The organism is Paeniglutamicibacter antarcticus (assembly GCF_039544305.1).
GTDB lineage: Bacteria > Actinomycetota > Actinomycetes > Actinomycetales > Micrococcaceae > Paeniglutamicibacter > Paeniglutamicibacter antarcticus_C.
Genome location: NZ_BAABLK010000089.1, coordinates 1 through 41311, shown reverse-complemented (window position 1 = coordinate 41311; position 41311 = coordinate 1). Strand labels below are relative to the sequence as shown.

Sequence of the window (41311 nt, the reverse complement as noted above, 5' to 3'; positions counted from 1 at the left end):
CTTGGGGTGCTTGGTGCCTTGAAGGTGTTCATGCCTGCAAGTGTGAACCACCTCAAGGACGTCGCCCTGGGGTAGGTGCCCAACCCGTGCAGAACTCCCCGGGTGCGCGCCAGCGATCCCGTGCGGGGAAGTCGTGGTTGCGGGTAATTTGCGGCCCCGATGGCGTTGATCGTGGGGATCGCGGTTTTCCGCTGGGATCAGAAATGCGAAACGGGCGACCTGCAATCACGCGCGGATGCGCATCGTGCAGGCCGCCCGTGGCGGTGGGCTTGGAGTGGAGCTGGGCACCGAGCCGATGATTGGCTAGTAGCGTTTGGCTGCCTGCGGGTGGGAGGCCAGCTCGGTCTCGACCTCGCCGTGCACCTTGGTCTCCATGAAGAAGGAGAGCAGCGGAACCACGCCGCCCAGCGCGATGGTGATGAACCGGCTGAAGGGCCAGCGCATCAGGGACCACAGGCGGAAGTCGGCCAGCAGGTAGATGACGTACATCCAGCCGTGGATGATCAGGATGGCCAGCGAGACGTTGATGCCTTCGGTGACGTCGGCCCGGTTAGCGAAGCCCACGGCGTTGGAGCTTCCATCGAGCAGGGTGCCGCCGATGAACAGCTCCAGCTGCCAGACGTACTTGATGAGCATTTCGGCGCAGAGCAGCAGCAGCATCACGCCGGTGGCGTAGGCCAAGACCTTGTAGAAGGTGGCGGCGGTGCGGATCTGGGCGGGAGTGCCTGCGAAGCGGCGTACCTTCGGGGCGGGATTTTCTTCGGTCACAACTGGTCCTTGGGTTGGGGATCGAGGGTGGGGTTCTCGTGGTTGATCTGGCGCTGGTACACCACGGCCGGGTCATAGCCGGCGGCCAGCGCGGCGGCGTCGGCGATGTCTTCGCGCTGCCTGCGAACATCATCTGCCACCAAGCGGTACCAGAGGAACACCGCGAAGCCGGCGAAGACGACCCATTCGATGCCGTAGAAGATGTTCAGCCAGTTGATCTGCCGTTCCTGGGGCTGGGGTCCGACATCGACCGGGATGAGCCCGGTTGCCGCGGCGGAGCGTTCCGCGCCGTCGGCGGCGGTGACCGGGCCGGCCACGACGAATCCGCTGTAGGCGGGGACGTCCCACACGTTGATGAGCTCGGCCACCGAGAGGGAGGCGTAGGCGCTTTGGCCGGCGTCCTGGGAGATCGGGGCCTCGGTGGGCAGCAGCCGTCCGGTGATTTTTAAGACGCCGGCGGGTGCGTCGGCGGCGGTGGCGTCATCGGGCTGCCAACCGCGGACCACCGGGATGGTGTTCTTGCCTGGTGCGCCGGACACCTCGAATGCGGCCACTACCCAGTAACCGGTCCGCCCGTCTTCGATGCGGTCCTTGACCAGGACCTGCTTGCCCGGCAGGAAAGTGCCGGAGGCGGTAACCATCTGGTCGGCGTCGCGGGCCATCAGGTCGGTGGCCGGCTGAAGGTGGCTGGTCAGCGGGACGGCACGTTCGGTGGTGGTCACCGGGGGCGGGGCGTCGGTCTGCGAGCGGTTGAACTGCCACTGGCTCAGCAGGACGAAACCGGCGGCAACAACGAGGGCGCCAACCAAGGCCAGGATCCAACGGGGTTTAAGGGCAGTTTTCAGCACACCCCAACCGTACGTCGATTGTGTGTGGAAGAGCCAATGGAACGCGAAGCCGCCCCGGGACGTTCACCGCCGGCGCAGAGGCAGCAAAACAGCATGGTGCCCACCGGTTTGCCGGGGGTTCGGGGTGCCGGGCGCGGGGATCCGCCGGGAGCCGATGTGGCAGGCATTACCCGTGGGGTGATCGATCCCCCGGCGCGGATTGGACAGCCGGGGGTGTTGGCGCCGGCGCGCAAGGGCTCAGAGGATGGAGAAGTCAACGGTGGAGTTGATTAGTTCGGCGATGACCCCGGGATCGTTGGCGCGGCGCAGCGATTCGCGGAAGGGTTCCTTGGCCAGGGAGCGGGCCAGGGCGGCGAGCATCATCAGGTGCCCGGAGTAGCTGGTTGCCGGAGTTGCCAGCAGCAGCACTACCTGGGCGGGAACGCCGTCGGCCGCGCCGAAGTCCAGCTGGCGGCCGTAGGCCATCACGCCCACGGCGATGCTCGGGGACCGGACGTAGTCGCTGCGGGCATGGGCCAACCCGATTCCGCCGGGCAGCCCGGTGGCCAGTTGGTGCTCGTGGCGGTGGACCTCGGAGAGGAAAGCCGGCAAGTCGGTGATCCGTCCGGCTCCCACGAGCTTGGCGGCCAGCACCGCGATGGTCTCCTCGCGGCTGGGGGTCGCCAGTTCCAGGGCCACCATCTCCCCGATGGTGATCTCTGGTGCTTCGTCGCCGGCCGGGCGGGGCTGTGGGGGATTCATCGCATCGATTCGAAGGAGGTGTCGAACTGGGGGGCAGTGGGGGCATCGGTGCCCGTGGGTGGGCGCCTGGTTCGTAGCGTACCGTGCGCCGGCGCCCCGGCGCATCGGGGTTTGGCACGAAGGGATGTCCCCAAGTGTTTGTTTGCGGTGGCGAATCCGGTGGATACGCGAAACGACCGGGTGCGTCCCGTTCCTTGCCCGTGCGGGGAAGGTGGATCAAACCCGGTCGCCATCGACGCGGTGGGGCACAAATGGGTGCCGAATTCGGGGAACCAGCCGTCGCTAGTCCGCTTCGTAGGGGGAAACCACAACGTCGACGCGCTGGAATTCCTTGAGGTCCGAGTATCCGGTGGTGGCCATCGAACGGCGCAGTGCACCGATGAGGTTCGAGGTGCCGTTGGTGTGGTGCGAGGGCCCGAAGAGCAGCTGCTCGAGCGGGGCGACGGTGCCGACCCTGACCCTGTCCCCGCGCGGGTTGTTCTCATGGGCCGCTTCCATGCCCCAGTGCCATCCGGCGCCCGGGGCTTCGGTGGCGCGGGCCAGTGCGGTGCCGAGCATCACGGCGTCGGCGCCCATGGCGATGGCCTTGACGATGTCCCCGCTGGTGCCCAGTCCGCCGTCGGCGATCACGTGCACGTAGCGTCCGCCGGATTCGTCCAGGTAGTCCCGGCGTGCGGCGGCGACGTTGGAGATGGCAGAGGCCATCGGTGCGTGGATGCCCAGTGCCCGGCGGGTGGTGCCCGAGGCGCCGCCGCCGAAGCCGACGAGCACGCCGGCGGCGCCGGTGCGCATCAGGTGCAGCGCCGGGGTGTAGCCCGCCGCTCCCCCGACGATCACCGGGACGTCGAGTTCGTAGATGAACGCCTTGAGGTTCAGCGGTTTGTGGTTCTTTGAGACGTGCTCGGCCGAGACGGTGGTTCCGCGGATCACGAACACGTCGACCCCGGCGGCCAGCACCGTTTTGTAGTGCTCCTGCAGGCGCTGCGGGGTCAGCGAACCGGCAACAGTGACGCCGGATTCACGGATCTCGGCCAGCCGTGCGGTGATCAGCTCGGGTTGGATCGGGGCGGCGTAGATTTCCTGCAGCCGTGCGGTGATCACCGGGTCGAAGTGCCCGCCGTTGGCCGATTCAAGGGCGGCGATTTCGCCCAGCACCTGGGTGGGGTCCGCGTAGCGGGTCCACAGGCCCTCGAGGTTCAGCACGCCCAGGCCGCCGAGCTTCCCCAGGGCGATCGCGGTCCCCGGGGACATCACCGAGTCCATCGGCGCCCCCAGGATCGGGGTCTCGAACTGGTAGGCGTCGATCTGCCATGCCACCGAGACATCGTGCGGGTCACGGGTGCGACGGTCTGGAACAATCGCCACGTCATCGAGGGAGTACGCCTGGGCTGCGCGCTTGAAGCGGCCGATTTCAATCTCGTAAGTCACCGAACTACCCTATCAGTCCGGGGCAGTAGCGGGCCCGAGGCGCCGCCGCGCCCATCGGGTCCACCGTTACCCACACGCGGCTTATCTGCGCCCCGGTGCCGCCGCGCGTCGATGAACGCCGGCGGGTACGTCGGTACCTGCCCCAGGCTCAGGCCAGCAGCGATTTGGCGTTCCGGGCCAGGGCGGTGGCGGCGAGTTCCTCGGCGCGGGCGATGGCTGCCAGGTGGTCGGCGAGCGCAGCGAAGTGCTCGGCCCTTTGACCGGGATCGATCGACGGGTCGATGGCTTCGGTGAAACCGATCCAGTCCTGGGCCAGGTGGGCATAGCCCTGTGCGTGTTCGCCCAGGGATTCCAGTCCCGGCAGCTTGGAGGCTTCGGTGAGGAAGTCGGCGTATTGCCCGCGCAGCGCCCCGAGCCCGCCGAATCGGGTGTCGGTGAGGAAACCCAGGACCTGCTCGAGCCCGGAGGCCAGGCGCTGAGGCTCGGCAAAGACCTGGCTCCAGCCCTTGGCCGTGGTGGTGTCGCGCAACCGATCCACCCACGAATCCATGCCGGCGATGCCGAAGTTCCGACCAAAGTGCGCCGGGACCCCTTCGAGTTCGCTGGTGCCCAGCAACCGTGCTGTGGTGGCCTCGATGGCGGTGAGCACGTTGGCGGCCAGGGTCTGGGCGTCGGGCCCGGTGGATGCGGGGATCCACGCCTGCCAGTTCTTGTCCCGCTTGCGCCCTGAGCGCGCGGTGGCCAGGTCCGCCGGGGAGATCGGGGTGAGCTGGCCCGATCCGTCATCGAGCAGCAAGTCATCGCCGTGCTCGCCGACCACGGCCAGATCGATGGAGTCCGAGTCCTCCACGGCTTCGGCGTCGATCCATGGCAAGGCGGCGACCGAGGCGCGCACCACCACCGCGCGGCCCGCATCCAGTCCGGCGTCCAGGTATTCGGCGGCGAGCCGGGGGCTGCCGGTGGTGCGTTCGTTGACCTTGGCCCCGCAGCGGGCCAGAAGGTTTGCGGTGTATGGCTCGGGGTGGGCGCGGGTGATCACGGTGGCGGTGGTCACGGACTCGTATTCGAAGGTGAAGACCATGAAGCCGATGCCTCCTGCGAGCCCGGCCAGCAACGCCTCGCTGAGCGGTTGCCCGGTGAGCGGGTGCAGGACCCCGGCCTGGGTGAGGACCCGGTGCCAGAGCCCTGCATCGTATTGCACGACGTTTTCGGGGCCCGGGTACTCGGGAAGCTCCGCCTCTTCTGCGGCGTCCGCTGCCGCCTGGGCATCGGCGGCGCTGGCCGGGCGTTCGGGCTTGGCTGCCAGGATCGATTTGCGGGCGGTGGTGTAGCTCTCGCCCGTGCGCTCCATGCGGGTACGGGTGAGTTTCTTGAGGTTCTTCGGCTGGGCCACGGTGTGCTCCTTAGAGGTGTTGCGTGCGCGCAGGGCGCGGGTCTTCCCGCGCGCCGGTGGGGGCAGCGCCAAATGAACATTCTACGTGCGGGATCCCGCTGGCATATCTCGCTGCGCCCACGCTGCCGGGACACCATGCCACGGGCAGGAAGACCAAGCACCTCGGGCACCGTGCGGCCTTGGGGAAAAGACCTCGCCTAGCCGGGGTGAATCCCCCATTAATTATCACAAACCCCCAACCCGCCCACCGGCCGTCGAGTCACCGGGCAAGCACCCTGCTTAACTGATTTCGGGTCAGGTCACATCGCAAACAGGCGGCTTCGCGTCAACTGGGGCACCACTTCCCGCGCCAATGCGAGGGCGCAGCACGGCCACAGCGCGCTCCGTCAAGGACCGATTCCCCCGGAATCGCGGTGATTTTATCCGCGCGCACGATCCGTCAGCCGAGGGCAGCATCCGGCAAGGCCGGCCCGTGACGCGTGCCCGAGCAGCCTACGCCGGACCCGCCGAGAAGATAACGAAACGGTTACAGTATCGCAACGAATCACTGATCTTGGTTTGAAATGTTTGCCAAAATCGCAAAACCGGGTTTAGCGTTGCCCCATGCAATCTTCCGAGACGGGCCGGGCAGGACTTCCTGGCCGCGCCCGTGCCGCCATCCGCGATTCGGGTCTTGCCCAGCGGGAAGTCTCGCGCAGGATCGGGGTCGAGGAGTCAAAGCTTTCCAAGTCCCTGAAGGGGTTCCGGAAGATCACCGCCGATGAGATCGTGCTTCTAGCCATGGTCACCGGGGTGACCGCCAATTGGCTGATCACCGGTTCGGACTCGGCACCGGGTGCCTCAACGGTTCCGCCCCAGGGCATCCTGCCCCAGCGCCACCGTGGGGACGACAAGCATGCCCAACGTCGCCGGGCCATCATCGAACGTGCATGGTGGCTGTTTGCCGAACGTGGTTTCGAGGCGGTGCGGATCGCCGACATCGCCGCCGAGGTGGGCATCAGCACTCCCACCGTCCACTACTACTTCGAGAACAAGCAGGCCATCTTCGCCGAGACCCTGCACTTTTCGGTGAAGCTCGCCTACGACAGGCAGATCGCCGAACTGGCGCAAATCATCGATCCCGCCCAACGGCTCATTCGGCTTATCGAGCTCCAGCTGCCCACCGGGCCCGAGGGCCGTGCCGAATGGTCGATCTGGCTGCAGACCTGGACCAAGCTGGCGGTCAATGATGGCGGGCTTGACTCGCACTCCCCCGGGTACGGGCGCTGGGTCTCCACCGTCCGCGACGTCATCGCCTCCGGGCAGCAGGAAGGTTGCTTCGTTGACGAGGACCCCGGGATCCTCACTGCGGAGCTCACCTCACTGATCGACGGGATGGGCATCAAGGTGCTCGCCGGGCTGCTGACCTCGGAACAAATGTTCACCAATATCCGTGGGTTCATCAATCGAACCATCATCACAACGAAGGACAAGCACCATGAATCGTAAAGTCATCGTCACCTGCGCCCTGACCGGGGCCGGAGACACCACGGGCAAATCCGGGCACGTCCCGGTCACTCCGGATCAGATTGCCGCCGACGCCATCGCCGCCGCGCGCGCCGGGGCCTCTGTGGTGCACATCCACGTCCGCGACGTCGAAACCGGCCAGGGCTCGCGCGATACGGCCCTGTACCGCGAAGTCGTCCGCCAGGTGGCGGCCTCGGATGTGGACCCGGTCATCAACCTCACCGCCGGCATGGGCGGGGACTTGGTCATCGACCCGGCCAACCCCACCGTGGCCCTGGAAGGCACCGACCTGGTCTCGGGCCTGGAGCGCCTGGTCCACATCGAGGAACTGCGTCCGGAGATCTGCACCATCGACTGCGGCTCGCTGAACTTCGGCGAAGGCTCCTCCCTCTATGTCAGCACCCCGGACATGCTGCGCGAGGGTGCGGCCCGCATCCGCGAGCTGGGCGTGAAGCCGGAAATGGAAATCTTCGACACCGGCAACCTCTGGTTCGCCAACGAGATGGTCGCCGAGGGCCTGATCGCCGCCCCGCCGCTCTACCAGCTGTGCATGGGCATCCCCTACGGTGCCCCCGTGGACGCCGGCCTGCTCCAGGCCATGGTCAACATGCTGCCCGAGGGCGCGCAATGGACCTCCTTCGCCATCGGGCGCAACCAAATGCCATGGGTCGCCCAGTCAATCCTGCTCGGCGGACACGTCCGCGTGGGCCTGGAAGATAACCTCTACCTCTCCAAGGGCGTGTTGGCCACCAACGCACAACTGACCGAACGCGCAATCACCATCGTTGAATCGATGGGCGCCTCCGTGGCGACCCCCGACGAAGCCCGCGAAATCCTCAAGCTCGACAAGGTGGCCTGACCCCATGGCAAATTACCCCGAATTCAAGAACGTCACCACCGTAGCCTGCGTCGGCGTTGGCACCATCGGCGGCGGCTGGGCCGCCTACTTCCTCTCCCGCGGGCTGCGCGTGCAGGCCTGGGATCCTTCCCCTGACGCCGAGGACAAGCTGCGCGCACTCATTGACGCCGCCTGGCCGGCCCTGACAGCGCTGGGCCTGTCCCAGGGCGCCGATAAGGACAACTTCACCGTCCACGCAGACTTGGCCGAGGCCGTTGCCGGGGTCGGGTTCGTCCAGGAAAGCGCACCGGAGGTCCTGGAACTCAAGCAGGACCTGCTGGCCCGGCTGGCCGCGGCCACCGCCGAAGATGTGGTCATCGGTTCCTCCACTTCCGGCTACGGGATGACCGAAATGGCCATCACCGCAGCTGATCCTTCCCGGCTGGTCGTCGGGCACCCCTTCAATCCCCCCTACTTGATCCCGCTGGTCGAGGTCGTCGGCGGCGAAGCCACCGATAAGAAGGCCACCGAGTGGGCCTCGGGCTGGTATGACTACATCGGCAAGTCGGTGATCACCATGGAGCGCGAGATCCCCGGGTTCATCGCCAACCGCCTGCAGGAAGCCCTGTGGCGCGAGGCGCTGCACATGGTGGACAACGGTGAAGCCACCGTGGAGCAGATCGACACGGCCATCACCGAGGGACCCGGGCTTCGCTGGCCTCTGCAGGGCCCGATGCTCACCTTCCACTTGGCCGGCGGCCAGGGGGGCATGAAGCACATGCTCGATCACTTCGGCCCCTCGCTGAAGTCCCCGTGGACCCGGCTTGAGGCACCCGAGCTGACGGCCAAACTCAGCCAGGACGTCATCGACGGCTGCAACGAAGAAGCCCACGGACGCTCCATCAACGAGCTCATTGCCCAGCGCGATGCCGGCATCATCGCCATCCGCCAGGCGATGGCCGGGCTCTCCGCAGCCGCGGCGGTGCCTGCGCCGTGAGCCTGAAACCCTACACGTGCGCTGTTGAACCGCAGTGGATCGACTACAACGGGCATATGTCCGAGGCCTTTTACGTGTTGGCCTTCGGCTTCGCGACTACCGCGGTGATGGACGCCCTGGGACTTGATGAGGACTACCGACAGTCCGCCTCGGCATCCCTGTACACCGTCGAGGCCCACGTTCGCTACCTGGACGAGGTCTCACCCGGCGCCACGCTTGAAATCACCACGGTGATCGCCGGCCATGGCGCCAAGAAGCTGCACCTGGCCCACGAAATGCACGTTGACGGCTCCCTGGTGGCGACCGAGGAGATCTTGGGGCTGCACGTGGACACCGAATCGGGTTCCACCTCCGTCTTCCCGACCGCCATCAACGCCACCATCACGAGCCACGAGCACCGAATCCCGGATTGGAGTGGCCGATCCATCAGCACGTGAGTTCCCTCCACCTCCCTTCCGATGAATCGAGTCAGTCTTGATCTCCGATAGAACCCCGCAACACCGTCACGCCGTCCTGGGCTCAGCAGTGAGCCGCCGTGCCCTGTTGGGCGGGTCCATGGCGCTGGGCCTGGGCGTGCTGCTCACCGCATGCGGCCAAGGCGAAACCGCAGTGCTCGCTGCACCCTCCGGGCCACCGCAGCGCGGTGGCAAGCTGAGGGTGGGCCTGGCCGGCGGCGGAGCCGCCGACTCCCTTGACCCGCATGCACCAGTCAGCACCACCGACATCGCCCGAGTGGTCAACCTGTATGAACCGTTGTTCTACCGCAACGAGGATTTCGTGCTGACCCCGCTGCTGGCGCTGAGCGCCGAACCCGATGCCGAGGCAAAGACCTGGACCGTTGAGTTGCGCCCGGACGTGAAGTTCCATGACGGGCGCCCGGTCACCGCGAAGGATGTCGTTGCCTCGTTTGCCAGGATCACCAATCCCAAGGACCCCAAGACCGCCGCAGCGGACCTGGGCATCCTGGACGAGGTCGTGGTGATCTCCGATACCGTTCTCGAGTTCCGGCTCAACACCCCCTCAGCGACACTCGATGATTCGCTGGGCCAATACTCGGTGGGCATCGTCCCTGCGGACTTTGACATCAAGAAGCCGATCGGCACCGGGCCCTTCAAGGTCTCCAGCTTCGACCCGGGGCGCCAATCGGTCTTCAGCGCCAACGAATACTACTGGCGCGAGGGCGAACCGTTCCTGGACGAGCTGGTCATCCTGAACTTCTCCGATGACGATGCGTTGATCAACTCGTTGCTCTCCACCCAAGTCGATGCCATCGGACAGATCCCGTTGGCGCTGCTTGAGGTCATTGGTGCCGATCCACGCATCACCATCCTGAATTCGGAAACCGGGGCCTGGCTGCCCTTCACCATGCGCGTGGACAAGAAGCCCTTCGACGATGTGAGGGTTCGCCAGGCGTTCCGGCTGGCGGTGGACCGCGAACAGATGATCGAACAGGTGCTCAGCGGAAACGGGACGGTGGGCAACGACCTCTACTCCCCCTTTGACCCGGGCTACGCCAAGAACCTGCCCCAACGCACCCAGGACGTCGCAGCGGCCAAGAAGCTGCTGGCCGAGGCCGGCTACCCCGACGGGCTGGACATCGAACTTGTCACCGCGCCCATCCAGTCCGGCGCCGTAGAAGCCGCCCAGGTCTTCGCCCAGCAGGCAGCCGCCTCCGGGATCAGGGTGAAGATCCGACGGGTTGACAGCACCACGTTCTTTGGCGATGACTACCTGTCCTGGACCTTCGCCCAGGACTTCTGGTACACCCGCAACTTCCTTCCACAGGTCAGCAACTCCTCGCTGAAGTCCTCCCCGTTCAACGAGACGCACTGGGACGATCCCGAGTTCAACGCGCTGGTCAAGAAGGCGGTCGTCACCGTCGATGAGGCCAAGCGCAACGCGCTGATCACCCAGGCCCAGGAAATCGAATACGACCGCGGCGGCTACATCATCTGGGGCTATCCCAACCAGGCCGATGCCTTCCAGAGCTACGTCGCGGGGCTCATCCCCAGCAAAACAGGCCTCGCTCTTTCGGGCTTCGAGTTCCGCCGCGCATGGATTGGAGTTTCCAAATGATTGCACGAATCATCGTCAAACGCCTGTTGGTGTCACTGGTGATCCTCTTCGCCGTTTCGCTGCTGGTCTTCGTCGCTACGCTGTTGCTTCCCGGGGACCCGGCCCAAGCCGTGCTGGGACAGCAAGCAACCCCGGAACGCCTCGAGGCCCTGCGGGAGCAGATGAACCTTAACGATCCCGTCTGGCAGCGCTACCTCAGCTGGCTCGGCGGGCTCTTCACCGGGGACCTTGGCTACTCAGCGGCAACCAACGGACCGGTTTCCGAACTGCTGGGAGACCGCATCCAGGCATCCCTGGTGCTCCTTGGCTTCGCCTCGCTGATTGCCATCCCCGTCGGGATCCTTGTCGGTACTTTCTCCGCGCTGAAGCGCGGGCGGGCATTTGACAACGTATCCACCGGTTTCTCCCTGGTACTGGCATCGCTTCCCGAGTTCGTGATCGGCATCGGGCTGATCGCGCTGCTCTCCACCTCGGTGTTCAAGATCCTGCCCTCGGTCACCATGGCCCCGCCCGGGGAACCGGTGTGGAACTTCCCGGTGCAGTTGATCCTGCCGACCCTGACCCTTGCGCTGGTGGTGACCCCGTACATCGTACGGATGATGCGTGCCACCATGCTTGAGGTGCTCGACTCGGGATTCGTTGAAATGGCCAGGCTCAAGGGCGTGCCCGAACGCGATGTGATCCTCAAGCACGCCGTACCCCACGCGCTGGGACCGGTCGCCCAGGTGATCGCGATCCAGCTGGCCTGGATGGCCGGCGGCGTCGTGGTGATCGAGTTCCTCTTCCGCTACCCGGGCATCGGCCAGGCATTGGTGGACGCGGTGACCAACCGCGACGTGCAGGTCGTCCAAGCACTGTCGATCATCATTGCCGCAGCCTACATCGTGGTTAACCTGCTGGCCGACCTGGTGGGCATCCTCACCAATCCGAAACTACGCACGGAGGCAGTCAAATGAGCGTCATCGAGTCACCCGTGCAAGGTGCAGGGGAAGCCGTGAAGCCAAAGCGCATCTTCGCTCGCATGATGCGCCAGCGCCAGGCCAAGATCGGCATGGCGCTGACCGTTCTGGTTCTTCTGGTTGCATTGGCAGGGCCGCTGGTGCTGCCCTGGCTCACCGGTTCCACCAGCACCGAGTTCACCGGTCGGCCCTTCAAGGACGTGGGCGTCTTCGGCACCGACAACCTAGGCCGCGATGTGTTCTCCCGCTTCCTTGACGGAGGGTTGCGGCTGATCATCTACTCGGCGTTAGCCACATTGCTGGGCATGGTGATCGGGGTTGCCGTGGGCATGACCGCCGCATACTCCGGGAGCAAGGTCGATTCGCTGATCATGCGCTCCAACGACGTGTTGCTTGCCTTGCCGCAACTTGTCTTCGCCCTGCTGGCCATCACCGTGCTCGGTCCCAAGGGCTGGGTCCTGGTGGTGGTCATCGGGGTGACCCACGCGCCACGCGTGGCACGGGTCACCCGCTCGGCAACCTCCTCGGTGATCACCGAGGACTACATCCGTGCATCGGAGATGTATGCGGTGCCGCGCTGGAAGATCCTGGCCTCCGAGGTGCTGCCGAACATCACCGGGCCCCTGATGGTGGAACTCGGCCTGCGCATGACCTACTCGATCGGCTTCGTCGCCTCGCTCTCCTTCCTGGGACTTGGCATGCAGCCGCCGACGGCCGACTGGGGATTGATGATCAACGAGAACCGGATCGCGCTGGTCATCCAGCCGTGGGGCGTCCTGCTCCCGGTCCTGGCCATCGCCCTGCTGACCGTGGGCACCAACCTGTTGACCGACTCGCTCGCGCGGGCCTCGGCAAACCTGAATGCGGGGAAGAACTGATGGGCTCCACCACCATGGAAAAAGAAATTCTCGACCAAGCGCTCTGTGCCACCGACCTGCGCGTGGCAACCCTGGACGGGACGGAGATCCTTCACGGGATCGGCTTCACCCTGCACCCGGGCAAGATTCTGGCCTTGGTCGGGGAATCGGGCTCGGGAAAGACCACCGCAGGGCTGGCCTGCATGGGCCACTTCCGCCAGGGACTCAAGCTCACTGCCGGGTCGGTGGTGCTCCACGCAGGCACCGAGGGAAACATCCTCGAGTTGCCTGAGCATAAGGTACGCACCCTGCGCGGCAAGGAGATCTCCTATGTTCCCCAGGACCCGGCGCTCTCGCTGAACCCCGCCATCCGCATCGGCGAGCAGATCGCCGAGACTTTGCGCGTGCACCGCTTTGGCTCCTCGGAGGCCGAACGCCGCACACGGGTCGCCGAAGTGCTCGCGGAGGTAGGGTTGGCCAACGACGCCGCCTACCAGCGCCGTTTCCCGCACCAGCTCTCCGGCGGCCAGCAGCAGCGCGTGGGCATCGCCATGGCCTTCGCCTGCCGACCCAAGGTGATCGTGCTCGACGAGCCGACCACCGGGCTGGATGTCACCACCCAGGCCGTCGTGCTGGCCACCATCCACGAAATGGCCGAACGCCACCAGGTTGCCGGGCTCTACATCACCCACGACCTGGCGGTGGTGGCAGAGGTCGCCGACGAGGTCGCCGTGATGCTCGAGGGGGACATCGTGGAATTCGGGCCCACGCAGCAAGTCCTCTTCTCCCCCGAACACCGCTACACCCGCAAGTTGCTGCGCTCGGTCCCCGACCTGGCCGGCAAGCGCCGGGTCGGCACCGTCGAAGCGATCACCGGCGAACAACCGTTGGTGATTCCGGGTCCGGCGGGAAATCCCGACACCACCGCGCGCCACCGGGATCTCGACGATGCCAAGATCTTGGAAGGCACACCGGCGCGTGCCCCCGAATTGGATGCCGAGCCGCCCGCCGCGGCAGGTCCCCTGCTGCGCCTTTCCGATGTGGCAATGGCCTACGGTGAGCACCGTGTGCTCGATGGCATCGACTTCGAGCTGGCGCAGGGCGAATCAATGATGCTGCTGGGGGAATCGGGCTCCGGGAAGACAACGCTCTCACGTTGCGTCGCCGGGCTCAACCATGCCTACACCGGATCCGTCGAGCTTTCGGGCCAGGTCCTGGCCAACGGCACCCGCGCCCGCACCGCGGAGGACCGGCGCAAGATCCAGTACATCTTCCAGTCCCCCTTCTCCTCGCTGAACCCGCGGCGCACCATCGCCGAATCGGTGGAGGTGCCGCTGCGGATGTCGGGGGTCCATGACAAGGCCAAGCGCCGTGCCCTGGTCCGCGAAGCCCTGGACCAGGTAAGGCTCGGCGAGCGCTACATCGACCGCCGTCCCGGGGACCTCAGCGGTGGCGAACGCCAACGTGCCGCCATTGCCCGTGCCTTGGTCAACGCCCCCTCGCTGTTGGTGTGCGACGAGATCACCAGCGCACTGGACGTCTCGGTGCAGGCATCGATCCTTGACCTGCTGCGCACGCTGCAGAACGAACACGGCATGTCGATGCTGTTCGTGACGCACAACATCGCACTGGCCCGGCATATCTCCCAGCGCCTGGCGGTGCTGCAAAAGGGCAAGATCGTGGATATCGGGACCACCAACGAGGTGCTGGAAAACCCGCAGCACCACTACACCCAGGAACTCCTGGCCAACGTCCCGACATTCTAGAGGCAGTGAACATGATTCCAGCAGCACAAACCGGCGCCTCGGCTCACAACCACGGACTGCCCGATGAGGGCTTCGGGGAACTGGCCGGGATCTTCTCCCGCCACCTGGAAAACGCCAAGGGCGGGATGGCGTTTTGCGTCTACCGCGACGGCAAGGCCTTGGCCCGCTTCTACGGCGGGGGCACTGTAAAATCCGGCGGGGCTCCCGCCCAGGGCGCGGCGGCCCCCGGTGGCTGGAACGAGGGCACTTTGGCGATGCTCTTCTCCGGCACCAAGGGGATCGTGGCAACCGTCGCCGCGATCCTTATCGACCGGGGCCTGCTGGATCCCGGATCCACGGTGGCATCCTATTGGCCGGAATTCGCCGCGGCGGGCAAATCCGATGTCACGGTGGCCCAACTGCTCAGCCACACCGTCGGGCTCATCTATGTGGACCCGGAACCGGCCGACCGTTACGACAACAGGGCCCAGGCCGCGGTCCTCGCCGCCCAGGAGCCCTTGTGGACTCCCGGGACCAAGGTCGCCTACCACGCCCTGACCTACGGGTACCTTGCCGCTGAGCTCTTTTTCCGGGTCACCGGCAAGGGCCCGGGGGAACTGGTCCGCGAACTGGTGGCCGACCCGTTGGACCTGGAAATCCACCTGGGGCTGCCCGAATCCCTGGATTCGCGCATTGCAACGGTCTTCCGCCCCGATAACTACGCGATCAGCACCATGCTCAAGGACCCCGAACGACGCAAGATCATCGAGAGGATGTATGCCGGTTCCCTGCTGGGAGACGATGACCCGTTCAATTCGCCCGCAGAGCGCCGCAGCGAACTGGCCGCCAGCGGCGCATTCGCAACGGCCGATGCCATGGCCTCGCTGTATTCGTCCCTGGCGGCTCCCACCCCGGCACTGGTTTCGGCAGCCACCCTGGCGATTTCCACCTCCACCTTTTCCGAAGGCGTCGATGCCATCAACGACCGTCCGCTGCGCTTCGGTCTCGGCTACGAGTTGGCCGACCCGCTGGGCACCTACGGACCGGTCACCCCGGCGTTCGGGCACTCCGGTGCCGGCGGCGGACTGCACGGGGCCTGGCCACAGAAGAACATCGGTTTCTCGTTCCTGACCAATGAGATGCTCTCCGAGGACAAGGACCGCCGCGCCAAGGACCTGCTCGGAGCCCTGGCCACCCTGGTCTAGTCCCCGCCAAACGCTCCTTGGTGCTCTCGGCGCCGGGGAGCTTTTGCGTTTGCCGGGCACGTGGAGAGCACTGTAGCGGCAGGGGATCAGCCCAGCTCGATCACCAAGTGGTGTTCGAGCAACCGCGCGGTGAACCGCCCGGTCGTTCTTTGTCCTAACGGTGATACGGCAGCCATGGCGTTCGTGTAGAGGTCGATGGCCCCCAGATTCCCCTCGGAAACCCACTGCTACCTCCCGCGGCATCCCGGCCGGCCCAACCCTTCGTGGGCTTTGCCCAGCAGCCGGGATCCCAGTGCGCATCCTCACCGCTCGGGAAGCACGTTCAACGCATGCAGTTTCCCCGGTACGGGAGGTCCCCGCGTCCTGACCCGAGGGAACGCGCGGCACCCCGAACTGGCCAAAACCCACCGCTACCCCGTCCAGGACAGCAACCTGCACGGGTTCCCCGGGATTGACCCGGAGGGTTCACTCCCAGCGATCTGGCGTTTCCCGGAAATCCATGCCGGCCAGCAAATCCGCATCGGGGTCCCCGCTTAGGGAACGCACCGCGCCGCCATCAGGATCTCGGCCAATGCCGGCGTCCTGAGCCACCGCTTGTCACACGCAGCCGGTCCGAGGGCCGGTGCAGGGCCCGGTGTTGGCTGCATTCCGTCCCCCGCCATCACGGGCCGTGCCCGGGTCCCCCGCTTTGTCCTAAACTGGCTGGTGAGCCATCCGAGCGGCAGCGCCGCACCAGTGACACCGACAGGGTCAGATGACCAAACCGCACACCCGTTTCATAGTGATCCTTGCCGTTGCCTACGGGGCCGCGCTGCTGCTGATCGCATTCTGGCCAACGCCCGTGGACACCTCGATGGGTCCGGCGTTGGCAAGGACCATCGATTGGTTCCATGCCCGCGGGCTCAGCGAGTCCATCGGCTACAAGCAGATCGAGTTCAGCGCGAACATCGCACTCTTCGTACCGTTCGGGTACCTCACCGGCGCGTGGGTGCGCAGGTGGTGGGCCGTGGTGGCCATCGGTTTCGCCGCCTCGTGCCTGATCGAATTTGGCCAAGGGCTGTTGTTGTCCGAACGGTACTCCTCGATGTGGGACATCGTGGCCAATACCCTCGGGGCGACACTGGGCGCCGGGCTTTTCCTTCTCGTTCACCGCAAATCGCAACGCGCCGGGTATTCCGCCGGATCCCGCTGAAGGGCAGGCCGCCGGGTTCATCCCAGGCGCGCTATCGCGCCGGCGCATTTTTGTGAACACGTTACCCGAGGTGCCATGTCGTCTCTGTGATGCACAGCTTGGACCCAGCACGCGCTTCTTTTTGGGAAGATGCGCGGGCTGGGCCCAAAACGGGATTTGCGGGCCTAACGGACCACAACTTGACCGTTCAGTCCGCGCTCATGGTCCATGAATCGCCAACCCCGTGGCGCCTGTTGAGGAACGCCTTAGAAGGGCCAGTTGTTGCTGGCGGCCTTGCTGATGCTGAAACTGTGCGACGCGGCGTCCACATTTCCTTGGGGTGCTTCGACAGCCGAACCCACGAACACTGCGCCGGCAAACAACATGGCGGCCAATGCCGAACCAAATATTTTCTTCATGGTGACTCCGTTTTTAGTTATGAGTGATTTTTTCATGCGAACGACATCGACCCCGAAGGGCCGCATTGAAGTACGTATCTGCAAGTGAAACTGGAAATCAGACACGCATCCAAAATTTGATTCTAGCCCCGGCCGGGTTCGAAGATTTCCATGGGCCGGGCAAAGTTGCAAGTGGGGTGCCGTAGTCCCTGCTTTGAACGCCCACCGATTGCCGCGGCAGGCCCGCGGCATCTGCTGCTTTCATCTACACCGAAGCCTCAATGGCGCATACTTATACAATGCCGATGCATTCACACCAGTCATCCGCCGCCCACTGCGCGGCCCGCTTTCGCAGAGCCACCCAGACAGGGGATCACGTGCAAATAGCAGCAGCGGCCGCTGATTGCGTTCGGTCCCATGAAGCACTTGGTGACACTGAGAATCAATACAAATTCCTGCATATCCTCGGTAGCAGCCAGCTACTCTCAGATGACTACGAGGGCGCCCTGCAAACCGCAGACATTCTCTGCGCTGCCCTTTATGTACAAGCAGACCCGGTACTCAAGGCCAAGAGCGAGATCCTGCGGGCAGCCGCTTGGCGCAACCTGGCCCACCATGAATCAGCAATCGAAACATCACGACAAGCACTCAAGACGCTCGCGGCCGTCCATGGGGCTTCGCGTATTCGTGCCGAGGCCTACCAGGGGCTGATTGCCAGCTTGGTCGAAGCCGGACAGATCGAAAAGGCGTGGGAGCTGCGCGAGCCGCTGGTCGAGGTCCTGGCAGAGACCCCGGACAACGAATTCTCCGGCCAGTGCTACTGGACCCTGGGTAATCTGGCCTTTGCCCATGGACAGAACGCTGCCGGGCTCGACTACCACGAGCGCGCGGCCGGTTTCCTGAAACTCGTCAATAAGATCCATGTTTGGGCACGATTCAACAAAGCAAGCGCCGACGTGCAATTGCAAGCCGGCGTCGCCAACAACCAAACCAATGATTGCATCGAACGGGCCGAACTCGCCTACGCCATCCTCGGTGGAACCACGACGGAGCTAGCCGGCCTGGCCACCACCAAGGCCCGGTGGCTTCTGGCAACGGAGCAATTGGAACAGGCCGTTGAGATCCTGGAAAAGACGATCCTGGAGTCCGGAGTGGATGAAGCGCTAGACATCGCCACGGCCCGCGTGCTGCTGGCCCAAGTCCGCACCATCCAAGGCCTCTGATACGCCTGCCGGCCGGACCCGGTCGAGGCCAGGGCCAAGATACCGGCCCTGCCACTTCAAAAGACTACGAAGAGGCCTTCTTATTCTTCGACACGATGTCGTTGACCTGGCTATTGCTCAGGCGCATCCACGCCGAATCACCAGCTCCCTGGATCGCGGCCTCGGGGCTTTGGGCTTGGTTCCACCACTTCGCCTCGAACAACTGCTTCTCGAAGAGGATCAGGTCGCCTTTCTCGTAGACGTTCTTGGCGGACCATGCCGGGTACAGGCCGGCTGGAACGGTGGCCACCGGTTCGGGCTTGTCCCCGGGCAGCACCGGACCGATCAGTGACCACGGGGCGCTTCCTGCATCACTGGCTGGCAAGTCAGGCGCTTCTGCCTGCGTCCACCACTTTGCTTCGTAGACATTTCCGCGCCAGACAATGCGTTCGGCCTTCGGATAGGCCGCCTGGCTGTTCCATACTGGGTAGGGGCTTTTCGCCGGGTCATCCACGATCGCTGTTTCCATGGGTGCAGGTTCGGGCGAAACCACGGGTTTCTTGGTGGCGCTCACTTCGGCCATATCAGTCGAAAGCAAGCGGGCAAATTCACGGGACTCCTGGGGGGTTCCGCTGCAGTTGTTCGAAACACGCTCGATATCGGCAGCATTCGGTCCGCAGTCCATGTCGCGGTTGGCCGACCAGATGGAAATGCGTCCGATGCCGTTGGCCGTGGCAAAGCCCTTCAGCTCAGCTGCGTCCTTGAGGGTAAAGACTTCACCCAACAGATCGTTTTGCCCGATCATCGGCGTCAAACCGATCTTGGCCCACATCGTGCGCTCGCCTACCTCTTGGCCGTGCTTGCGGTACAGCTCAATCAGTTGTTGGTGTGTGCTGCGGGCTGCCTGCTCAGCAGCACCGGCCATGCTCTGATCGGCCTTGCGGGTTTCACCGAAGTTCATCGTCATCAGGTTCACCCCGGCAAGGCCTACGCCACCGTCCAGGAGCCGGTCAACTTCGCCCAATCCGCTTTCTGTCAGTCCGCGCGTATCCACCGGGAGAGTCACCCATACTTCAAGGGGCTTGCCGGCGGCCGAGGCCTTTTCCTGCAATGCGGCCACGGCCGAGGCCCGTCGTTTCGAAGCAACGGCATCCTCCAGATCGTTGCCTTCCACATCCAAGTCAAGAGTCGTGGAGTCGTATCTCTCTAGAAGACCCTCGTATCCGGCAACAATTTTTTCTTCATCGGTGCAGGCCGTGGCCAGCTCGTCGTTGTTCAGGCCACCGGCCGAAATGACGATCTCCCCTCCGCGTTCGTGTACGCGGGCCACCTTGCGGTCAAGGTCGAATGTTTCGTTGGCCGTCTCCGGGGTGTAGTAGCCGCCCCATGAAATAGAGCAGGGGTTCTTCGGATCGGCGACGACAAAGGCCAGCACGACCCTTTCGTTCTTCCCGACCTCATCGGCAAACGGATAAAACGGTGTGGACGTGGCATCGACATATGACCCGTACCACTCCCCTGAATCAGCCGCCCGTGCCGTATCTTTCTTGATATTCCAAAAATACAGGCCACCGACGAGAAGTGCCCCCAAAACCACGGCAACAATCAGGACGCGGATCCACGACAAGCGCCGACCCGTTGTGAGCTTGGACAAAATTATCTCGATTCGTAACAGAACGCGGTGGACGGGACATATTCCGTGCTCAACGAATCCGGCAGAAGCCAAGAGACCATGCGCGTGTGCGGGAAGCCCCAGTTTCCCGCAGGACAGCACCGCGAGGAGCCCCCGCGACGCACTGTCCTTATTGATTGGATCATACGTTATGATCAAGGCATACTCGTGAAATCCGGCTGCGACTAGTCAAAATCAGTCAAACTCGGCCAAAAGCGGCGGCATTCTTTGCTCTGGGGGGCAAATATTTTGAAGAAGCACGACAGTGGTTCACCGGGGCATGCCCCGGACACGCGAAAGAGACAGTGGGGGGCCGAGAAGCGTTCGGAGCCACTGTCAATCGTTCATCCGACTCCATCGCGGCGAAAGATCGCGTGGGGACGCATCGGCATAGTATTCACGGTCTTGTCGTGGATCTCGTACGTGATATCGACGATCCTGCGGCAACTAGCCAACAATCCGGATGTAGGCTTCCGCTTCCAGTTTGAGGCCGTCATGTACCTCACGGTGGTGACGTTCCTGTCGTTCTCCGCCTTGATGTACCTCACTGCGCGGCAAGCCGCCCTCCACCGGTTTGCCGCACACAGCCGCGTACCCCGCGGTGAGCTGGATCGGCATTTCCGCTCCTATGACAAGTCGATCACCACACTGGTGCCCAGCTACGCCGAAGAGCCGGCCGTGGTCCGCAAAACCCTGTGGTCCGTTGCGCTCCAGGAATTCAATGACCTGACCGTTGTCCTGCTGGTCGATGACCAGCCCCATCCAACGGACCCCGAAGTCCGGGAGCAGCTTGCCGGAACCCGGAGGTTGGCCAGCGACATCCAGGATTCCCTGGCCGCTCCCCTGAAGGCGGCGACCACGGCCTTGGAAGCATTCGAGGGACTGCGGAGCGGTGGCGCCACCTCGACGCAACTGCTGCCATTGGTCATCGACGCCTACGAGGCTGCTCCGAAATGGATCGAAGAGATGGCTGCTGCCGAACGCGTCGAGGATCACGTCGACGAGTTCTTCGTGGATTCGGTGCTTATGGGCCTGTCCCGGGAGCTGCGCCTGACATTGCTTGGCCTCACAGCAGCCGCAGCACAGGACCAAGCACCCGATCTGGAGCGTCTCGAGGAATTCCTTCTGCGCCTTCAACGCATCTTCTGTGTGAACATGAAGACCTTTGAGCGCAAACGCTACGCAAATCTTTCCAAAGCGGTGAACAAGGCGATGAACCTCAACGCCTACATTTCCCTGATGGGCCAGAAATGGCTTGTTGATGAGCGCGGGGCGGCCCAGGTATTGCGGCCGTTCCTGGACGGCGACACCGCCCCCGAAGGTGCAGAGATCCTGGATGTTCCCGACTCGGAGTATTTGTTGACCCTTGACGCGGATTCGCTGCTGCTGCGCGATTATTGCCTGCGCTTGGTCTATTACCTGGAGTCCGAGGAAAATTCACGCGTTGCGGTCACGCAGACACCGTATTCCTCGTTTCGGGGGGCCTCGACGAGAATCGAGCGGCTTGCCGGTGCGACCACCGACATCCAGCACATTTTGCACCAAGGCATGACCTACTACAACGCCACGTTCTGGGTCGGAGCGAATGCAATCATCCGTAAGCAGGCGCTGGAGGACATCCGCCAAACCGAAACCGTCGGCGGATACGAAATCCACACGTACATCCAGGACCGGACCGTTATCGAGGATACCGAGTCCAGCATCGACTTGGGCACCCACGGCTGGAGCTTGTCCAACTACCCGGAACGGCTCAGCTACAGCGCCACTCCCCCGGATTTCGGTTCCTTGGTGGTCCAACGGCGTCGTTGGGCAAACGGCGGCTTGCTGATCCTTCCAAAATTCTGGCGCCAGCTCAGTGAGCGGAAACACCGCCGCGATCGCATCGGGCTGCGCGAGGTACTGCTGCGGGTCAATTACATGGCATCAATCGCATGGGCAAGCATCGGGTTGGTCTTCCTGCTCGCCTACCCCTACGACGGACGTCTGCTCAGCCCGCTGATCTTCGCCGCGGCGCTGCCGTACTTCCTCGCCATGGGAAACGACCTGCGCGCCTGCGGACATCGCTTCAGCGACATCTTCCGCATCTACGGGTTCAACCTGATCTTGCTGCCGGTGAACATGGCCGGAGTCCTGAAGTCCATCGAACAAGCGTTCACCGGGGAAAAGATCCCCTTTGTCAGGACCCCGAAGGTACGTGACAGGACCGCTTCCCCTGGCCTTTACGTCTTCATCCCCTACGCCATCGTGCTCTTTTCCCTGCTGACCCTGTGGAGGGACTACCAGGAAAAAAACTGGGGCAACGTGGCGTTTGCGGCCTTGAATGCCACCCTGGCGGTTTATGCGATCCGTGCCTACATAGGGTTCAAGAACTCTGTGGTGGATATGTTCCTCGGTGTGCTCAATTGGCTCTACATCGCACCCAAGGCACCCAAGGCCGTCCACGCCCTGTACCCCGTGGCCACGCCCGGGAACACGGACTGGCAAACTTTGTTGTACCAAGGCGACCGACGCTTGGACCGTGACCTGCGCGGCGGGGACGACCGCCGCAAGCGTGTAGGGGTGAAGTAGCGCCATGGCGATCCTCGAAAACCCGGCGATACCCGTCACGGCACCGGCACCACCTTCGGGCACCCACCCGTCTTCTGCCCATCACGTGCAATGGAACGCATCCCTCCCGTATGCGGCATTGACGTATTTCACCGACGATATCCTGGAGATTGTCCTGGACCCGGACACGAGGTTCTCCACGTCCTTGGTCTTTGGCATCGTCAATGAGTTCTCCGCTCGATGCGAAACCCGGGCCGGACGCGTACTGATCGACATTTCAGGGATTACTTCCATGGAAAACGATGTGGCGCGGGTCTTTGGCCAGATCACCGCCACCATGCGGGTGGCGTTGCTGGGCTTCGGTCCGGCTGATCGCGTACTGGCAAGGTTTTTCATGCGCAAGCTCGATTCGAAAAATTCCTGTATCTACGTCGAGGAACGCCAGCAAGCCCTGGACTTCCTCTACCTTCCATGATGCGACCAGGTCCATCTGCGGGGGATGTCCCCCGGCTCGGGAAGATCGTCGATGCCATACTGCGCATTGCCGACATGGATTTCAACCCGGACCTGAAGCCCAGCTCCCAACGGGACGAAATCGATGCGATCATGGTGGGCATCAACTCCATGGCCGCGGAGCTGCAGGACACCTATGAAACGTTGGACCGCAGGGTCGCGGAGCGAACACACATGCTCGAACTTGCCCGCGACCAAATGGAGACGCTCGCCTACACCGACCCGTTGACCCAACTGGCCAACCGATCCGCCCTCACCCGGGAGATCAACAACGCCATTTCCACGATGGCGGTCAATGAAACAACTCCCGTGGTGATGCTGCTGGATCTGGATTCCTTCAAGTCCATCAATGACACCTACGGCCACGACATGGGTGACCAGGTCCTGCGAAGGCTTGCCGAAAGGCTCCGCGACTCGGTTCGCTCCGCTGATGTCATTGCCCGACTGGGTGGCGACGAATTTGCCTTGTTGGTCAATGTCGACAAACACACGGCCATGGATTTGGCACGGCGAATAGTCCAGGCCATGAATGAGGTCATGGTAATCGACGGTGTGCACCTTTCCCCCAGCTCAAGCCTCGGCTTCACCTGGTTACGTATAGACGATGCAACGGAGCAGCAAGTGCTTCTTGAAGCCGACACCGCCATGTACATTGCCAAGCGATCCGCCACGGAGAGTGTTATCGAGTTCGAGCCATATATGCTCCATGAGCGGATGCAACGCGCTGCGATGGTGACCGACCTCCATTCGGCCTTGAAAAACAACGAATTCATCCCCTACTACCAGTCGTTGGTTTCATTGCAGGATGAAGCCCTCAACGGAGCGGAGATCCTGGTCAGGTGGCAGCGCGAGGGACATGGACTGGTCGGGCCGGGCGAGTTCCTGGAAGTGGCCGAAGAATCGGGTTTGATCTGGTATTTGACGGAGCATTTGTTGTATCGCGCACTCGATGATCTGGCCAGGTGGCGTTCGCTGGGACTCGTCGATGAAAAGTTCAAGATCCATCTGAACGTCACCTCACGCGAATTGCATCGCCTGGGTTTCCCGGATCTCATTCGCGAGGCTTTGCGCCAGCACGACCTTCCGGGCACCGTCCTTGCCCTGGAAATCACCGAGAATCGCTTGATGTCCGGTGACAGCCTGCATCAATACGCACTCCTCGCGCTGAAAAACATGGGTGTTGACGTATATATTGACGATTTTGGCATCGGATACTCATCCATTGGCTACCTTGCCCAATTGCCGGTGGCCGGAGTCAAGATCGACAAGTCGTTAGTTGACGGCATTTCCTCCGATGCAAAAAAACGAAGGTTTCTCGCAGCAATCTCAGGATTGATCAACGCCTGTGAACTTCAATGCGTGGTCGAGGGGATTGAAACCACCGCTCAGGCGGCGGAACTCCTCGCGATCGGTTTCACCGATGGGCAGGGTTTTTTATACGATCGTCCGGTCGGTGAAGCAGATTTCACCCTGATGCTGCGTTCGCGCGCATAACGCTGAAATATTACCGCTGCCGCGCACGCTACTGCGGGAAGCTGGATACTTTTGGTTCAACGAGAATCATTGCCGCAGGCACCGGCAGCGACGCCGCAGGCAGCGACTCCGGCGCTTGGCCGCCCATGCTTCGGGATCTGGAGCTGGCGCTATCTTCGCTATGACCCGCTCGCGGAAGTGGGCACAGTCCCTTGCCCTTCAACCAAACGGTGTACCGCCCCGAGGCAGTCGTACCTGATTGGCACGGTACTCGAGGCCAGTGCCGCGCTGGGGCGCAGAGTTGCAACCCGCGCAAACGGTAGCAAAGCACATCGGATCTCCGAAAGAACGTGTGGCGTACCGACTTCGGCGAAATTCGTTCCATGCCTTTCCCACCTGCTGCTATGTGGAACACCGAGGAGCCAAGCAAGTAGTTGCTGGATTTTTCTCGCGTATCCGGGAGTAAAAATAGGGTATGCCTTGATGCAGTGGTTCGCTGTCATGGGCGGAAGACCCGGGATATGGTCACTAAGGATGAAAGGGGCGGGACCCGCACTCAGAACGGCAGGGCCCCGCCTGAAGGGAACATCGCTTGGGGGCGGATATTCCCTTCTCCATCAAAGAAACCGTCAGCTTGGGGTCTGACGGGTTTCTGCGGGATCGCCCCTCAATCTAACGATTGGCTAGGGACGACCCAAATGAGCTTACACAAAACACCGTGGTAGCAACAAGCATGGACACACTTCTGCTCCAGTGCCGGGTGGCAAGCTTCAGACTTCGTGGCATTCCAGATTAGGGCAAGGGCAACATTGCCCGGATTGCCAATCAGAATCGCCTGTGGACGCCCGAGAACGGTACCGAGTGCTTCGGCGAATGTTCAGACGCGGACGTGATATACCAACGCCATGAGCGCAGACGTTCTCCAGAGCTTGTTAACAACGACTCAGCAGCCTTTTGCCGGGATTCTTCTTACGGCGTCGATTTCAGGATATCGATAGGACGTTGCGTCCAATCGGGAAGCATGTCCGAACAACCCCAGCCTGCAGAGGCCTTCATGAGGCCAGCCAATTCATGGGTGACTTCCCTGAAACGTAGTCTTGGCGCCACTGGCCTATCCATCGCCATCATCTTCACCTCACCGGGAAAGCAGCGGGTTACATGGACTTTCGATCGAGTCACGTGGGCATCAAAAGTCAGAACGGCTACAGAGTCCCATCCTTCTTGCCTGGCAAGATCTCCCAGGGCGATGGCTTCGCCTTGGGTCGTGACGGGGTCGGGTGAAATGCAAAGAACCCTGTAAGTACTTCGAGGCTGGCACTCACTGGCGGTATTTATCCTGGCGCGGGGAACCACGGAGTACACGACAGTGGGTATCAATCCCATGCCCATGATCCTTTCGGCCTCCTGAAACCGCTCGGGCGCGCTGGCCAACACGACCAATGCGTCCGCCCGGGTGGTGGTTGGATCATCCAGTTCCGGATTCAAGATGAAGAGCGTCATGAGGCACAAGGCAATGACGCTGGTTCCTGCAACCAAAGCCACACCGTATCGTAGCGCCCGAGCTATGCCGTGACGTTCCCTCCTGGGTACAGGCAAACTGCAGTCATTCGTTGAGCAGTTGAGGTCTTCGCCCACATTTATCCCTTCCGGAGTCTGGAACAGCAGAAAATTTCCTTGTATTCCATGAGGTCAAAGAACCAAGATAGCTGCCACGCAAAGTTTACTTGGGGTCAGGTCAAAGCGTCTTCGAACCCGGTACAGCCCCCCAGGCACATACCGGGTTAACGATCCAAGGCATTGGTTCTCCCCCCGGGAATGGGAAGCAACCAATGCCTTGAAAGCAACTAGTCCGAATTCGGTCTATTTTTAGCGTGAACGGTAGTTCGGTGCCTCCACGGTCATCATGATGTCGTGCGGGTGTGATTCCTTCAGACCCGCAGCGGTGATGCGCACGAACTTGCCGCGTTCCTTCAAATCCGGGATGGTTCGCCCGCCGACGTAGAACATCGTCTGGCGCAGACCGCCGACCAGCTGGTGTGCCACTGCCGAGAGCGGACCGCGGTACGGGACCTGGCCCTCGATGCCCTCGGGGATGAGCTTCTCGTTGGAGGGCACATCCGACTGGAAGTAGCGGTCCTTGGAATACGAGGTGTTCTTGCCGCGGGTTTCCATCGCACCGATGGACCCCATGCCGCGATAGGCCTTGAACTGCTTGCCGTTCATGAATACAAGGTCACCCGGGGACTCGGCGGTGCCGGCCAGCAGGGAACCGAGCATGACCGAGTCAGCGCCGGCAACCAGTGCCTTGCCGATGTCGCCCGAGTGCTGCAGGCCTCCGTCGGCGATCAGCGGGACCCCGGCGGGGATGGCTGCCTTGGCCGATTCGTAGATGGCAGTGACCTGCGGGACACCGACGCCGGCGACGATGCGGGTGGTGCAGATGGAGCCCGGGCCAACGCCGACCTTGATGGCGTCCGCGCCGGCGTCAATCAGTGCCTGTGCTCCCTCGCGGGTTGCCGCCTGGCCGCCGATGACATCCACGTGTGCGGCAGCCGGGTCCTTCTTCAGGCGCGCAATCATATCCAGCACGCCCTGGGAGTGGCCGTTGGCGGTGTCGACGACCAATACGTCGACGCCGGTCTCGATCAGCGCCATGGCGCGGTCGTAGCCTTCGCCGAAGAAGCCCACTGCCGCCCCCACGCGCAGCCGTCCCTCGTCGTCCTTGGTGGCCAACGGGTATTGCTCCGCCTTGTCGAAGTCCTTGACCGTGATCAGGCCCTCGAGGATGCCGTTGTCATCGACCAGCGGCAGCTTCTCGATGCGGTGCTTGCCCAGCAGCGCGATGACTTCTTCGCGGGAGACCCCTACCTTGGCGGTGATCAGCGGCATCGGCGTCATCACCTCGTAGACCTTGGTGGTCATGAAGGTCTCGCGCGGCACAAAGCGGGTGTCGCGATTGGTGATGATGCCCAGAAGCTTGGACTTCTCGTCAACCACCGGAAGTCCCGAAACGCGGTAGTGTGCGCACAAATCGTCCCAGTCGGCCAGTGTCGCCCCGGGGTTCACCGTCACCGGGTTGGTGATCATGCCCGATTCGCTGCGCTTGACCTGGTCAACCTGGTTGGCTTGGTCATCGATCGAGAGGTTGCGGTGGATGATGCCGATACCGCCCTGGCGGGCCAGCGCGATGGCCATCGGTGCCTCGGTGACGGTATCCATCGCGGCCGAAATCAGCGGGATGTTGATGTTGATCCGACGGGTCAGGCGGGTGGTCGTGTCGGCGTCGGATGGGATCACGTCCGTGGGACCCGGGAGCAGCAAGACATCATCGTAGGTGAGGCCTTCGAAGGCAAAGGGATTGAATTCAGTCACGGGAGACCTTTCACGACGGTGCGGGGATTGGTTCCATCCTAGAACGCTTCGCCGCCCAGCGACATTCCCCCCTACCATCTGTGTCCAACGCGACGTCATTGGGCGGCGTGGACCACGGAGTCGTGGCTTCCGGCGAGCGCGACCGACGCAAGGCCACGGGGAAACCGATGTGCGACTGCCGGGTGTTCCTGGCGGGTTTGCGGGAGACCGCCCACCGTGTGCTGAGTGTTGCTGCCTTCCACGTTTTTTCTTCCCATGGACAATGGGAGCATGCAGACATTTCGTGAAGAGCTCAGGGCAGTTCCCTCCGTTGCCGGACAGGCTCCCGACGTCGATTGGGAATCGGTGCCCCAGACACCGCACGAACTGTTCATGGAATGGTTCCGCCATGCATTGACCCAAGGAGTACCCGAAGCACACGCAACGACGCTCTCAACCGTCGATGAGCGCGGTGCCCCCGATGCACGCATGGTGATCCTCAAGGACGTGAGCGCCGTGGGCAACTTCAAGTTCGCGACGAGTGACGAATCGGCCAAGGCACAACAATTGCTGGGCAACCCGAATTGTGCACTCACCCTGTTCTGGAGTCCTGTCGCCCGCTCGATCCGCGTCCGCGGTGTCGCTCATCGAGCGTCCGCGGCCGAGTCGGCAGCGGATTTCCGTGCGCGCCACCCGCTGGCCCGGGCGATTGCCTTGACCGGGCAGCAAAGCTCGATTCTTACCGATGGTGCAGACCGGATTGCGGCCATCACGCGCGCCGAGGCGGCCGTGCAGAACGATGACACTCTGGTGTCCCCGCTGTGGTCGGTATGGACCGTGGTGCCGAGCTCAGTGGAATTCTGGCAGGGTGATCCTGGCCGTGACCATCACCGTCTTCGCTATGTCCGCGATGGGGCCGCGTGGGAGCGTCAACGTTTGGCCTGCTGAGGCACGGAGCCACCATGGGACGCGTTTGGTGGAACGTGGCCCACAAAGGCGTTTCTCCTTGGATTGGAGCAGTCAAACCAGCGGTGTACCGGGCCCTTCCTTTGGTCTGGCTAGGGATCCTGAGAAGTTCGGTGACGTCCCGTGTTCCTGCCACGACGGCAAGTACCGCAGATGGGTTTGCCCAACGCATCAAGCTCCTGCGGAACCAGCAGCAACACCAAGAATCCGGTGCTTGCTGCCCATCCGATATTCAATCCGCCATTGTCCGAAAAGAAACCCCAGAGCGCCCTGGCCTCGGGGATCTCCACCGGAATCGAACGTCCGGGCCACCGGGGGTCCTCTACCACCCGGATGTCTTCCCCGACCTCGTGAAAGAATTTCCCGCGGAGCCCGTAGGCAAGCTTGTTTTCGTTAGGGCCTAATCACGTCGTGGGGCTCATGTCTTTGCCGCCGAAGTCGAGCAACACGGTGTCCACCACGGGTTCGGTCGTCACCGGTCCCCGGGCATATGCCAACTCCCGGCCGGTGGTGGAACCCAGGATAAGAAACGTCGCGTTTAGTGTGATGACCAAGTCCCCAAGGATTATGCCGCGGGAACGCGTATGCCCCTGGGCGAAATTAATCCACTTTGTCCCTGCAGAATCTGTCGCGGACTCCACATGTTCGGCAACTTGGACGTCCAACGAGGAGGGTCTCGGTGAGGATGTAGCATCAGCGCGCCACAACCAGGAGAAGTGGCACTAGCAAATATCAAACAGGGGATGAAACCGATCCAGATATCTTCGCTGCTCGTTTCCCTCCAATCTTGCCCGGGGCTGAGCACCAAGTAGCATTGGGCATTCTCCGGGTCCTGGACCACGGTGACGGGGTTTCCTGCCGGGAAAGAGGAATCGGTGTTGCAGGAGGATAAATCTTCCTCGAGAAGCACGGCGCTTTCCACGCCTTGCGTGGAGGCAAGAGGCTCATCGCGCTGATCGCCAAAACCCACGGCAGTGAGATACCGGCACCGATCCTCGGGACGACGGCCCCCGCAATACAGCAGACGAGCGAGCGCCGAGATCTCTCGGCCGGCCAGGGCCGCTCCCCCGCGCGGGAAAATATGTCCCCCAGGAGGTACGAACAGATATCCGTGGCACCCCGCCACGAAGGCAATGGAGCCAAGACCAAATCCCCGTGTACTGTCAACATGGGGCTTGCCAACATCCCCGCTATGCCTACTCGTTCGACGTTCCCCGGTGGCTTCCTAAGGCCACCGCTTTCATGGCCAAAGCATCAGAATATGGGTTGGTAGGCAACAAACGGGATTGAACGCGCGGGAACTCCGTGGAGGTCATATGCAGTGGGTTGGGCGGTTTTCCCCCGGCACGTAATTGGTGGTTTTACCCGGCAAGAATCCGCCACTTTAACCAATCCACGCACTGCGGTTGGCTTGACGGCAAACAGCGCAATGACCATGGGGGCAGCGCGGTTCCCTCCCACGGAACATGGCATTTGCTGACTACGGAGACCGGATGCACGTACCCGCTTGGTGCGGACAAGGTCTTTTTATGCCTTGACGAAGATTGCCGTGGCGCGCAGGGAGTCTATGCCTGTCTGGCTGATCGACTGGATCATGTACCAGTACCGTTGGCCGGGCACAGCGCTGGAATCCGTCCAGGCCTGGTAGTACTGGGTACGTGGCACCAGCTTGACCAAGTAGGTGCCCGTGGATTGGATGTAGGGAATCACCGAACCGGTGGAGGTCCACCGCCAGATGGCAATGAGCGTCTTCCTTTCCCCGGAATTCGAGGACTTCCAACTGAGCTTCATTCCGGCAGATGTCCGCAAGACTGAAGTGATCACCGGGGTGTACGGACGCGTTGAGACCATGTGGGGCATAGGTACCGGCAGGCTGGGACGCGAATAGTAGACAGCGGAAAGGATTCCCATTGAATTGAGCGTGTTCGCCCTTACCGCGGTCGCGTTGTAGAACGACTGCCCGGTCACTACCCCCACGCTCCTGGTCTTGGCCGTATGGTCGCGCAACTCGTTTTTATCGTTCCAGGCACCACCGCTGCCGACCCTGTAGGCGGCCTCCCCGATCCATAGCTTCACCGAGTTGCCCAAGACCTGCTTGGCCCACCAGTCAACCAGCACGTTGTAGTTTGCGGGGCTGTACCCCTGGTACCAGTACAACTGCGGCACGACGTAGTCCACCCAACCATTCTTCACCCATCCCCGGGAATCGGCATACAACGCCGAGTAGGCCTCAAGGCCTGCCGTCGCTGATCCGAGACTCGATGAAGTGTTGTTGCGCCAGATGCCGAATGGCGAGATCCCGAAAGCCACCCGCGGTTTGGCGGCTCGAATTGCTTTTTGCATATCCCGGATGAACACGTTGACATTGTTCCGCCGCCACGAAGCAACCGACGTGTAGCTTCCCTTGTACGCGGCCCAGGCCGCCGAGTCGGGAATCGATGCCCCCGCGACCGGATAAGGGTAGAAGTAGTCATCGAAGTGCAGGCCGTCGATGTCGTATCGGCTGACCAGGTCCTTGACGACGGAAGTAATGTAGCTACGCACCGCCGGGATTCCCGGGTCGTAATAACGCTTGCCACCGTAGGCGAAAGACCACGTCAGGTTCTTTCGGGCAGGATGGGTTGCAACCAGGGCGCTCAGCGATGCGCCGGTGGAAACCCGGAAGGGGTTGACCCACGCATGCAGGGCCAACGCCCGCCGGTGCGCTTCGGTGACCGCATATGCCAGCGGGTCATAGCCGGGGTCCTTGCCCTGGGTGCCCGTCAGGTACTGCGACCAAGGCTCCCCCAAGGTGGAAATCCACATCCTGTCCGCTGCGGGACGTACCTGCAGCATCACCGTGTTGAGCTTGCGCTTCACGGCAAGGTCCAGCAATGAGACAAGTTCCGCCTTTTGCGCGGCCACGGACAAACCGGCCTTGGAAGGCCAATCGACGTTGAGCACACTGGCGATCCACATGCCGCGGAATTCGGTGCGCGGGGTGAGAGCGTTGACGCCGGTGTTTCTGCCAGCGACCGTATAAACCCGCCCTGCCACGGCCGCGGCATTAGCCGGTGAAGGCGGACCCAGCAATGGCATCAGCGCTGCGGTGCTCACTGCCACCGCAGTCGCAGTCAGGAATTCACGCCTGTTCAGGGAAAAGCGTTGTTCCATCGCTGGTCGGGACTGGGCTGCGACTTTTTGGTTCTTCTCCATGCCGGATTCTCCACATGACTGGTTTCCCATCGCTCGTGTTTCCCCCCAGCAGAGCGTGAATCGAGGCTATCCGGCAGAAATGGAGGATGGAAGCACGGCACCATCACGATTGCGGCGTGTGCACGGTGGTGGTTATTTCTCCCAGCCAAGAGCCGTGAAGAAGCGTTCCTCGAACACCTCGGCGGTGCTGCGCACGTAGGTGCTGGTGAGGTGGGACTGGTCCATGTAGATCAGTACGTTGCCTACGATCGGGCTACAGGTCCCTTCCGGGCAGAGCTGGTCGGTCATGTCCATGGTGGAGAAGTTCTCTCCCCATTCACCGCTCTTGACGATTGGCTCAAGCGGAGAGACCTTGGCAATTAGCTTTGACACGGGCTTGCTGCAAGCTGAGGCGTCCGCACCGAACCGGTCAACGCACTCCGGTGCGGGGTTGGTGAATCGCGGGGTGTCGCGCATCGCCACCACGGGGATTCCGGCGTCGAGCATCGGCTGGATCCCTGCGCGGTAGTCCGGCACGATTTGCTCCTGCTCCGCGGCGGTACGTCCGTCTTCGTCCTCACCGAGCATGGTGAAGGTGCCGATGGTGAATACTGCGTCGGGGTCGTGCTCAAGCACGTACGCCCCGGCTGCGAGGTTGAAGTCCCCGCAGGCATCGCCGCGGGTCTCCGAAGGCCCGCCGAAACGGCAGGAGGGACGCGTGAGCAGGATCCACTGCCAATCCTGTTTCTCCGCCATCACATCAACGGCACCGCTCCAGTGCTGGGCGTGTGAATCCCCCAGCAACACAATGGTCTTTTCCGCTTCCGGGTTCCCGCCCTGCTGGCAGTATTCGATGGCGCCGGATCTCGGGGCCCAGGGACCGGCACAGTCCTCGCCAAAGTTTGACCACTCGTCATCGAGCTTGCTGGTCAGCGGGATCGGGAGGGCCGCGGCATCGGGCACGTGGCCGAAGGAAGGGTCAAGGATCGCGGCTCCGGGATTATCGATCCCGGCCTGCGAAGCCGCCCGGGTTTCCTCCGCGGAGACCCGGTGCTCCCATCCGCCCAGGGGAACCAGAACCAGTGCGAGCAGCACGGCGATGCTCAGCCCCACGCGGCGGCGCTTGGCAGAGAGCCATTTCCAGGAACGCATCGGGGACTCGACGATCTTGGTGGTGGCCCAGGCCAGGAGCAGGGAGAGCAGCATCAATCCCAGGCCGGTTCCAAAGGAGATGGACTCGCCGCCGGTTTCCACCAGGAAGAAGATCATCACCGGCCAGTGCCAAAGGTACAGCGCGTAGGAGATGTCCCCCAGTTTCACCAACGGACCCAGTGCCAGCACGCGCTGGACCCCGAAGTTGTTAGGCGGGGCCATGAGGATGAACGCCGCGGCCAGGGTGGGCCACAGGGCCAAGTAGCCGGGGAACTGGTGCTCGACCTGCAGCAGCATGCCGCAGGAGACGATGGCGGCCAATCCCACCCATCCCAGCGGCACGGTCAGCGCGGCGGGCAACTTTTGCAACAACGGCAGGAAGACGGCGACCAGGGAACCGAGGGCAAATTCCCAGAGCCTGGCTCCGGTGTCGAAGTACGCCCATTCCTGCGCGGTGGCCGTGATGTGGATCGAGTAGGCCAGGGAGCCGATGAAGACGGCGCCGAACAGGATGCCCATGGTGCCGCGGTAGGTCAGCGAAGGGAACCTGGTGGACAGGACCTTGAAGAGCACTACGCCGGCAGCCAGCAACAGCGGCCAGAGGATGAAGATCTGTCCCTGGATGGACAGGGACCAGAAGTGTTGAAGTGGGCTGGCTGTGGCGTGGTCGGTGGCGTAATAGTCAACGGACTCCCCGGCCAGCTGCCAGTTTTGCCGGTAGAAAAGGCTGGCGGAGGTTTGCTCCATGATCGAGCTCCACCGCGCCTTGGGCAAGAAGGCAATGCTTGCCGCGATGACCGCCACCAGCACCAGGACGGCCGCGGGCAGCAGCCGGCGGAAGACGTTGAGCCAATAGGAGATCAGTGCCAACGGCCGCCCGGTCTCAACCTTGCGGATAAAGGCCCCGGTGAGGAAGAACGCCGAGAGCATCAAGAAGACATCCACGCCGCCGGAGACCCGGCCAAACCAGACGTGGTAGACCATCACCAGCACCACCGCCAGGGCTCGCAGGCCCTGAAGTTCGGGCCTGAAGCCGGAAACAGGCTTGGTGCCTGCTGGCTTGCCCCGTGCCGCTAGGACAGGGGCTGGCGAGTGGATCGACATCTGCACTTCCTGGGATTCTTGCTTGATCAGGGCGCAGTGACTAAGGCCCAAGAGATACAAGCTTAGCAAACGCCGTTATGGTTTCGTTACGCAAGCATGTTGCAACTGCCATCCAACGCCAAGCGCCGCCGGCGTTCCGCTCACCTCTTCAGAAGAAGTGGAGGGCGAAATGCCGGCGGCGCCTGTTCTTGCCGCTTTGCGTTGAGCCTGTTTAGTGGCTATGGCCCGCGTGCGAGCCGGCTTCCGCTTCGGGCTTCTCGGCAACCAAGGTTTCGGTGGTCAGCACGAGGGCCGCGATCGAGGCCGCGTTGCGCAGCGCCGAGCGGGTGACCTTGACCGGGTCGATGACTCCGGCCTCGATCAGGTTCTCGTACACACCGGTCAGGGCGTTGAAACCCTCGTTGGCCGGTGAATCGGTAACCTTGGCGGTGACGACGTAGCCGTCAAACCCGGCGTTCTGAGCGATCCAGCGCAACGGCTGGACCAGTGCGCGGCGTGCAATGCCAACACCGGCAACAGCGTCACCGGTCAGCGCGAGCACGGCCGAATCGGTGTCAAGCACCGCAAGTGCGTCAACCAATGCGGTACCGCCACCTGCAACGATTCCCTCTTCGAGGGCCGCGCGGGTGGAGGAAACTGCATCTTCGATACGGTGCTTGCGTTCCTTGAGCTCGACCTCGGTGGCTGCGCCGACCTTGATCACGCCGATGCCGCCCGAGAGCTTGGCAAGGCGCTCGGAGAGCTTCTCGCGGTCCCACTCGGAATCGGTGCGGGTCAGTTCGGCCTTGAGCTGCGAGACGCGGTCCGCAACGTCCTCGGCGGTGCCTGCACCGTCAACGATGGTGGTGGCGTCCTTGGTGACGGTGATGCGGCGAGCCGATCCCAGCACCTCGAGCCCTACCTGGTCCAGCTGCAGGCCCAGGTCAGGGGAAACAACCTGTGCACCGGTGAGGATCGCGATGTCCTGCAGCATGGCCTTGCGGCGGTCGCCGAAGCCCGGGGCCTTGACTGCCACGGCGCTGAGCGTGCCACGGATCTTGTTCACCACGAGGGTGGAGAGGGCTTCGCCTTCGGTGTCCTCGGAGATGATGAACAGCGGCTTGCCTGCTGCCAGTACCTTCTCCAGCAGCGGCAGGAATTCGGCCACAGTGGAGATCTTGCCCGAGTTGACCAGGATCAGTGCGTCCTCGAGGATCGCCTCCTGGCGCTCGGGGTCGGTGACGAACTGCGGGGACAGGTAGCCCTTATCGAACTGCATGCCCTCGGTGACGACCAACTCGGTGGCCGTGGTAGAGGACTCTTCGATGGTGATGACCCCGTCGGTGCCCACCGTTTCGAAGGCCTGGGCCAACAACTTGCCGATTTCCTCGTCCTGGGCCGAGATGGCAGCAACGTTGGCTACCTGCTGACCCTCGACCGGAACGGCATTTTCGGCCAAGCGTGCGGCGACCGCCTCAACGGCGACCTCGATGCCACGCTTGATGTCACCCGGAGCGGCGCCGGCGGCAACGTTGCGCAGGCCCTCCTTGACGAAGGCCTGGGCGAGCACGGTGGCGGTGGTGGTTCCGTCCCCTGCCACGTCATTGGTCTTGGTGGCTACTTCCTTGGCCAGCTGTGCGCCAAGGTTCTCGTAGCTGTCTTCAAGTTCGATCTCACGGGCGATGGTGACGCCGTCGTTGGTGATCGTCGGTGCACCCCAGGCCTTGGAGAGCACCACGTTTCGGCCGCGCGGGCCGAGGGTTACCTTCACGGTGTTTGCGAGCTTGTCGATGCCCGCTTCGAGGGCGCGTCGCGCCTCTTCGTTAAACGCTAGCTGTTTTGCCATGTCCTACTCCTTATAAGCTACATAAAGCCCCGACCAGGGGCCGGGGCTTTATGAGAAAAAACTACTTTACGACGATGGCCAGGACATCGCGCGCCGAGAGCACCAGGTACTCTTCGCCGCCGACCTTGACTTCGGTTCCGCCGTACTTGGAGTAGATCACGACGTCGCCTTCGGCTACGTCTACCGGAACGCGGTTGCCGTTGTCATCGATGCGGCCCGGTCCTACTGCTACGACCTTGCCTTCCTGCGGCTTTTCCTTAGCGGAATCCGGGATGACCAGTCCGGAAGCAGTGGTGGTTTCTGCTTCGAGCGGCTGGACGACAATGCGATCCTCGAGAGGCTTAATGGAGACAGACATCGTCTCTCCTTTGCGTGAGTTACCAATGGTTTACGGGCCGTTGTGGCTATACCAACCGTCGTCGCGGTGCCAGCTGGTGTACCTCAGGCTTTCGGCACTTGTTGGAATCAACGTGTGCCACCACTGACTCTAGGCAATTCGTTAGCACTCGGTCAAGGCGAGTGCTAACGAAGGGGTCTTTTACGCGCTCGGCGCACTCTGTTCGCCCACCGGAAACACAGAACCTGCAAGGTGAGTAACTAACGTTATCGTGCTTCACTGGACCCAAGAAGTTCCGCGTAGCTTGCGACGTCGGTCCGGCGAGATCGGTCGCCGTGAATATACGGAGGTTTGAGAGCCACCGGCTTATACAAAGAAACCACCTCTATCCAACCCCATTGGCTCGATACAGGTGGTTGCACTTGCGATCGTTATTGCCTTAGATGACGCATCCCGGCCCGGGTGGTCAAGACCTCGTCAAATTCCGCATCCATCGGAATCGGGGTGGTTAGGGTGCCACTAACATTTCCGTAGTCCTGGTTCAACCGTTGGTCATCTACAGGGCGCGTCGGCGCCTGAACCGGAACCGCCTCGTTCAACCGACGGCTGGTCTTGGTTTTTTTCGGCTTGCCCTTGGCAGGTGTCTCGGAAGCATAGTAGTACTGGCCGTAGTAGCCGTAGTTCGCCGCCGCAGCGCCCTTGGTTGGTACTTGGTTCAGCACGAATCCCAAGACCCGTGCCCCGACCTTGTGAAGATTGCTCAATGATTTGGCAACCTCCTCGGTGGAGGTCGAATCAGCCTTCACCACCACGAGTACACCGTCCACAAAGTTGCTCAACACGGCCGCGTCCGTCACCGGGAGCAGCGGGGGCGCGTCAATGAGAACCAAGGCGTCGCGGCTCATATCTTCAAGGAGGGAAAGCATCGCTTGGGAACCCAGGAGTTCCGAGGGGTTCGGTGGGATGCGTCCCGCTGCGAGGATCGACAACGAGGGAATGGGGCCATAGGGCTGCAAGACGTCATCTAGGCTCGCATGCTGGCTGAGAACATCGGTGATCCCCGCCCCGCCAGGGAGGCCGAAGACGTCGGTGATCACGGGCCGTCGCAAGTCGGCGTCAATCAGGATCGTGGGTCGTCCTGTGGACGCAACGGCCACTGCTAGGTTCGCCGCCACGGATGACTTGCCTTCCCCTGGCACCGAGGACGTCACGAGGATAACCCGTGCGGGCCTGTCAACGTCGACGTACGTGAGGTTGGTGCGCAGCTCGCGCAGTGCTTCCGAGTAGGGGTGCGAGGCTCGGTCGTCGTGATCCAGGGCGCCGGTCTCGACCGTCGTGCGGTTGTTCACCAGACGCGGGTCCAGCGGAATGCTACCGATGACCGTCGTACCCAGCTTTTCCAAGTCTTCCACGGAGCGAACCCGACGATCCAGGTGCTGCCGGAGCAGTGCGTAACCGATGCCGAGGGCCAGCCCAATGATAGCCCCCAGCGCAACGGCAAGCTTGGTGTTTGGTGACGCCGGGGACGTCGGAACCTCGGCCTCCACCAACGGAACGAATTGGACGATGGTTTCGTCCTTTGATGATTTGGTGGCAAAGCCGGATTCGATGTCAGTGACTTGCGCAGCGAGGGCGGTTACCCACGCGTTGGCGGTCTTCTGCGCGACGACCGGATCTGGACCAGTAATACTCAGGCGTACTTCGGCCGTGCCCGTGGGCAGCTCGACATTGAGCTGGCCGAGAAGTGCATCGGCGCTGGTATCGAGCTTCAGGTCTTCACGGACGCGCTGCGCTACCGTGCGGGTAGCTGCAATGCTCTTGTAGCTAATGGCACGCGACTTGGCCAGGCTGTCCCCCGAAAGCGCCAGCGCCGCGGTATCCGCTCCGTTGGCAATGACCAGGCCCGACGCCGACGCAGCATACAGCGGTTGCTGCGTGAGCGACCAGCCAAACGCGCACAGGACAGCGATCAGGACAATGCTGCAGATGCTCCGCCAAAAGGTGCGCAACACCCGCAGGTACTGCCGTAAATCTGGCCCGTCAGCCACGTTCTCTTCAAGTTGTTCCACTGATGGTGCTCCCGTTAAAATTGCGCGCAGTCGATAAGGCTCTGAGGTGGGTTTATGACAATCCTAGCTCGAAGTTCTCCCTAGCTTCGACAGAGTTCACTCGAACCTGACGAACGCCGAGCCCGCTAATCCGAGAAAGCGCGGAATCGCCCAGGCCCATGAGCCTGCTGACAGCATCCGGTTGCTGTCGAGGGTCATCCTTTGCGTTGCTAATGTTGTTTGATGGCTTGGCTATGATCAAGTCATGATCAGGATCCTCACAGTATGCACCGGCAACATTTGTCGTTCCCCTTTTGCCGAGCTGTATCTCCAAAGCGAACTGGACCGCATCTCCCCAGGATCATTCACGCTTCGTAGCGCCGGCACCCACGCGCTGGTAGGACACGGCATGGACGAGCGTTCCTCGATGAGGCTGGGTGAAATCGGTGTAGCCAGCGACGACTTCGTTGCCCGGCAGCTTGACGAAACCATCCTCAGCTATATCGATCTGGTACTCGCCCTGTCCGACGAACACCGGAACAGAATCGTTGCGATGAATCCCCGACTGCTCAAGCGTACCTACACGATTCGCGAATTCGCCGCGGTGCTGGACGAAGTTGCGGCGCTGCCAGCAGGTTCACTTCCCACTGGAAGTGAACCTGCTGTGGTGGAGATGCGCTGGGCAGCTTTGCTCAAGGCAGCCCCTCTTGTGCGGCACGGGGCTCGCGTGAAGGCGGAAGGGCAACTCGATGTCATGGACCCTTATCGCCAGAGCGACGCGGTGTATGACCGGATGGTCGATGATTTGTTGCCTGCCCTGAAAGCAATCATTGAGTTCGAGTACAGACAAGCCACCGGCTAACCCGGCTCTTCGGATTCTGGCGTTGTGAGATCGGCCTAAGCCCGGCAGTATCGGGGCCACCGGCTGCGAGCAGGGAGCGGATGCGGTAGTTCTCGAAGTCGCGGAATCCGCGGACAATGCGTCGGGTGGTTTCGATGACGCCCTTGATGGCTTCGGTGGGACCGTTGGAGGATCCCTGAGTAGCAAGGTAGGCGCAGATTTGTTACCGCCATTTCTTTAGGTGACCCTTCCTATGTCTGTCAAGCGTTACTCGGGACCTCGCGTTGGGCATTGAAAATGCGGTAGACGCGCCGAGCAAGATAACGCTTGATGCATCGCAGGATTTCCTTGGTGGTGAGTCCATCCGCCTCCCTCTTGCGCACATATTTGCAGGTTTCCTCGTCGTGGGTCATCCGCGAGATGGAGACCAAATGCAGCGCCCTGTCGAGGCTCCTGTCGCCGCCGCGATTGAGTCGATGCCGGACGGTATTGCCTGATGACGCCGGGATTGGATTCACGCCGGCGAGGGACGCGTACGCGGCTTCCGAATGAACACGCCCCTGGTGGGACCACACGGTCAGGCACGTGGCAGCCGCAATGGCAGCGAAGCCCGTTATATCCAGGAGCGGCGCGGCCTCACTGACCTTGACCAGCTCGGTGATCTGTTTGTTATTGCTACTCAAATCCTTGTCGAGCTCATCGGATCGTTTTGCCAAGCGGACGGCTTCGGCACGGGCCGCCGCGAGCGCCAACTCCTCGTCCCGGGCACGCAACCGGGACACCTCGGTAATCTGCGCCGGTCAGTGCCATGAGGGCGTCCAGACCAAGCTCGTTGACGCGCACCAGCGAAGTCAGCGCATTCAGTGCCCGAGTGCGCTCACCGGTCGTGGCTTCACGAGCCGCCACCAGGACCATCAGGGCCGCGCGAATGCCTTCACTCAGACGGGGGCGACGCAATTGCTTGTCCTCCAACGGCAGTACAGCCCTGGCAATCCGCTGCGAATTGAGCTTGTCGGATTTGCCGACGCCATGGCGGGCCCGTGCGTCCATCCGCGCCGCCTCGACGACTTCGTATCCCTCGGCGGCTACGGCGCCGGCGAGGATGGCCCCGTAGGAGGCTGCGCCTTCGATCACCCAGAGAGCGGCGAGGTCCGCGCCGGTGCGACGTGCCACCCAGGCAATGGCGCGGTTGATGCCAGCGCTGCTGGTGGGGAAATCCTTGGTATCGTCCCGTTCGCCGGTCGTGGCGGCGATAATGGCGTAAACGTGGTTCCGTGCGTGGGTGTCGACACCGACGACAAACGCATGTGCATGGGTGCAATGGTCATTGCGGTCATTCGTACTTTCCTCTTCACGGATGTGGTCATGGCCGCTGTCGGCCGGTACCAGTCCGGGTAGAGGTCACTTCGGAACAACACTGTGACGAGTCACGCCCTGGGGCGGACAACCTTCTGATCAAGTCACCGAGGTGGGCCAGGCAGGTACCAGCCGATCACCCAACAGTTGGACAAGTCACCGAAAAAGTATCCACGCTGAGCCAGCGTGGGTTTGAGTCACAACCATCGGGCGGAACAGCCAGTACCTACTATGCCAGCCAGTCCCAGACCAGCTGCAAACAAGTCGTGTTGACCCTTCTATGGCTTAAGTCAAGAGGGTTCGAAGTTGCCTGAACAGTTGGCGGGCGATGAATCGTTTGATGCAGAGGCGAATGTCCCGAAGCGTCTTGCCTTCGGAGGTTCGTCGTTCAACGCATGCGATGGTTGTTGCGTCGAACGTCATTCTGCACCCGGCAATCGTATGAATCGCCTTGTTGAGCTGCCTGTCGCCGTGACGATTGAGACGATGTCGGGTCTTGTTTCCAGAGGATGCCGCAATCGGATTCACGCCCGCCAATGAGGCAAAGGCAGCCTCCGAACGGACTCGTCCATGATGCGAGTAGGAAACGAGTATCTGAGCAGCTGATACGGGGCCAACACCAAACACGTCCAAGAGGCCGACTGCCATCGCAGTCACGACCTCCTGTAGCTGCTTTTGGTTCGATACCAGCTTGGTGTTAAATAGCGGTATTTGAAACCGCCAGTCCACGTAAGTGGAACTGCATCGCCACGAACAGGGAACCGGCACCCTGGACGTGATTCTCTGGTCTGAGCTGCAACACACCCGGTGTTGCGCTTTG

At 62.5% G+C, this 41311-nt stretch carries 32 protein-coding genes and 2 pseudogenes; 16 read left to right on the top strand and 18 right to left on the bottom strand.

Going from position 1 to position 41311, the window contains the following annotated elements; all coding sequences use genetic code 11:
• Positions 1-303 precede the first annotated feature (303 nt).
• From ABEA12_RS16595 to ABEA12_RS16575, 5 genes are all read right to left on the bottom strand, one after another.
• Positions 304-768 (bottom strand): DUF3817 domain-containing protein, encoded by a 465-nt coding sequence (locus ABEA12_RS16595; protein ID WP_210100224.1) that lies wholly within the window; start codon positions 766-768, stop codon positions 304-306.
• Positions 765-1616 carry an SURF1 family protein gene (locus ABEA12_RS16590; protein WP_210100223.1) on the bottom strand — a complete coding sequence of 284 codons (852 nt, stop codon included), beginning with the start codon at positions 1614-1616 and terminating at the stop codon, positions 765-767. Before ABEA12_RS16590 ends, ABEA12_RS16595 begins: the two co-directional genes overlap by 4 nt.
• A gap of 237 nt (positions 1617-1853) precedes the next feature.
• The gene (locus ABEA12_RS16585) at positions 1854-2357 is read right to left on the bottom strand and encodes a PTS sugar transporter subunit IIA (protein ID WP_425571796.1); all 504 of its coding nucleotides are present in this window, start codon (positions 2355-2357) and stop codon (positions 1854-1856) included.
• Between the two features lie 282 nt (positions 2358-2639).
• The gene (locus tag ABEA12_RS16580) at positions 2640-3785 is read right to left on the bottom strand and encodes a GuaB3 family IMP dehydrogenase-related protein (RefSeq protein ID WP_210100222.1); all 1146 of its coding nucleotides are present in this window, start codon (positions 3783-3785) and stop codon (positions 2640-2642) included.
• 148 nt (positions 3786-3933) lie between these two features.
• Complete coding sequence (locus ABEA12_RS16575) at positions 3934-5250, bottom strand: BtrH N-terminal domain-containing protein (protein ID WP_345468992.1); 1317 nt, start codon at positions 5248-5250, stop codon at positions 3934-3936.
• A 531-nt stretch (positions 5251-5781) separates the two neighbouring features.
• On the opposite strand from ABEA12_RS16575, the gene ABEA12_RS16570 reads away from it, so the two are divergent.
• The 10 genes from ABEA12_RS16570 to ABEA12_RS16525 all read left to right on the top strand — a co-directional run bounded on the left by ABEA12_RS16570 (position 5782) and on the right by ABEA12_RS16525 (position 16553).
• The gene (locus tag ABEA12_RS16570; RefSeq protein WP_210100221.1) at positions 5782-6666 is read left to right on the top strand and encodes a TetR family transcriptional regulator C-terminal domain-containing protein; all 885 of its coding nucleotides are present in this window, start codon (positions 5782-5784) and stop codon (positions 6664-6666) included.
• A complete protein-coding gene (locus ABEA12_RS16565) occupies positions 6656-7543 on the top strand; it encodes a beta-keto acid cleavage family enzyme (protein WP_210100220.1) in 888 nt (295 codons plus the stop codon). The genes ABEA12_RS16570 and ABEA12_RS16565 overlap by 11 nt, the downstream gene beginning before the upstream one ends.
• A gap of 4 nt (positions 7544-7547) precedes the next feature.
• Positions 7548-8519, top strand: coding sequence for a 3-hydroxyacyl-CoA dehydrogenase NAD-binding domain-containing protein (locus ABEA12_RS16560; RefSeq protein ID WP_210100219.1), 972 nt, complete (start codon positions 7548-7550; stop codon positions 8517-8519).
• Positions 8516-8956, top strand: a complete 441-nt coding sequence (locus tag ABEA12_RS16555) for a thioesterase family protein (protein ID WP_210100218.1) — start codon at positions 8516-8518, stop codon at positions 8954-8956. Before ABEA12_RS16560 ends, ABEA12_RS16555 begins: the two co-directional genes overlap by 4 nt.
• 37 nt (positions 8957-8993) lie before the next feature.
• On the top strand, positions 8994-10595 hold the full coding sequence (locus ABEA12_RS16550) for an ABC transporter substrate-binding protein (protein ID WP_345468989.1): 1602 nt from the start codon (positions 8994-8996) through the stop codon (positions 10593-10595).
• Positions 10592-11551 (top strand): ABC transporter permease, encoded by a 960-nt coding sequence (locus ABEA12_RS16545; RefSeq protein ID WP_210100217.1) that lies wholly within the window; start codon positions 10592-10594, stop codon positions 11549-11551. The genes ABEA12_RS16550 and ABEA12_RS16545 overlap by 4 nt, the downstream gene beginning before the upstream one ends.
• Complete coding sequence (locus tag ABEA12_RS16540) at positions 11548-12432, top strand: ABC transporter permease (RefSeq protein ID WP_210100216.1); 885 nt, start codon at positions 11548-11550, stop codon at positions 12430-12432. Before ABEA12_RS16545 ends, ABEA12_RS16540 begins: the two co-directional genes overlap by 4 nt.
• Positions 12432-14177 (top strand): ABC transporter ATP-binding protein, encoded by a 1746-nt coding sequence (locus ABEA12_RS16535; protein WP_210100215.1) that lies wholly within the window; start codon positions 12432-12434, stop codon positions 14175-14177. Before ABEA12_RS16540 ends, ABEA12_RS16535 begins: the two co-directional genes overlap by 1 nt.
• An 11-nt stretch (positions 14178-14188) precedes the next feature.
• Positions 14189-15361 (top strand): serine hydrolase domain-containing protein, encoded by a 1173-nt coding sequence (locus ABEA12_RS16530; RefSeq protein ID WP_210100214.1) that lies wholly within the window; start codon positions 14189-14191, stop codon positions 15359-15361.
• 754 nt (positions 15362-16115) lie between these two features.
• Positions 16116-16553, top strand: coding sequence for a VanZ family protein (locus ABEA12_RS16525; protein WP_210100213.1), 438 nt, complete (start codon positions 16116-16118; stop codon positions 16551-16553).
• A gap of 245 nt (positions 16554-16798) precedes the next feature.
• Here the strand turns inward: ABEA12_RS16525 and ABEA12_RS16520 are convergent, their stop codons facing one another.
• A complete protein-coding gene (locus ABEA12_RS16520) occupies positions 16799-17056 on the bottom strand; it encodes a hypothetical protein (RefSeq protein WP_210100212.1) in 258 nt (85 codons plus the stop codon).
• A gap of 251 nt (positions 17057-17307) precedes the next feature.
• On the opposite strand from ABEA12_RS16520, the gene ABEA12_RS16515 reads away from it, so the two are divergent.
• A complete protein-coding gene (locus tag ABEA12_RS16515) occupies positions 17308-18153 on the top strand; it encodes a hypothetical protein (protein WP_210100211.1) in 846 nt (281 codons plus the stop codon).
• Between the two features lie 64 nt (positions 18154-18217).
• Here the strand turns inward: ABEA12_RS16515 and ABEA12_RS16510 are convergent, their stop codons facing one another.
• Entirely contained in the window at positions 18218-19786 is a 1569-nt protein-coding gene (locus tag ABEA12_RS16510; protein ID WP_210100210.1) for a glycosyl hydrolase family 18, read from the bottom strand.
• 555 nt (positions 19787-20341) lie between these two features.
• Here ABEA12_RS16510 and ABEA12_RS16505 point away from each other — a divergent pair.
• From ABEA12_RS16505 to ABEA12_RS16495, 3 genes are read left to right on the top strand one after another with little or no spacing between them, the layout of a single operon-like run.
• The gene (locus ABEA12_RS16505; protein WP_345468996.1) at positions 20342-22372 is read left to right on the top strand and encodes a glycosyltransferase family 2 protein; all 2031 of its coding nucleotides are present in this window, start codon (positions 20342-20344) and stop codon (positions 22370-22372) included.
• A gap of 4 nt (positions 22373-22376) precedes the next feature.
• Positions 22377-22826, top strand: a complete 450-nt coding sequence (locus tag ABEA12_RS16500) for a DUF7793 family protein (protein ID WP_210100209.1) — start codon at positions 22377-22379, stop codon at positions 22824-22826.
• On the top strand, positions 22823-24358 hold the full coding sequence (locus ABEA12_RS16495) for a bifunctional diguanylate cyclase/phosphodiesterase (RefSeq protein ID WP_210100208.1): 1536 nt from the start codon (positions 22823-22825) through the stop codon (positions 24356-24358). Before ABEA12_RS16500 ends, ABEA12_RS16495 begins: the two co-directional genes overlap by 4 nt.
• 948 nt (positions 24359-25306) lie before the next feature.
• On the opposite strand, the gene ABEA12_RS16490 is transcribed toward ABEA12_RS16495, so the two are convergent.
• A complete protein-coding gene (locus ABEA12_RS16490) occupies positions 25307-25879 on the bottom strand; it encodes a hypothetical protein (RefSeq protein ID WP_210100207.1) in 573 nt (190 codons plus the stop codon).
• 324 nt (positions 25880-26203) lie between these two features.
• Complete coding sequence (gene guaB / locus ABEA12_RS16485) at positions 26204-27709, bottom strand: IMP dehydrogenase (RefSeq protein ID WP_210100206.1); 1506 nt, start codon at positions 27707-27709, stop codon at positions 26204-26206.
• A gap of 270 nt (positions 27710-27979) precedes the next feature.
• Between guaB and ABEA12_RS16480 the strand changes: the two genes are divergently transcribed.
• Positions 27980-28636 (top strand): pyridoxine/pyridoxamine 5'-phosphate oxidase, encoded by a 657-nt coding sequence (locus tag ABEA12_RS16480; protein ID WP_210100205.1) that lies wholly within the window; start codon positions 27980-27982, stop codon positions 28634-28636.
• Between the two features lie 422 nt (positions 28637-29058).
• Here ABEA12_RS16480 and ABEA12_RS16475 read toward each other — a convergent pair whose 3' ends face one another.
• The 6 genes from ABEA12_RS16475 to ABEA12_RS16450 all read right to left on the bottom strand — a co-directional run bounded on the left by ABEA12_RS16475 (position 29059) and on the right by ABEA12_RS16450 (position 38315).
• Entirely contained in the window at positions 29059-29208 is a 150-nt protein-coding gene (locus tag ABEA12_RS16475; RefSeq protein WP_210100204.1) for a hypothetical protein, read from the bottom strand.
• A 973-nt stretch (positions 29209-30181) separates the two neighbouring features.
• Positions 30182-31849: a glycoside hydrolase family 10-like protein gene (locus tag ABEA12_RS16470; protein ID WP_210100203.1), complete on the bottom strand. Its 1668-nt coding sequence runs from the start codon at positions 31847-31849 to the stop codon at positions 30182-30184.
• Positions 31850-31981: 132 nt separating this feature from the next.
• A complete protein-coding gene (locus tag ABEA12_RS16465; RefSeq protein ID WP_210100202.1) occupies positions 31982-34084 on the bottom strand; it encodes an acyltransferase family protein in 2103 nt (700 codons plus the stop codon).
• 211 nt (positions 34085-34295) lie between these two features.
• Positions 34296-35909, bottom strand: coding sequence for a chaperonin GroEL (groL, locus tag ABEA12_RS16460; RefSeq protein ID WP_210100201.1), 1614 nt, complete (start codon positions 35907-35909; stop codon positions 34296-34298).
• A 61-nt stretch (positions 35910-35970) separates the two neighbouring features.
• Entirely contained in the window at positions 35971-36267 is a 297-nt protein-coding gene (gene groES / locus ABEA12_RS16455; RefSeq protein WP_210100200.1) for a co-chaperone GroES, read from the bottom strand.
• A 410-nt stretch (positions 36268-36677) separates the two neighbouring features.
• A complete protein-coding gene (locus ABEA12_RS16450) occupies positions 36678-38315 on the bottom strand; it encodes a tyrosine-protein kinase domain-containing protein (protein WP_210100199.1) in 1638 nt (545 codons plus the stop codon).
• 244 nt (positions 38316-38559) lie between these two features.
• Here ABEA12_RS16450 and ABEA12_RS16445 point away from each other — a divergent pair, with 244 nt between their 5' ends.
• Positions 38560-39156, top strand: a complete 597-nt coding sequence (locus ABEA12_RS16445; RefSeq protein WP_210100198.1) for an arsenate-mycothiol transferase ArsC — start codon at positions 38560-38562, stop codon at positions 39154-39156.
• Here ABEA12_RS16445 and ABEA12_RS18760 read toward each other — a convergent pair.
• From ABEA12_RS18760 to ABEA12_RS16430, 3 genes and pseudogenes are all read right to left on the bottom strand, one after another.
• Positions 39122-39355: pseudogene (locus ABEA12_RS18760) on the bottom strand (transposase); the annotation flags it as partial. The gene ABEA12_RS16445 and the pseudogene ABEA12_RS18760 sit on opposite strands and share 35 nt — an antisense overlap.
• A 40-nt stretch (positions 39356-39395) precedes the next feature.
• Positions 39396-40472, bottom strand: a pseudogene (locus tag ABEA12_RS16435) (IS110 family RNA-guided transposase).
• A gap of 304 nt (positions 40473-40776) precedes the next feature.
• Positions 40777-41139 (bottom strand): transposase, encoded by a 363-nt coding sequence (locus ABEA12_RS16430; protein WP_425571797.1) that lies wholly within the window; start codon positions 41137-41139, stop codon positions 40777-40779.
• Positions 41140-41311 lie beyond the last annotated feature (172 nt).

Bases quoted from the DNA above. Each gene is read 5' to 3' on its own strand.
- ABEA12_RS16585 (WP_425571796.1), bottom strand. From the start codon at position 2,357: ATGAATCCCCCACAGCCCCGCCCGGCCGGCGACGAAGCACCAGAGATC.
- ABEA12_RS16570 (WP_210100221.1), top strand. From the start codon at position 5,782: ATGCAATCTTCCGAGACGGGCCGGGCAGGACTTCCTGGCCGCGCCCGT.
- ABEA12_RS16565 (WP_210100220.1), top strand. From the start codon at position 6,656: ATGAATCGTAAAGTCATCGTCACCTGCGCCCTGACCGGGGCCGGAGAC.
- ABEA12_RS16560 (WP_210100219.1), top strand. From the start codon at position 7,548: ATGGCAAATTACCCCGAATTCAAGAACGTCACCACCGTAGCCTGCGTC.
- ABEA12_RS16545 (WP_210100217.1), top strand. From the start codon at position 10,592: ATGATTGCACGAATCATCGTCAAACGCCTGTTGGTGTCACTGGTGATC.
- ABEA12_RS16540 (WP_210100216.1), top strand. From the start codon at position 11,548: ATGAGCGTCATCGAGTCACCCGTGCAAGGTGCAGGGGAAGCCGTGAAG.
- ABEA12_RS16535 (WP_210100215.1), top strand. From the start codon at position 12,432: ATGGGCTCCACCACCATGGAAAAAGAAATTCTCGACCAAGCGCTCTGT.
- ABEA12_RS16530 (WP_210100214.1), top strand. From the start codon at position 14,189: ATGATTCCAGCAGCACAAACCGGCGCCTCGGCTCACAACCACGGACTG.
- ABEA12_RS16525 (WP_210100213.1), top strand. From the start codon at position 16,116: ATGACCAAACCGCACACCCGTTTCATAGTGATCCTTGCCGTTGCCTAC.
- ABEA12_RS16505 (WP_345468996.1), top strand. From the start codon at position 20,342: ATGTACCTCACTGCGCGGCAAGCCGCCCTCCACCGGTTTGCCGCACAC.
- ABEA12_RS16500 (WP_210100209.1), top strand. From the start codon at position 22,377: ATGGCGATCCTCGAAAACCCGGCGATACCCGTCACGGCACCGGCACCA.
- ABEA12_RS16495 (WP_210100208.1), top strand. From the start codon at position 22,823: ATGATGCGACCAGGTCCATCTGCGGGGGATGTCCCCCGGCTCGGGAAG.
- ABEA12_RS16480 (WP_210100205.1), top strand. From the start codon at position 27,980: ATGCAGACATTTCGTGAAGAGCTCAGGGCAGTTCCCTCCGTTGCCGGA.
- ABEA12_RS16470 (WP_210100203.1), bottom strand. From the start codon at position 31,849: ATGGAGAAGAACCAAAAAGTCGCAGCCCAGTCCCGACCAGCGATGGAA.
- ABEA12_RS16465 (WP_210100202.1), bottom strand. From the start codon at position 34,084: ATGTCGATCCACTCGCCAGCCCCTGTCCTAGCGGCACGGGGCAAGCCA.
- groL (WP_210100201.1), bottom strand. From the start codon at position 35,909: ATGGCAAAACAGCTAGCGTTTAACGAAGAGGCGCGACGCGCCCTCGAA.
- groES (WP_210100200.1), bottom strand. From the start codon at position 36,267: ATGTCTGTCTCCATTAAGCCTCTCGAGGATCGCATTGTCGTCCAGCCG.
- ABEA12_RS16445 (WP_210100198.1), top strand. From the start codon at position 38,560: ATGATCAGGATCCTCACAGTATGCACCGGCAACATTTGTCGTTCCCCT.
- ABEA12_RS16430 (WP_425571797.1), bottom strand. From the start codon at position 41,139: ATGGCAGTCGGCCTCTTGGACGTGTTTGGTGTTGGCCCCGTATCAGCT.